Raw genomic sequence first — 41,291 nt, forward strand, 5'->3', positions numbered from 1 at the left:
ATCGACAAGGTTGTCGCTTTAAGAAAGGCCCACGCCGACGGTGCGAAGTACGCCGGGCTTGATGTCTATACCGGCGAGATCGTGGATATGCGTGAGGCCGGGGTCATCGAGCCGCAGCGCGTGAAGACTCAGGCCATCAAGAGCGCAACCGAGACGGCGATGCTCCTTATCCGTGTCGACGACATGATGATCACCCAGTCCGAAAAGAAGGGCGCAGCGGGAGCAAAGTAAGTCATCCACGCGAGGAGGTGACGAATATCTCGACTTCACCTCCTCAATCCCTTTACCTGTGGAAGGCATTGTCTGCTAGAATATCAGCGCTGTATCCGGATTAAGCCCGAAGGAGAGGAGGGCAGTCACATATGTATTGGGCAGCCCTGGTAGACCAGCACTGTACACCGTCCCGGATAAAGGTGAATCAGCAGAGCATGCCTCGATACCATTATAGCCGCAGAAGGTAAATACTATAGGCCGGTTTTGTGCCGAGGTAGTCTAGTCCGGGAAGGCGGTGGCCTCGAAAGCCACTGGTGTTCGTCACCTCGGGAGTTCAAATCTCCCCCTCGGCGTTTTGGTCCAGATATCCGAATCGAAGCCCTTGGAACTTCTGCAGGCCTTCTGGTGTAGCCCGGGTTGCAGATCGCCAGAGACCGATCTTAGCCATTGAAGCCATTTTTCAAAAAATAGTTGCCCGAAAATTCAGAACCGTTGCAGTCCCGGAATCTCCAAAAGTGATATCTATATATAGCATAGTACCAGAGGCTTACAGTGCCCGTTGCCCTGGGCTTCCACACACCAGCCTGTGGTGGTTTCCAGTGTACCCCTGCTTTGATGAACTGGATGATGCTATCGTAATCTTTAACCAGGACAACACCGTCGCACAGTTGAACCTATCGTTTCAGAACCTCTTCGGCATCAGGAGCGAAGCAGTCCGCAACATAAAGGCCGATACACTCGTTACCCGCCACCTTACGCAATTCTTCAAGGATGATGAATCCGCCCGCAGGGTGCTCGACGCTATCGAGCGCAGGGAGGAGGTGCTGTGTGAGATCATTCAGATGCGGACTGCACGCGGGGACCTGCGCTGGTTCTCCAACTCACTCCGGGTTATGACCGGCGAGCCGTATGCCGGAATGATGCTCGCCCGTTTCCGGGACATCACCCTCGAGCGCGAGGAGATGATGCGGAGCGCGGCAGGCATGCAGACTCCGGTCAGGATCGGGCCGGCTTATACCGCGATCGGGGATCTGGTGCCGTACGGCATCTGGATATGTGAGCCTGACGGGACTGCGCTCTACATCTCCCCCTCATTCCTCAACCTGGTGGGGAAGACTATCGAGGAATGCCGGCAATCCGGGTGGGTGGAGAGCATACCACTTGAGGATGCGGCAGCGGCACGCGCCGCCTGGAAGCACTGCCTGGATACCGGAACACTCTGGGACCGCGAACTCAGGATCCGAGACCCAGAGGGCGGTCTTCACACCATTCTCTCCCGCGGGGCCCCTATCCAGAACGAGAGCGGGGAGATCCTCCTCTGGGCCGGGATCAACCTCGACAACACCGCAAGAAAATACGCCGAAGACCTCTCCGCCGTCCGGGTTGCACAGCAGGCGGCGATCGCGGAACTCGGCCAGATCGCCCTTGCAGACGCAGGACCCTGCGAACTGATGAATGCCGTGGTTCGGATGGTTGCAGGGCACCTAGGGGTCGAGTACGCGAATGTGCTGCGATATCTTCCCGACGAGGAGGCGTTCGTGCTCGAGGCAACGGTAGGATTCGAGGTATGCGACGTCGGTACGAGGAGAGTTGAAGGGGGCACCTCTTCTCAGGCCGGCTACACGCTTCTCTCCCGCGAGCCGGTGATCGTTGAGGATCTCAGGACCGAGACGCGTTTTTCCGGCTCGGCGCTCCTCCAGAACGAAGGTATCAGGAGCGGAATCAGCGTTATCATCCTGGGTGACAGAGGGCCATACGGGGTGCTCGGGGCTCACACGCGGATGCAGCGGAGATTCACCCGGGATGATATCAACTTCGTCCAGGCGGCAGCAAATATTCTGGCACAGAGGCTCAAACGGAGAGCGGCCGAAGAAGCGCTCAAAATGAGTGAGCAGAAGTTCCGCATGATTGCGGAGCGTAGCTCCGATTTAATCTACACCTGCTACCATGATGGCGGGATCACGTATATGTCCCCGTCCGTAAAGCGCATTCTCGGCTACCCTCCCGAAGAGTTCATCGGCCGCAGGTGCCGTGATTATGTCAACCCCTTATCGTTGCATGCCTGGGAAGAAGGGAGGAAGAGAGTCGCCCGGGGCGAGCAGGTCGAGGGGCTCGAGGTCGAGTTCCGCCGCAAAGACGGGACAGCAGCGTTTATTGAACTGAACATCTCTCCAATCCTGGAGCAGGGGAGAGTGGTCGGCGTCCAGGCGGTGGGTAGAGATATCACCGAGCGCAGGCAGTACGAGCAACTCAGACAGCAGGCGTTCCTGCAGATCGAGCGGAACATCGAGCAGTTCGCCGTCCTCGGCATCATATTCGCCAGCCCCTCCAGGTGATTCTCGGGAGAGCTGAACTTCTGGGCGATGAGGAGGCTGCGAGAGTCATCCGTGAACAGGTCAAACGGATCAACGAGTACATCACGCAGCTGGACCGGGGATGGGTGGAGTCCCGGAAGGTCCGCAAGTTCCTCCGGCGGCACGATAAGGATTGAGACTTAATCTTTGACCAGAGCAGGGACCTGCCTCTTTTGGTATAAGAGAGGTCTGATTGGGGAAGTGGAGTATTCTGGCATACATGAGCCAGGCGACTCACGGGGACAGGGTACCGTCCCGACCACGCCCGTCTGCGCCCCACGGGAATGGGTGGCCCTACCCCGGGGAGATCCTGTATATAGATGAGACTTGCGGATGGCCGACAACTGGTTTTATGCGATAGTCACAGAAACAACTAGTACGAGTATGAGTATGCCGGGTTACACGACAGAAGACTCATCGATACGCCTCATGAGCGGTACAATCCCCGCTGGCCTGCTCGCCGCCGTGCGGGAAAAACGGCCGCTCGTCCACCACATCACAAACAGCGTCACGATCAACGACTGCGCAAACATCACGATCTGCATCGGGGCCGCTCCGGTTATGGCCGAGGCGCCTGAGGAGGTCGCCGAGATGGTTGCTGCCGCCGGAGCTCTCGTCTTAAACATCGGAACACTCTCCGCTGAGCAGGTCGAGGCCATGCTGATTGCCGGACGCCGGGCAAACGAACTCGGGATCCCGGTCGTCCTCGACCCTGTCGGTGCTGGGGCGACCCGGTTCAGGACAGAGACCGCCCGACGGCTCCTCGATGCACTCGATATCGCCGTTCTGAAAGGGAACGCCGGGGAGATCGGGGTCCTCGCCGGAGCCGGCGGGAGCGTCCGGGGAGTCGATTCCTGCGGGGTCGCGGGGGACCTCGTCGAGGCGGCAGTAGAGTGCGCCCGGACGACCGGGACCGTGGTGGCGATGACGGGAGAGATTGATGTCGTCACCGATGGCAAACGAGTCTTCCTGGTCAGAAACGGCGATCCGGCAATGGACCGGCTATCCGGAACAGGGTGCATGGCGGCATCGGTCACCGGGGCGTTCGCCGCCGTCGCCGACGACTACGCGGTCTCGTCGGCCTCGGCACTCGCGGCGCTTGGCCGTGCCGGGGAGCGGGCTGCGGCCGGGGCGCGTGGTCCTTACTCGTTCCGGACGGCGTTCTTCGACGAACTTGCCGGTCTCTCGCTCGATGATCTCTCCAGGCACGCACGGATCGAGGAGCGGTAATGGTATACGACCTCTACGTGATCACCGACGAGAAGATAGGAAACGGGCGCTCCCACACAGAACTTGCCCGACAAGCGGTCGCCGGCGGCGCGGATGTGATCCAGTTACGCGATAAAAATCTCTCCGGCCGTGACCTCCTCGACACAGCCGTTGCGATCCGCGATATCACCCAAGATACGGGAGCGCTCTTTATCGTGAACGACCGCCTGGACGTGGCTCTCGCCGCCGGCGCGGACGGGGTCCACCTCGGGGAGAGCGATCTCCCAATCAGGTATGCTCGGCGGCTTGCCCCGCCGGGATTCATCATCGGTGCCTCGGTCAGCTCCGTCGCGACAGCAGTCCGGGCATGGGAAGAGGGGGCAGACTACGTGGCGCTCAGTCCAACGTTTGCGACCGGATCGAAGGACGACGCCGGACCGGGGCACGGACTTTCGACACTTGCGGCGGTCCGGGCCGCGGTTCCCCTCCCCCTCATTGCGATCGGCGGGATCAACGCCGGAAACGTCGCCGAGGTCATCGCCGCGGGGGCGGACGGGGTTGCGGTGATATCGGCGGTCGTCGGAGAGGACGACGTCACCGCCGCCGCACGCGACCTCCGTGACCGGATCGCAACGGCGAAGGCAAGGGTGCGGTAGTCTTTCAAGAGCCTTAAAGTGCGGGCGTCCGCTGGTGGAAGGCCGCCTTCCACCGGCCCCGATCCTGGACATAGACGGACGATACGAAGAGCCTCTGCTCCCCAAAGGAGACGGTGTAGACGAGGACGGCGCTCCCCTCCCCGAGAGGCACGACTTTTGGGTCCGCGATGGCGTACTTCGGGAATTCGTTTGGGTTCTCTGCGAGGTCGCGGAGAAGCCCCTCCCGATCCAGGATGCCCCAGGGGCTGACGACAAGGGCCTCCGGGGCGAGATAATCGCGGTAAAACGCCACATCCCGGAGATCGGCAGCTTTCCAGGCTTGCTTCTCGAGATCCAGCAGAACAGGTAAGAGATCGTTCATAGAGCGTATGCTGACGTACGGGAAGATAATAACTCTTGCCCGGTCACAAACCCTCTTTGTCAGGGCGCGAGAGAATACTACCCATGACCGGTATCACATTCACCCCCATCGGCACCGTCCACTCTCCCTTCCGCGACCCCCGCGATATGCCCATCCAGAGCATCGGCGCACGGGGCGTCCGTGGGACGGTCGAACTCGACCCCGCCTACGCCCCGGGTTTAAAGGACCTTACAGGGTTTTCCCGGATCATCCTCCTCTACCACTTCCACCGCACGGAAGGCTACGCGCTCGAGGTGGTCCCGTTCCTCGACAAGGTCCCGCACGGTGTCTTTGCAACCCGGGCACCCCGCCGGCCGAACGCGATTGGGCTTTCGATCCTCAAACTCGTCGCCGTCGAGGGTCCGACGCTCACCGTCGAGGACGTGGATATCCTGGACGGCACCCCGGTCCTGGACATCAAGCCCTACGTCCCGGCGTTTGACGCCTTCCCCAATGAACGGGCCGGATGGCTGGCCAGATCCATGGAAGACGCCCGCACCGTACGCTCGGACGATCGATTCTGCTGACCGGAAGAGCCAGAGCATTTATCCGGGTTCCAGGCACAGGGGCAGACCGATGGAAATCAACGAGATCCAGGAAGAGTTTGGCTTCGCCGTCGCGGAGACGGGTCTTGCCACCCGGTTCGGGATACCTGCCGATGCCCTCATCCCGCTCCTCTTCTCTCTCCGCTACGGCGGAGACTGGAGTTACGCATCCGATACGATAAAATCGCTCTCGGCAGTGACAAAGACGACGGTCTATGACGATGCGAGCAAGACCGGCTACTCTCTCGAAGAGATCTACCTCTTCATCAATCCGGTCCTCCTGCACCGGGAGGGAACCGTCCACCGGCTCGAGAAGTGCGGCAACTCTCCTCTCCGGATGCTTGTCGCACGCCCCTACCGGGTGCGCCTCGGCTCAGACCGGGTGATAAAGATGACCGTCCACCCGACCGAGCGGACAATCCGGACCGAAGACCTTGATACCACAGAGATGGTCTTCTCGGGCTCGACCGCCTACGGGATCGACCACGAGATGGAACACCTTGCCGGACGGGAGATCCGCGGGGAGGGACTCCGGGTCTTTCGGTGGAATAGTTGAGAGCCACTCCTCGCGGCTTTGCGTTCTCAAACGCTGGAATTTTGCCGGGCCGGTCTGAAAACCAGCCCATTATGCCTTCTTAAACCGGCTCTTCTCTGCACCGCACCGGGAACACGTCCAGGTCTCGGGCAGGTCTCCAAACTCTGTGCGAGGCCCGATCCCGCGGCCCGGCTCACCGGCCCTGGGATTGTAGACGTAACCGCAGAGTCCGCACCGGTATGATTCCATCATCTCATCACCTCACCGCCCCGACCGACCGCGATCTTACCTGGGGCACGGCCACCCATATATCTCCGGAGGGATAAGTACTCCGGTCAAAAGATCCAGGGATAAAGTCCCCGTAGAAAAACCCGTCAAGGACGGGCGGCACCGTCTCCTAGACGATTCGGCGTCGGATGCAATGAAACAACAGACGAACTCGCCTCCTGGAAGAGATCACCCGTTAAAGTCAAAGAGATCTGGAGATGAACCCGAGGCCGTCGGATTCCGGCGAAGGGGATCGATACGCAAACCTGCGCAGATCGCCAAAAAAAGAAGACAGGACCTTTACAACTTCTTAAACCGGCTCTTCCCCGCACCGCACCGTGGGCATTTCCAGGTCTCGGGCAGATCTTCAAACGCCGTTCCGGCCTTGATACCGTGGTCGAAATCGCCGATTGCAGGATTGTAGATATAGCCGCACAGAGTACATTGATACGAATCCACTACTTGTTCACCTCTCTATCCCAACCAATCACGAGGATGATAGGGCACAACGAGCATTATACTCAATGCACAATAAGCGCTCCGGTCACGAGACCGGGAAATGAAGTTCTTTTCCGGTGCGGCCATCGAGGAGGAGTGAGCGTTCGGCGTGGTCCGACGCGAGCACAATTCGGTAGACCGGGTAATAGATCGTCTCGAACCCGACGATCTCCGCCGTCGGCTCGAGGCCTTTGAGGATCGTCCGGAGCGATTCTTTCGTGACGTTCGCCTCCGGGGGATCGCCCCGGAGCGGCTCCATCGGGGGCTCTGACCCGGGACGGAGAGAAGAGAGCGCGGGGACCTCATCTGCGAGCAGTGGGACATAGATCTTTGTATCGCCCACCGTTTTTACCTCCGTGATGAGTTTCATCTTCTCAAGGCTCTTTACCGCCTTCTTCACCACATCGGGCGGGAGATGGGTCTCCGCCTCGATCTCGACCAGCGTCGAGCCGCCGTTTGCTAGCCCGGTGACGATCCTCACCGCGGCCTCATCGAGCCCCAGGAGCTCCGAGAACCCCGGCCTGACCTTCAGCCCACGGTCAATCTCGACGATGCACCCAGTATGTCCATCGATGACAAACGAGGCCGTCTTTGTCGATTTTTTGATGAATCCGCCGATGTAGCGAATCTCCACCCGGTGAAGCGGCCGATAAACCCGCTCTCCGGAGACGACCCTCTCTTCCGGCTCTAAGAAGAGGAGGCGGCGCTTCCGTCGTGCCATCGCAATATCAAGCGCCTCCTCGCGAAGCAACACCGGAACCACGGCATTCCCTGAAGGAGGATGATCATCTTTGCCTGCGGCGAGCGGCTCGACCGGCCCGATACCGGGGCTCGCCCACGGTTCGAGAGGCTTTGCGGGAACGAGCCTTGGAGTCAGCCCCCGGTGCTCGCAGAGCCGCTCGCGAAAGCGCATCTTCGTCTTCTCTCGAACAAGTTTTCCCATCACGAAGAACTCCCCGGGCTCGAGATCCGCAAGTTCCCCGGCCTCTTTGCGGGATGAGAAGAAGAGCCTGACAGCGTTGAGATCGTTCTCGATCGAGAGTTTTCCAAGGATCTGGCTATTACACTGCGAGAGAACGTTCTTTGTCACAAGGGAGGGGCGCTGGGTCGCGACCAGGAGGCCAAGCCCGCGCTTGCGCCCCCGGCGGGAGATCTCCTCGATCTTCTTTAGAGACTCGCCGGACTGCGGGATGAACTTGTCCGCCTCTTCGACAATCAAGAGGTACGGCTGCCGTAACTCGCTCTCGAGGTCATAGAGAATATTGGCGAGGTGAGCAACCTTTCCTTGCATATCGGTCTCCGAGACATCGAAGATCACTGCGGTCCGTGAACAGATCGCCTCCCGCATCAGTTCGCGGAGGTTTGCCCGCTCAATATCCACATCACATCCATCTCCGGACCCGATCCAGAGGAGGGGAAACAGATCCTTGAGCGAGGAGTACTCCCCCTCCGTATCGATGAGACAGAAACCCACCCGGGCCAGCAGAAGCTGCTCACAGAGGACTGCAATCCCCCAGCTCTTCCCGGCGCCCGACTGCGCGATGATACAGGTCCTTCCGGTCACCAGCTCCTGGGCATCGATGGCGATCTCCCGGTCGCCGGCCATCCCGATTACGAGGTCCATCCGTTAAGGAGATCACAGGGTCTTTGGAGTTTTAACACTTACTCTCTTCACCGGAGAGTTTTATTTTTAAAATTGTTGAATATTCAAGGCTTTTTGTTCCTATAAAGCGAGAGAAAGACACCGATTGCCGAGAGGACCGCGAAGGCAAGGAAGATCAGCCGCACGCTCAGCAGGAATTCTGGATATATCGCAGGCGTGACGGCGGTCGCCCCCATGATGATTGCAAAGACCACGAGGACCGCCCCCATGCTCAGCATCATGCCAAGCGACCGCATCATTGCCGTCATCGCCGATGCGCACCCGTAGTCCCGCTTCGTGACGGAACCCATGATGGCGGTGGTGTTCGGGGACGAAAAAAGCCCAACCCCAACACCCATGAGGATCAGGAGGGCGAGGATCACAGCTATCGGCGTAGTCTCCCCGAGCAGGAAGAAGCCGAAGAGTGCCGCACCCGATATCCCCATCCCCACCGAGGCAACGTGTCCGGGCGATATCCGGTCGGCGAGACGGCCTGAGACCGGGGCAACGAAGGCCTGGACGATCGGCTGGACCAGGAGCATGGTGCCAGCGGTGACGGGATCGTAGCCCCGTATGTACTGGAGGTAGAGAGAGAGGAGGAACCCGACCGCGTAGGTGGCGCTGTAGTTGATCAGGGCGGCGGCGTTTGAGGCCGCAAAGATCCGGTTCTCCATGATGAGGGGGACCGGGAGGAGGGGGCAGGGCTGGCGCCGCTCTACCCGGAAGAAGGCCACTCCCAGCAGGAGGGCCGCGACAAGGAGGGCAAGGCCGGCCGGGGTGGTCACCGAGGCCAGGCCCAGGAAGAGGCAGAGGATCAGGGCCGAGGAGAGGACCAGCCCGGGGGCATCGAAGTGCTCCTGCTGCCGCTCGTTTAAGAACGCCGGGAACCTTCCAGCGTAGACGAGCGCCGGAACGGCAAGCAGCGAGGTCAGGATGAAGATGCTCCGCCAGCCGAAGAACTGGGTCAGAACGCCCCCGAGGAACGGCCCGAGCGAGAGCCCGGCGTAGACGGCGGTGACGTTGAGGCCTATGGCAGCGCCCCGCTCGCCCGGCGGGTAGAGCTGCGTGATCAGGGCCACGCTGTTTGCGTAGATCAGGGCGCCGCCGACCCCCTGCACGAAGCGGAAGACGAGGAGGAGATCGAGCGAGGGGGTGAAGATGGTGAGGAGGGAACCCGCGGTATAGATGACGGCACCAAGCAAAAAGACCGTGACCCTCCCACGGGTGTCACCGAACCGCCCTGCCGGGAGGAGGAAGATGACCGTCGCGAGGAGGTAGGCGCTGGAGATCCAGGCGAGTGTTGTGGCATCCGCAGAGAACTCGCTCCCGATGGCCGGGAGGGCAAGGTTGATTGCCGAACCCGTGAACGGGTTGAGGAACGTAACAATTGTGACCAATAATAGGATGAATCCCCGCGAATATGTCTGCCCATCGCCCTGCCGCATTCTTGTCACTCATCTCACCAGGTTCCCGATCTGCACCCGGGGCCTATGCTGCAAAAATATTTGTGTTCGCGAGAGATAAGGGCACTGCTGCGGCCCAACCATGCAGTACAATTAATGAGATTACTCTTCTAAGTCCTCCGGGAACATGCCCAATCATTCCCCTGATGACCGGCGGGATCTGCGTGACCTCTCGATCCGGCTCATCCTACTCCTTGGCATCGTAAGCCTCTGCGGGAGCCTGATCTCAAACGGCGCACGGAGTGTCACGGGGCCCTACATTCTCCTCCTTGGAGGAAGTGCGGCGGTCGTCGGGCTGGTTGCCGGGTTTGGTGAGTTCATAGGATATGCGCTCCGGTCTGCGACCGGTGCCTACGTTGACCAGAGTCGTCGTTACTGGAACGTGGCGATGGGTGGCTACGGTCTGCTCGCCGTAATCCCGCTTCTTGCGTTCGTCCATCAGTGGGAGGCTGCAGCCCTCCTCATCATCGCCGAGCGGATCGGAAAAGCCATCAGGACGCCGGCACGGGATACGATCCTCTCCCACGCGACAACGGCAATAGGGAGAGGGTGGGGATTCGGGGTTCATAAGGCGCTCGATCAGGTCGGCGCCGTCATAGGGCCCCTCGTCATGGCCGCCGCACTCGCCGCTACCGGCGGCTACGCTCCGGGTTTTCTCCTGCTCGGGATCCCGCTTGCCGGTGTTGCAGTAATACTCTTCTTCGCACGATCGTCTGTGCCGAGACCGGGACGCCTGGAGGCAGACGGGGGAACCAGAGTGACCGGAGACGATCTGCCCGGGGTCATGCCCTACGCGACGTTCATCTTCCTCGGCATGGCTGGGTTTGCCAACTTCCCGCTCATCTCCTTTCACTTAAAGGCCCAATCGGTCATCCCCGACGCCGCCATCCCCCTCTATTACGCCTCAGCGATGATGGTCTCGGTCGTTGTCGCCCTGCTCATCGGGCGGGTCTTCGATCGTCTCGGCACCCATGTCCTCCTCACCATCCCGGTCTTCAGCATTTCAACGGTCCTGCTCGCCTTCTCACCCACGCCGGGCACGGCACTCGCCGGATCACTCGTCTGGGGGGCGGGGATCGGGATCTTTGAGACGGTTCTCCGGGCATCGATCGCAGAGTCCACCGCGGCGGCCCGGAGGGGACAGGTCTACGGCGTCATGAGCGCGATTTTCGGGACCGCATGGTTCGTAGGAAGCGCCGTGATGGGCGTTCTCTATGATGTATCCCTCGAGCATATCGTCGCGTACGTCGTCATTGTCGAGATTGCAGCGCTGGTCGCCTACCTCTGGATCTACCGCTCCCGGATCGCAGTCAAGTTCCAGGAAGGGATCGGGAACCTCATCCCGTAGGTCGCCGGCGCTCCACCATCCACGCCTTCAGCGCTCCACCGACGGCACCGCCGATGGCGCCGAGGATCCCGAAGTAGAGAGCGAGAAGAAAGAGAAGAACGGTGATCCCGAGGCCGATGAGTGTGCCGATAGGACCAAGGAGCGCCGTCCCCCCCACGACGGCAATAACCGAGAAGATCGCAGCGACGATGAGCCCGTCGAGGAGCCCGCCGAGGGCCCCCCTGACCGCCCCGGGCGGGCCGAGGTAGCCGCCGATGATCCCTCCGACGATCGGGCCTGCTACCGGGAAGAAGGGGCTGATGAAGAGCATGAAGATAAACCCCACGAGCGCCGATATCCAGAAAGATCCCTGCTCAGCCAACTAGGGCCTCCCGGGTTGAGAAGAGCCGGGGAGGAGAGGCCTCCCCGGAATTTGTCCAACTACCATCTCACCGCCGGATCGCCCCGGCAATGGCCCCGCCGATCAGCGAGAGGATGCCCTGGTAGATGAACGCCATCACGACGATGACGAGCGATGTCCCGAGGCCCGCGATGAACCCGAATGCTCCCAGGAGTACGGTACCACCGATAAGGAGCAGTATCGCAATGACGATGGCACCGAGGATGCCGGCAAACAGCCCGGCCTTTGCTCCGGTTCCTATCCCGCGCCCGGCCATCCACCCGGCAACAAACCCCCCTACCAGCGGTCCAATGACCGGCAGCAGGAAGCCGAGGATGAGTCCAACGAGCCACCCGACGATGACGCCCATCCAGAAGTTATTAGCCATACTCTTCCACCTCCGCCGGAAATTTGGGGATGATGTATATAAACATTGGGGTTATGAGTCGGTTATCGATGTATCAGTGTTCCTGCACGCCCGGAGAGGGCAAGTGAAGCCTGTTCAAGCGATGCAATGATTGCACGCTCTCCGCCGGCCTCAAGGAAGTCGATGGCCGACTCGATCTTCGGCCCCATGCTCCCCGGCGGGAACTGCCCCGCCGCGAGGTGATCGCGTGCCTCGGCAACCGTCATCTCGTGGATATCCTGCTGCCCGGGCCTTCCGTAATTTACGGCGACACGCTCGACGTCGGTGAGAATCAGGAGATCTATTGCGCCAACGAGCCGTGCGAGGAGGGCTGCAGTATAATCTTTGTCCACCACCGCCTCGACGCCCCGAAGCATGCTCCCGGGCTTTGCGACCACCGGGACGCCCCCGCCGCCTGCGGCGATCACGATCACGCCGGCCAAAAAGAGCCGGAGAATCGCCTCTCCTTCCATGAGGGCGATCGGACGCGGAGAGGGGACCACACGACGGTAACCCTGCCTCGGGATCTGCACCATCCGCCAGCCCATCTCTTCCTGAAGCCGTCTAGCCTGCATAGCGGTGTAAAACGGACCGATGGGCTTTGTCGGATTCTCAAACGCCGGGTCGTCCCCGGCAACAAGGGTCTGGGTGAGCACGGTCGCGACCGGGCAGCCGATGCCGGCCGCAGTGAGGGCTTCCTGCATCGACTGCTGGAGAAGGTAGCCGATCATCCCCTGACTCTCCGCCCCGCAGACATCAAGCGGCATCGGCGGAAGAACGTCCTTCGCCATCTCGTTTTTGAGGAGGATATCTCCGACTTGAGGGCCGTTCCCGTGGGTGATGACGACGGCATACCCCTCACCCACGATCCCGGCGATCTCGTGAGAGGCGCGCCTGACGTTCGCAGCCTGCTCCTCAGCGGTTCCCGTCTCCCGGTGACGGAGAATGGCGTTCCCGCCAAGCGCAATCACCACACCTCTCTTGCCCATCCCCTTCACCCCCGCTCCAATGTACAGGTCATGCAATGGGGGCCGCCGTAGCCTCCCGTCAGGTTCACGAGGTGAAGCGGGCAGACTTCGATGCCGTGTCGGGAGAACTCCGCCTTGTGCGGGAAGAACCGTCCTTCGTTCTGTATCCGGCGGTAATCATCCTCCGCGTGGGAAAGGAGCCGCCCGTAGCGCTCCGGGTCGCGCGCGGCCTTCTCCGCCAGGTTGGAGAGCACCGTCCGCATCACCCGCTCCCCCTCCACCGCAAGGATACTCCCGTCGCGGATGCAGAGGATGTTTGCGGCGTAGGAGAGCTGCTCCAGGATCGAGAGATCGATGACCGAGAAATCCTTCGATCGGATATAATCATAGAGGTTCGTCGTCTCGCCCGAGACCTCGTAGCCAGTGCCCGTCCGGTGGTAGACCTCGACCTGCGCCCGCTGGAGGAGGACATTAGAGCCGATCACGACGCCGCTCCCTGCGACGTTGAAGTAGGTATCAAGGTGCATATCGACCATCGGATCGGGACGGTCGCTCGGGATGAGCGGGTGGCCCGGCTGATGGACGACGCCGACCTCGTCGAAGATCGGGACGAAGTCGAGGAACTGGCTTACCCCGGCACGGTTCGTCCGGTCCCCGGTGCCGAGAAGGGCGAACTCCCCCATCGGCATGAAATCGCCGCCCTCAAACGTCCCCGGTTCTTCGATCGTCCCGGCGATCGGGATGCCGAGGATCTCCCAGAGGAGCCTGGTAATATCGGGCTCTCGAGCCCGCTGCCGTTTTGCCGGTCGGGCGACGACGAGGCCGCAATCGGTCATCGCCTGCTGATCCCGCATGAAGTATAGGTTCGCGAGCGGTTCCTGCCCCGGGATCCGGACGTCCACCCCGCCGTGGGGGTGCCCCCATCCGACCTCGATGATCGGGTTCAAGAGGAGAAGTGTGAAGAAATGCAGCGAGTCCAGAGCGGCGGCGTTCTGCTCCATGCTCCGGCGGGCCTCCGAAACCTCTCTCCTCCCCCCCTTGAGAGTGACGGTCCCATATGCCCGGTCGACAAGCCGCCGGCGTACCGCAGGGTCACGGTCGGCGGCATCGAGGATCGTCTCTTTGAGGTGCAGGACGCGGACACCGAAATCCTCGCGGAGGGTCTGCACGAGGATATCATGCTCCCTACGCGCCTCATAGCGGCTGAATGCCCGCTCGTAGAGCGCTGCATACGGCTCAAGCAACCCAAAGAACATCTCGATCCCGGGACGGTGGACGGCCACCGTCCGAAGCGGCTCCCATTCCGCTCGCACACCCACTACCACCTCACTCACCACCTTCGCCGGGAAGCGACAGCGTAGTACGCAATCATCACCCCGATCGCTGTTGCAGCCGCAAGGACCCAGTTTCACTCTCCCGCCGATGATGAAGCTGATCCCGGTGAAGACTGCCAGCGCCAGCAAGCCGTAAAGGATAACTTTTGCGTATCGGTTCATCTCAGGGGACTCTCTCGCTCGCGAATGGATAAACCTGCCGCGAACAAGACCCATGAGCCGGGTTGGAGATCTGTCCGAACCAGAGAGCGGCGGCTCAAAGCAGCAACCCGCCGTACTTGCGGCCATCAGTCTGATTCCCGGGCAACTTTACCCCTGCAGCAACCCCATGCCGGCTGATTACAACCCGAGAACGTCCAGCACCCAAAGACCGAACAGGATCATCCCCACCCGCAGTTTCCCGACGAGGTTATTCCCCTCAATCGTGACGGTACCGTTCCTCATCGCAGCCCGGAAGGCATCAAACGGCTGATCTGAATGCATGACGCTCTCGACCGTCGAGGAATCGGTCGTTACCGTGGCGATGGGATTTGATCGGCTTTTTGCGTCGAACTGGACGACCTTGCGGTCATGGAAGGTGATCCCGATGACCAGCACACCGTCCGGTGAGTTGACGTGGAGGTTGACCTCTTCGTTCGCGAACGGCCCGGTCACCCATCCCGGCAGCCGGTCTGCGTAGCCGTTGTAGGTCAGGGTATACTCACGCATCGCAAAGAGGAGATTGACCTCCGCCTGGCTCAGATCGGCATTCTCGATCACAAGCCCGCCTGCCGGCACGACAGAGACCAGAACTGCGAAGAGGAGGCAAAAGACCGCCCAAAAAGACCGGATCACCACAGCCCTCCCGCCAGATCCTTACCTTCCGGCACGCCGGCTCCAGGAAGGATGCAGTTTGGAGTTCGAGGACTAGAATCGCTGGTATTGGTGAGATAGGGATAGCCGCACATGCCGTATCTGAGAGGGGATGTAGGGGTCCAGGTATTTTATGATATCCATCAGGGTCGGCCGCCGAAAAGTTACGTGGGTGGTTTTGCCGACCTGCCCCTTACCCCGGGATGCAGCGGGAGGGAGAAACCGGAGATCTGATTGATTTCCAGGCCAGGCTGCTCGCATTCCACAGGGAAAGGGAGATATGGTAGCACTCGTATTGGATGGAGAACGCAAGACAATCCCCGGTCCGGGGTGGGGCGGAACGGTGACCGATGGAAGAAGAGAATATCATCGAGGTGCGGGATCTCGAGCATGTTTTCGACGGTTTTGCGGCGGTGCGCGGCATCAGTTTCACCGTCAGGAGAGGTGAGATCTTCTCCTTCCTCGGCCCCAACGGTGCCGGAAAGAGCACCACCATCAACATCCTGACGACGCTGCTCCCTCTCCAGAAGGGGACGGTGAGGGTAGCCGGCTACGACGTCGCACGGGAGCCCTCACGGGTCAGGGAATCCATCGGCATCGTCTTCCAGGACGATGTGCTCGACCGCGATCTCACCGTCTGGGAGACAATGGAGTTCCACGGGCGGCTCTACAGCATCCCCCGTGACGAGCGGCGACGGCGGATCGACGACCTGCTCCGGGTCGTGGAACTCGGCCCAAAGCGAAACGAACAGACGAAGAACCTCTCGGGCGGTATGAAGCGCCGGCTCCAGATCGCCCGGGGGCTGATGACCCGGCCGAAGGTCCTCTTCCTCGACGAGCCGACGCTGGGGCTCGACCCGCAGACACGGATGCGGATATGGGATTACATACGGGAGGTGAACAGAGCAGGAACGACGATATTCCTGACGACGCACTACATGGAGGAGGCCGATATGCTCTCAGACCGGATCAGCATCATCGATAACGGAAAGATCATTGCTTCCGGAACCCCGGAGGAACTGAAGAACGCTCTCGGCGAGGACGTCGTCTATCTTGAGACAAGAGACAACGCAAGGGCCCGGGAGAGCCTTCGAGGGGTCAAGGAGATCCGGTCGATCAAGGAGTCGACCCGGGGGCTCTCGATCACAATCGCGGCCGACGGGAGCCACTGCCTCCCCGGGATCGTCGAGCGGGTCCGCAACGCCGGGATCGAGATATCGAGCGTGAACCTAAAGAAACCGACGATGGATGATGTCTTCGTCCATTACACCGGTAGAGAACTGCGGGACGCCGGAGCGTGAGTGCCATGGGCTGGGAGTTTCTCACCGTCTACTGGCGGGAGATGATCCGGTTCGTCCGGTTCAGGACGCAACTCTTCGCATCGCTTCTCCAGCCGGCACTCTGGATGGCGTTCTTCGGGGTCGCCATGTCGTCGAACATCAACCGATTCACCTCGGCCGTTCCGGCCCCGCCCGGAGTCTTTTCGGTCGATTACCTCACCTTCATGGCCGCCGGCGTGATCGCGATGACAACCCTCTTTACGAGCCTTTTTGGGGGTATCAGCCTCCTCTTTGATAAGAACTGGGGACTGATGCGCGAGATGCTCGCAAGCCCCATGCCCCGGACCCATATCATGATGGGGATCAGTCTCTCGGGGATGACAAAGTCGTTCATCCAGGTGACCATCATCATGATCTTCGGGCTCATCCTCGGGGTGCAGTTCTTCCCGGGATACTCACTCGACGAGATCGCCACCTCGGTCATCGGGATATACGCGTTTGTCGGCGTCTTCTCGCTCGGGTTCCTCCTCTTCTCCTCAAACATCTCAATGCGCCTTGAGACCCCCGAAGGGCTGCAGGGGATCATAACGCTTCTGACGCTACCGATATTCTTCGTCTCGAACGCCCTCTACCCGATCCAGGGATTTCCCGAGATCCTGCAGACGCTCTCGATCCTCAACCCGCTCACCCACCTGGTCCGCGGGATCCGCTACTTTGCTCTCGGGAACGACTTCTTTGCCGTCGGGGCCCACTACTCCTACACCGTAACCGATGCGCTTACATCATTCGCATACCTCGCGATCTTCGCGGCGCTGATGTACATCCTCGCCCGCCGGACGTTTCAGAAGGCGGTAGTTACATGATAGATGGGTGAGTGAGTGTAACTATGCAGAAACCCGCATGTGCAATCCTGACGATGCTGATGCTCATCGCTTCCGCCGCCCTTTCCGGGTGCACCGGGATACCGGATCTTGAGGCGACGGAGGAGTTCAACCGGACGGTCACGGTGGAGCCCGGAAGCGAGGTCGTCGTGATCAACCGCAATGGAGGCGTGACCGTGGACGTTCGGGAGGGGGAGACCGTCACCGTCAGTGCGGTCAAACGGTCCGCCTACGGCCAGACGGAGCTTGACAAAGTCCAGATTGTGGTGACAGAGGGCGATCCCCTCCGGATCGAGACGGTGCACACCGCACAAGACCCGCAGGTGAACGTGGACTGCACGATCCATCTGCCGCCGGCGACCGTCCTTCTGCGGGCCGAGAGTTCGAACGGCCCGATCGATCTTGCCGGGGCAAGGGTGAACGGAACGGAGCTTTTGACCTCAAACGGCCCCATACGGGTCGACGGCGCTCCCGGAGGCGATATTACAGCAGACTCCTCAAACGGGCCGATCGAGGTTCGGGGAGCCGATGGCTACGTCACCGCAAGGACCAGCAATGGCCATATCACGGTGGAGGAGTCCGCTGGGGTCATGGAACTCCGGACATCCAACGGCCCGATCACCGCAAGCATCCCGGCCGTCCGGGGTGATGTAAAGATAACCACCAGCAACGGCGCGATTACGCTTCGGCTCGCGGAGACCCTGGACGCCCGCCTGATTGCCACCACCTCAGGCGGCAGGATCGCGGCAAGCAACCTCCCGCTCCAGCTCGAGGAGTCGTCGGGGACCCGGATCGTGGGCACCCTCGGCGATGGGGGACCAACGATCACCGTCACCACATCGAACGGGGGCATCAACCTGGAAGGGCTCTGACCCCACAACCTTTTACCCGCCCGGGACCTATCTTCGAATACCCAATGAACCGCTCACACCTCCTCTTCTTCACCGTTGCAGGGAGGACCTGTGCACTCCCTCTCGCCGCCGTCCGGCAGGTCGTCGGCATGGCAGCGCTCTCGCCGGAGAGCAGGGATGGAGGAGACGGTACCGTGAACCTGCACGGGGAGACCATCCCGGTCTATCCAGTCCGGGATCTCCTCGGGCTCCCGGGTCGTCCGCCACTCCCGACGGACGTCCTCATCATTACTCATGCCAGGCCGGACTGCATGGCCCTCCGGGTGGATGGGGTGCAGGGAGTGCGGGAGGGGAGCCTCCCCGCCGACGACGGCACGACCTCCCACCCGGGTGTGCACCTGGCCGGTGACGGGACGATTATCATCCATGATCCCGGTGCACTCTGTGCTGCAGAAGAGCGCGAGCGGTTCTCCATACCTCCAGCCGGAGAGGAGACCGCCCCGGGGATAGAGCGCAGAGGTGCAATGGAGGATAAGGAGGACCATGCGGCCGTAACCTCGGACATCCTCACCTTCCGGCTCGCCGGCCGCGAGTACGCCATCGAGACGCGATACATCCGGGAAGTCTTCATCATCCGTGAGATCACGCCGGTGCCCGGGGTGCCCGATTTCATCGCCGGGATCTGTGCCGTAAGAGGAGAGATCATCTCCGTCGTCGACCTTGCCCGGATCCTCTCGATCCCGAAACAGGGGTTGACAGACCTCAACAGGGTCATCGTCCTCTCCGACGGGAAGATGACGTTCGGGATCCTCGCGGACTATATCACGGACATCGGCACCATCTCGAGAGACGACATTGCTCCGGCGGAGCCCGGGATGACGCCGATCGGAGAACAGTATCTCCTGGGTGTTGCAGAAGGCTCACTGATTCTCCTCGATGCGGCGGCAATCCTTGCCGATCCGAGAATGCTGGTTCACCAGACGAGGCAATAGAGTCTCATTCCAGCCATATTTTTAGAGTCAATCACCGGGAAATTTCAGTTTTATATGGAACATTATTTAACCCAGGGTGCGCACCCATCTATTTAGTTATACTGAAGGGAGGAGAGCGGGTATAAAATGTTCACATTTTTTTCGGATATGAAAGTCGGGACAAAGATCCTCGTCATCTGTCTCTTTCTGGCAATCATCCCGACGCTTATGCTTGGCGTGGTAGCGTATACCAGCTCGAGCGGTGTGATTAATGATCAGATCGAGACGCTGCTTGAGACGCAGGTGCATGATGCACGAGGATGGACCAACGACGTCTACAAACTCACACGCAATAAAGTAAACAGCGACCTCAACGTTCTCCGGGAGAACTTCTACGCCCGCGGCACCCCCGAAGTGATCAACGGAAAACTGGCACTGGTAAACGAGAACGGCGACACCTACATCATCAATGACAATTTCGAGATCGTCGATCAGGTCCAGTCCCTGGTCGGTGGAGCGGCGACGGTCTTTCAAGTATACGGCGACCATGCTGTCCGGATATCCACGAACGTCATCGGAACGGACGGTAGTCGCGCTGTCGGGACCGAGTTGACCCAGAACGTCTATGATGTGGTCGTGAAACAGGGAGAGACATATTACGGGAGCAGGGACCTCTTTGGCAAGCGCTACGTCACCGCGTACGAGCCGATAAAAGATAGCAGCGGCAAAATCGTCGGGGTCCTCTTCGTCGGGACGGAGGAAGAGGAGACGCTCGATGTCATCAAAGCGAGCCTCAAGGATACGGTCATCGGCAACAACGGCTATATGTTCGTCATCGACAGCACCGGGCAGGTTCTCGTTCACCCCTCCCTCGAAGGCGAGAACTGGTCCAGCGAAGAGTTCGTGCAGGAGATGTTCCAGAATAAGGTCGGGAACATCCGCCACGAGATCGACGGCGTCGATATGATAGACGCCTACACCTACTACGAGCCGCTCGACTGGTACATTGTCTCACGCGCCTACCTCTCCGATTTCACCGGGCCGATCGATACCATCCGAAATACGATCATCGTTGTCGTCCTCGCATCCATCGCCATCGGTGTCGCGATATCCATCCTCTTTGGCCGGTCGATCTCTGAACCTCTGCAACAGGTCGTGCTGATGCTCAAAGAGCTCCGCAACGGGCATCTCTCCGCCCGGCTCAACATCAAGCGGCAGGACGAAATCGGGGTCATGGCCGCCACGATGGATGAGTTCGCAAGCGATCTCCAGACGAACGTCGTCGGGAACTTAAAAAAGATCGCCCTCGGGGAGTATGTCCCCGAATTTCCGGTCATCGACGAGGGCGATGAGATCCGTCCTGCGCTCGCGATGATGGTCCAGGCGCTCGACCATCTCCATAAGGAGACGATCAAACTTACGGATGCCGCCCGTGCAGGAGACCTCTCGATCCGCGGTGATGAAAGAGCATTCCGCGGCGGTTACCGGAGGATTATCGCCGGGTTCAATAAGACTCTCGAATCGATAACCGAGCCCGTGAACGAGGCGATGCGGCTTGCCAGGTACTACGCTTCGGGGGACTTTACAGCCCGGTTCGACGAGAAGATCCCGGTTGCCGGCGAGTTCGTCGCCTACCGCGACGCACTCAATACCATCGGGATCGAGCTCTCCCGGCTGATGAAGTTGATCAGTGAGGAGCTCTACGAAGGAATTTCGGTCCTATCGCTTGCATCGAACGAGATCCTGGCGGTCACGAATCAACTCTCCGCGGCCAGTTCACAGACGGCGGCAACGGTGAACGAGACCTCGGATGCCGTCGAGAACGTCAGAAAGAAGACCGAACTCGTGAACCTGAAGGCAAAAATGGTCTCCGAGAAGGCAATCCGGGCGCTCGACGTCTCAAAGGACGGTCAGAAATCGGTCCGGGAGATTCTGGACGGTATGAACCGGATCCAGCAGCAGATGGATATCATCCGGGCAAACGTAATCCGGCTCTCGGAGCAGAGCCAGGCGGTCGGCGAGATCATTGCAACGGTGACCGATATCTCCGAGCAGTCCAACCTGCTCGCGGTAAACGCCTCCATCGAAGCTGCAAAGGCCGGAGAGTTCGGGAGAGGGTTTGCGGTCGTCGCAAACGAGATCCATAACCTTGCCGAGCAGTCGAAGAAAGCGACCGCGAATATTCGGGTCATCCTCACCGACATCCAGCGTGGGATCTCCTCGACCGAGGTCTCGACCGAGCAGGGGACCCGATCTGTTGCGAATGCGGTCCGGCTGACGAGCAACGCCCAGGAGGCGATCGAGGTGCTCACCCAATCGATAGCCGACTCCTCAAAGGAGGTCATCGAGATCGCGGCGTCGATCCAGACACAGGCCTCAGAAGTTGACCAGATCTCCCGGGCAATGGAGAAGATCCGCGATGCCGCACAGAAGAACCTTGAGATCACGCATAAGGCAGAAAAGACCGCAGAAGACCTGCACGAACTCGGCGCCCGCTTAAAGAGGATCACCCAGCAGTATCAGGTTTAAAGACAATCATGGCCGGATCGGAAGACACGTTTCGTGCCCGCCTCCTCGAAACATTCCGCGAGGAGGCGGACGAATATCTGGATTCGATTACCGAGGGGCTTATCGAGCTCGAGAAGACCGGACCGACGTCCGAACTGATCGAATCGGTCTACCGCAAGACTCACAGCCTCAAAGGGGCGGCGCGTGCGGTCAACCTCCGCGAGATCGAGTCCATCTGCCAGAACCTCGAGACCGTCTTCGCCCGGATGAAACGGGGCGAGTATATACCCGGGGCAGACGACTTCGACCTCTTTTTCCGGACGCTCGCGGTGGTAAAAGCGCTTCTTTTGGGAGAGAGGCCGCTGGTTCCGCCGGGCGAGATCGTCAAAGCCCTCCGTGCCCTCCCCCTCGAAAAGGAGGGGGTCGGGGGGGCAGATCCAGCCGTCCAGGAGAGTCGCGTTCCCGGCGATGAACCGATCGCGGAGGGAAAGATCAGCGGCACGGTCAGGATTGCGGCCCAGAAACTCGACCGGCTCATCGCCGGAGCCGACGACCTCCTCACGACACGGCTCTTTATTACGCAGCGGATACGGGAACTCGAGGAGATGGTGTCCCGTTTCTCTCTCTGGCAGTGGAACCACACCCAAGCGTTCAACGACCTGCACCTGATCCGCAGGAAGGTCTTCGGTGAAGAGAAAGAGGCGATTCCTCCCGATCTCATCCAGCCGCTCCAGCGCGTGGTCGAGTTCCTGGAGTACAACCGTGAGTTTGTGACCTACCTCCAGTACGATCTCGCAACGCATCTGCGTGCGATGGAGATCGATCGGTCGGCGCTTGAGGCGAGCACCACCGAGATCTCCGACCAGATCCGGGATGCCGCGCTGCTCCCGGCCTCAAACATGCTTGCACCGTTCTCTGCGTTTGTGCGGGAGTTCTCCCGGACATCGGGCAAATTGGTCGATCTTGAGATCGAAGGAGGGGAGATAGAGGTGGACCGACGCATCCTCGACGCCCTCAGAGAGCCCATCATGCATCTCGTACGAAACAGCATCGACCACGGGATCGAAGACCCAAATATCCGGGCCGCGCAGAAGAAACCGATCAAGGGCACCGTCTGGATCCGGGTCTCTCCCCGCTCCGGAAGCAGGGTCGCGATCGAGGTGGCCGACGATGGTGCCGGCATCGACAGCGCCGCGATCCGGCGCACCGCCGTCGAGAACGGGGTGATAACCGAGAGCGAGAGTGCAGCCCTCATCGACAGCGAGGCGATCTGGCTCATCTTCAGATCGGGGATGACGACGAGCCGGATCGTCACCGACCTCTCCGGGAGGGGGCTAGGGCTTGCGATCGTGGAGGACACCGTATCCCGCCTCGGGGGAGAGGTGACGGTCTCCTCGGCGGTCGGGAAGGGGACCACGATCACCCTGACCGTCCCGGTGCGGATGGCCACCCTCCGTGGGCTGCTCGTCCGGTCGGAGAAGCAGATCTACGTCCTTCCCATGCAGCAGGTAAAGCAGGTCCTCAGGGTGCGCTCAAAAGACCTGATCCCGGGCGTAGGCCATCCGAGAGTCAAGATCGGCCTAGAGACGATCGAGGTCTTCCGGCTCACCGATCTCCTGGGGATCCCCTCATCCGATCCTCCGCACGGGAAAACGCTTCAAACGCCCATCGTCGTGATCGCCTACGGAGCAGGGCAGATCGCGTGCATGGTCGACGAGGTGATCCGGGTGCAGGAGATCGTCGTCCGGCCGCTCGGGAGCCAGCTTCGCTCCGTTCGGAGGGTTGAAGGAGCCGTTATCCTCGGTGACGGAACCGTGGCGCTCGTCCTCGACCCGCTTGAACTCATCCAGGACGCGACACAGGCAGAGCGTCCGGCGAGGCGGACGGCACTCCCGGGTGAAGAGAGGCGCCGGATCCTCGTCGTGGAAGACTCGGTCACATCCCGGCTCTTGCTGCAGACGATCCTCGAAGGGGCCGGATATCACGTAGAGACCGCCACAGACGGTATCGATGCACTCGCAAAGCTTAAGCAACATGAGTATGATATGCTCGTTTCAGACGTAGATATGCCCCGGATGGACGGGGTTACGCTCACCAAGAAGATCCGTACCGGGGACCTGCACCTTGCCGACCTCCCGGTGGTGCTGATCACCTCGCTCGACTCGCCTGAAGACCGGGAGCAGGGGCGGGCGGCAGGGGCGGATGCCTACCTGGTCAAGAGCAACTTTGAGAGAGATGATTTCGTCGAGACGATTCACCGCCTGATGCATCGTCGCCGACGGTGGAGATAACGGAGAGACGAGATGCAAGAGTTACAGAAGAGAGAGCCGATGAGCATCCTGGTCGTGGAAGACAGTCGGACGCAGGCCGAGTTACTCCGACACATGCTTGAGGAGGAGGGTTATGACGTCACCCTGGCGGCGGATGGTGAGGTGGCGCTCCGGAGGATGGAGGCGGGACGGCCCGATATCGTGCTCACCGATATCCTGATGCCGGGAATGGACGGGTATGAACTCTGCCGCAGGATCAAGCAGATTTATCCGGGGATACCGGTCATCCTGGTCACCAATCTCTTTGATCCGGCCGACGTCCTGCGTGGCCTCGCCGCCGGGGCGGACAGTTTCATCGTCAAACCGGTCGAGCCCGGACTACTCCGCTCCCAGATCGAGGCCGTCATACGGGCGGCGGCGATGCCCGACCATGACGACGAGTCACCGGGGCTTAAAGTCCCCTTCGCCGGGAGCACCTACACAATCACGGCAGGGAAACTCCGGATCTTGAATACGCTTCTTTCGACCTACTCCATCGCGGTGGCGAAGAACGCCGAACTCCAGGAGGCGCAGGAGCAACTGCACTCCATAAATGAACAACTCCAGGCGACCGTGGAGGATCTCTCCCGCAGCAACGAGAGTCTTGAAGCGGAGATCCTGGAACGGAAACGCGTTGAAGCGGCGCTCGCGGACGCAAACAAGAAACTCCAGCTCATGGCAAGCATCACCCGTCACGACCTCTTAAATCAGCTTGCAGCGCTGGACGGATACCTGGATCTCGCACTCATGCTGCGCGAGCGGGATCCGGCGAATGCGTGGAAGCACATCGAGAGCGCCGGCGGGATGGTGAACCGGATCAGCAACACACTCCGGTTCACCGCCGACTACCAGAAGGTGGGTGCTGCCTCCCCCGCCTGGCAGGAGATCAGGACGCTCGTGGAACAATCCATTCAGAACACCCTACGGATCTCGGTGAATCTTATAAACAACGTTCCTCCGGACCTTGAGGTCTACGCCGATCCGCTCATCGGGCGGGTCTTCTCAAACCTGATTGAGAACTCCATCCGCCACGGAGTGAGGGTCACGACCATCACCTTCAGTCTTGAGCGGGATGGGGATGGATACATCATCCTCTACGAGGACGACGGCGTCGGGGTCGCGGCAGACGAGAAGGAGAAGATATTTTCATACGCATACGGCATGAACACCGGCCTCGGTCTCTTTTTAGCACGGGAGATCCTCGCCATCACCGGGATAACAATCCGGGAGACCGGAACCCCCGGCGTGGGAGCGCGGTTCGAACTCCTCTGCCCGGGGGAAGTGATCCGTGCAGGGTGAGTATGCGCCTGCGGGACTCACTATGAAGATCGGAAAACCCTTCGCCAGGGCCCGAAACCGGATTGCAGCCATTACCATCCTTGCAGCGCTCACCCTCGGCGGAAACCTGCTCGGCCTGCTCCTCGGCGCCCCACCGGGTCTCCTCCCCTCCCTCCCGCTCAGCATCCCGATCATCCTCGCGAGTTGCTGGTATCCCCGACGGGGAACGCTCTTTGCGCTGGGCCTTGCGGCCGTCTATGCGGTCACGGTCTTCCTCCTCTCCCCGCCCGATCCCCTGCTCCCGTTCACCATCCTCCCCCGTGCGGTCTTCCTCGTCCTGGTCGGCGGGGTGGTCGCGCTCCTCACAACCAGGCTCCGGGAGTCCGAACAGCAGATGCAGGATATCATCGAGTTTCTGCCGGATGCAACGTTCGCCATCGATCGTGAAGGAAAGGTCATCGCCTGGAACCGCGCGATCGAGGAGATGACCGGGGTAAAAAAGGAGGCCGTGCTCAACCGGGGCAACTACGAGCATGCCATACCATTCTACGGCAAACGACAGCCGCTCCTTGCGGATAAGATCCTCCAGGGCGAGGCCGGGGATCGAAAGATCCTCGTCTCAGAGACGACCATTCCCCACTTCCGGGACGGCAATGGAGCGCATATTCGTTTTACAGCGGCCCCACTCCTTGATGCAAACGGCAACGTCGCAGGAGCCATCGAGTCGATCCGGGACGTGAGCGATCAGGTCATGATGGAGACCGCGCTCAAGAACGCCAGTCATCAACTCAATACTCTTGCCGGGATCCTGCGCACCGACCTTGCAAACCGGCTTGCAGTCCTCTACGGCCACCTCTCGGTAGGTGTGATGAAGTTTGACGATCCCGCAGTCCTCTCCTTTATCGACGACCTGCACGATGCTGCAAACGGCATCCGGCGCCAGATCGAGATCTCGAGGGCATTCCGCGAGATCGGGCGACTGCCGCCGGCATGGATGCCCGTGCAGGAGACCGTCAGGAAAGCGGCCGTGGGCCTCTCGTTCGGGAGCGTCTCACTCGAAACATGGACCGAGCGGCTCGAAGTCTTCGCCGACCCGCATCTAGAGACGGTCTTTACCCACCTCCTTGAGAACGCTCTCGCACCGGGGATTGGGGCGAGTCGGATCGTCGTCACCTACCACCTGCGCCCGGACGGCTGCGCAATCGTCGTCGAAGACGACGGAACCGGCATTCCCTACCCGGAGAAGGAGAAACTCTTTGTCCAGCGGGAAGAGAGTTTCGGGCACGGGCTCTTCCTCGCCCACGAGATCCTCGCCATCACCGGGATAACAATCCGGGAGACCGGGATCCCCGGTGAGGGAGCGAAGTTCGAGATCCTCATCCCGCCTGGAGGCTACCGATTCTCCGAGACAAGCCAAACGGTGGAAGACCCGCAACCCGGATCTCACCTGGTGGTTCGGGAGCTCAGGAGTCCTGAGTTTGCGCTTGCAAACGATGTCTGGCGGGACTACCACGGCGTGACCGCAGACCCGACCCGGGACAGGATCTTTGCAACCTTTTGCGGGGAGCGGATCGTCTCTCTCGCCCGGTGCAGGAGGCATTCCGACGGCAGCATGGAGGTCGACGGCGTCTTCACGCCTGAGCCCTGCCGCGGCAGGGGGTATTCCCGCATGGCGGTGGCCGCTCTCGTCGTGGCCTGCCACAACGACGACCTCTACATGTACGCGGTCGAGAGCCTCGCCGGGTTTTATGCGGAGTTCGGGTTCGTCTCGATACCGGAACGCGACCTCCCCTCCCCCATCCGGGAGCGCTATACCTGGGCGGCGGGGAATATGGAAGGCGCAGAGATCCGGCCGATGCACCGGAGAGCCGGGTTGTAGATCTTAGGGCACAACCCTTATCCCCTGCGGCCAGAGAATACCAAAAAGAGGAGCCGATACCCTATGGCAGACGTCTATTTCGCAAACCTCAGGGCGAGAAGTCACCATGAGAGCAAAGTCGAGAAGATCCGCCGCCTCTTCGATGCAGCCGATTTCGATGCGGTGATCCGGCCCGACGATCTTACGGCCATCAAACTGCACGTCGGAGAGCGGGGGTGCGACACCTACATCCACCCGGTCTTTGCCCGGCAGGTGATTGATAAGGTGAAGGAGCGTGGGGCTCACCCGTTCATCACCGACACCGCCACCCTGTATGCGGGGAGCCGCGCAGATGCCGTCAGGCATACCGTCACCGCCATCGAGCACGGGTTTGCGTACGCAGTCGTCGGCGCCCCGGTCATCATCGCCGACGGTCTCCGGGGCCGCTACTGGCGTGAGGTCCCGATCGGCGGGAAGCATTTTGAGAGCGTCCGGATTGCGGGAAGCATCCTCGATGCCGACAGCATGCTCGTCCTCTCTCACGTCAAGGGCCACGACCTTGCCGGGTTCGGGGGGGCTATCAAGAACCTGGCGATGGGCTGCGCCCCACCGTCGGGGAAGGCGGAGCAGCATGCCGGTCGGCCGATTGTGGAGAGCGAGCGCTGCGGAGGGTGCGGGAAGTGCACCCGGGTCTGCCCGCAGGCGGCGATGACCCTCGCCGACGGGCGGGCGATCCTCAACCCGGAGCACTGTGTCGGGTGCGGCGACTGCATGCGGGCCTGTCCAACAGGCGCGATCGAGTTCGACTGGAGAACAGAGATCCGGCCGTTCCTCGAACGGCTCTGTGAGTATGCCCTCGGTGCCGTTCACGATAAACCCGGGAGGGTCGGCTACATCAACTTCCTCCTCGGCATCACTCCCGACTGCGACTGCGTCCCCTGGAGCGACGCTGTGATCGTCCCGGATATCGGGATCCTCGCCTCGACCGACCCGGTCGCGATCGACCACGCGAGCCTCGACCTCGTCAACAGCGAGCGCGGAATTCCCAAAACGGCGCTCGAGAAGAACCTCTCCCCCGGTGAGGACAAATTTAAGGGCGTCTGGGACTACACAGATAGTAACTACCAGATCGAGTACGCAGCCGCTATCGGGCTTGGAGATGCCGACTACCGGCTGATCGAGGTGTGAAATGGCGACAGGAAAAGTGATACTGCTCTGCGGGAGCCCGCGGCTAGAGGGAAACACCGCACAGGTGCTCGCCGAATGCGCAAAGGTCATCGAAGCCGAGGGGCTTGAGACTGAAACCGTACTGCTTGCAGAAAAGAAGATCCTCTCCTGCACGGCCTGCGGGCTCTGTTCCAACGGGGAGTGCGCTCTCGACGACGACTTAAACGAGATCATCGAGAAACTCCGGGGAGCGGAGGGATTCATCGTCGGAACCCCGGTCTACTTCGGGACCGCCCGGGGTGACGTTATGGCGGCGCTGCAGCGGATCGGGATGGTCTCAATGGCCTCCGACGGGTTCCTCTCCCGGATGGTGGGCGGCCCGATCGCCGTGGCGCGGCGCGGCGGACATACCGCAACGCTCCAGGAACTGCTGATGTTTTACCTGATCAACGATATGATCGTGCCGGGCTCGACCTACTGGAACATGGTCTTTGGCTGGGCCCCGGGTGAGGCCCTGACCGATGAGGAAGGGATGCGAACGGTCCGGCGGTTCGCCGAGAACGTGGCATATTTGATCAAAAAGTTGCACTGATAGGGCATCTCAAAAGAAGAACCTTTTTTAGTCTGCCCGGAAGAGGGATCACCATGGATCTTTCGTCTGAAATGATCAGCCCGGATGTCGCGAACACGGCACCACTGACCCGGCGGGAGATCGCAGAACTTCTGCCGGAGGTTCCGGACTGGAGATTTGAAGACGGTCGACTCTGCGCCCGGTTTGCCTGCAGGGAGTTTTCCGAAGCCCTGAGCTTGCTCTGCGAGATCGCCGCGTTTGCCGCGCGGGAGCGTCACCTCCCGGATATCGGGATCCGCGAGAACCGGTATGTGGATGTGGCCTGGTACACCTACGCCATCGGCGGGCTCTCCAGAAACGATTTCATCATGGCCGCACGACTCTCCAAACGGTTCCGATCCCGGGAGGGCGGGGGCCTTTAGCCGATCTCAAAAGCCCGCGCAACCTTCGATCTGATGGTCTCTTTCGGAAGCGCACCGACCACCCGGTCGACAAGCGCGCCGTTTGCGAAGAAGAGGAGCGTCGGTATTGCCGATATACCAAAGCGCATGGCCACCCGGGAGTTCTGGTCGACATTGCACTTGCAAAAAGTCACCCTGCCGGCGAAGTCACGCGCAAGTTCCTCGATAATCGGGGCCACCATCCGACAGGGGCCGCACCATTCCGCCCAGACGTCGACAACAACGAACGGATGATCCCGTATAGTCTTTTGAAACGTATCGTCCGTGATCTCGATAACACCCGCCTGTTTGCCAAGGAGGCGAGCCTCCATCTCCCGGAGGCGCTCTTCCCGGAGACGCTGCAGTTCATCGTCCGTCGGTTCTCTCTCTACCATAGACTGCAGGTATGGTAAACGGCCCTATTAAAAATTGCGCGAGAATTCCCGGAATTCGCGGGGCGAAGACGTAAGGGCGATTGCCGGGCTCTCAGATAATTATATATCACCAAACGTACAATACTACATACCTCACAAGTAAGAAGCGAGGTGGGGTAGTCAGGAAATCCCGGCGGGCTCATAACCCGTAGATCGATGGTTCAAATCCATCCCTCGCTATGTCCGGTTCTTCTCTGTTTTGCATTTTGCAGCATTTCCTCCTGCACCGTTTGTATCACTCTAATCATAACCCAAAAGTCCCAAACACCAGACTAGGGAGTATTGCGACACACAAAAAAGAGAGCCTTCGCGGGTGAAAATTTAAGAGAGGGACTTACGCCGTCCTCTCTTTCTCCATCTTGAAGGATGAGAGGTCGGCCTGGTGGGTGCCGGCCACATAGTCCACGATGCAGTGGCAACTCCGCTCCCCGGGGATATCCACAGGGTAACATCCCGTCAGGCATCCGGTGCAGAGGTTCGTCTCGCTCCACCCGATCGCCTCCACCAGATCCTCCAGCGGGATATAGGCGAGCGTCGTCGCCCCGACGCTCTCCCGGACCGCTTCAACATCCCTGCTGCTTGCGATGAGCTCCGCCCGCGTGGGCATATCCACCCCGAGATAGCAGGGCGCGATGATCGGCGGGGAACCGACCCGGAGATGGATCTCCTCTGCCCCCGCTTCCCGGATCATGTTCACGATCCGGCGGGAGGTCGTCCCCCGGACGATGCTGTCGTCGACGAGGACCACGCGTTTGTCTTTGAGGTTACCCCTGACGGTATTGAGTTTGATCCGGACCGCCCGCTCCCGCTGCTGCTGGGTCGGCATGATGAACGTCCGGCCCATGTACCGGTTCTTCATCAGTCCCTCGACGAACGGGATGCAGGACCGTTCGGCGTAACCTGCAGCATACGCGATGCCGGAGTCCGGGACGGGACAGACGGTATCCGCCTCTACTGGTTTTGCGTCATAGAGTCTCTGCCCGATCCGGCGCCGAACATCGTAGACCAGTGTCCCGTCCATGACCGAGTCCGCACGTGCGAAGTAGATATACTCAAAGATACAGTGCGCCCTCCGGTTCGCAGTCGCGATCTGGGTGGAGGAGAGTCCGTCCTCATCGATGCAGACAAGCTCGCCCGGCCGGACGTCTCGAAGAAGGGTGCCGTCCAGCGCGTCGATCGCAACGCTCTCCGAGGCGACGATGTAGCCATGGTCGATCTTCCCGATACAGAGCGGTTTGATGCCGAGCGGGTCGCGGAACGCATAGACAGTACCGTTCACCAGCGCGACGACGGAGTACGAGCCGCGCAGGCGCCGCATGCAGAGCCGGACGGCATCCTCCATGCTCTTTGAGGTCCGGAGCGCATCGGCGATGATGCTTCCGATGATCTCGGTATCGGTCGTAGTGGAGAAGATCTGGCCCCTGCGCTCATACTCGGCCCGGAGCTCAGCAGTGTTCACCAGGTTGCCGTTATGGGCAATCGATAGTTCGAGCCCCAGATACCGGAAGTTGAACGGCTGAACGTTCTCCGGGATCTTTGATCCAGTCGTTGGATAGCGGACGTGTCCTATTCCAGCATTACCCTGCAGTTTCTGCAGGATCTGACTGTTGAAGACCTCGGCAACGAGCCCCTGGGCTTTGTGCGTGTACAGGGTCGTGCCTTCAAAAGTAGAGATCCCCGCGCTCTCCTGCCCCCGATGCTGGAGAGCGTACAGGGCATAATACAGCGGAAAGGAAACACCGCTAGCATCGACGATGCCAACGATACCACACATGATACAGCTCTAGTGCGTCGGTACCTTTGCCTTCTTCTCAGTCCAGCGGTAACTGCGGATCCTCCGGCTTCTTCCAAAGCCACAAGCCGAACAGACTTTGTGCTGTGCGTGGAATGAGATCTTGCCACAACGCCTGCAGGCGATGTGGGTGCGCTTCTGCCGCTTACCCATTGATGGTGTGCCTTTTGACATGCTCTCTCACCTACTTATTCAACTGAAGGAGTGATGTAAACTACGTTGTCACCGCGGACGATCAACGTGCCAAGTTTCTGCACTGCACCGTCCACCTCTTCTTCTGCCTTATCCAGTACCAGATTCATGTGAACGTCGTATCCCTGGAGGATTCCCCGGATCTCCCTTCCACCTTTAAGGCTGATGATGACGGGCTGACGATTCAGTACCTGATCTAAAATATCCAACGGTCTTGGCGTCATGTGATTACCCTTTGCCGTCCTTTCTGGAGTAATATATTTGAGCGAGGAAGCTACTTAAATATAACCGCGTTGCGGAGCAACGGAGTATACATCCCCGAGGTCTTAAATCCATGCCGAAGATCACGATAAAGAAGCGTCACGTCATCCGAAAGTCACAGATAACCGAGCTCCTAAACCTTCTGGCGGACGAGATCGGGCAGTCGGCCGACCTCTTCCGCTCCGACCGGATCGAGCGGGTGGAGACAGATGCCCCGATAGAACTCTACCTCGTCGATAAAAAACCACTCCTGATGGCCTCCGATGCCTGGGCCTTCCCCACCCTCCGGGGGCTCGTCGAGCACCCGATCCCGGAGCGGCGGGTAGTGGTCGACTCCGGCGCGGTCAGGTTTGTGGCAAACGGCGCGGATGCCATGCGCCCCGGGATCGTCTCGATCACGCCGGACGTCCGTGCCGGGCATCCGGCGCAGGTCGTCGAGGAGCGCTACGGTAAACCGCTCGCCGTGGGTATTGCGCTCTTCGATGCCACCGATATGGAACAGCAAGAGAAGGGCAAATCGGTCAAGAGCATCCACTATGTCGGGGACGATATCTGGAATCTAGAAATATAATCGGGAAAATAAAAAGATACTATTAAATAAAATTCATTCCTCATTTTTTCTATGGTTAAAAAGCTCCTTGACAGCATCCTCGGTAAAAATCCCGTCCGAAGCGAAGAAGATTACATGGAACTCGATCTTGCTTCCTATGAGGGACCAAATGACGAAGAGCCGGCATCCATGTATATCAAGATCGCCACCATCGCCGATCTCAAGGACACCCCCCGCGTGAAAGACGAAATCTATAATGGCAACATCGTCATCGTAGATGTCGGTCGACTGAAGATGGATAAGGTAACGTTCGAGCGGGTTTTAAAGGACCTTCGTGACGTGGCAAAGGATGTGAACGGCGACATTGTCGGTCTCGGAGAACAGAAGTATGTCATCGTCACCCCGATGTCCGTCAAGGTCTCCCGCGAGAAGATCGGTGGGGGCGTGTAGTGCGGGAATCCTACCCTGGAACCTGCCCGGCATGCGGGAGCGAGATCCAGATCGTCCATCACCGCCTTGATATCCCTCACTATCCCGATCTGTTGCTGGTCTCGATCACCTGCGGCGCCTGCGGCTACCGGCATGTCGACACCATCATCCTCGGGGAGGGCGACCCGGTCCAATGGACGGTGCGCATCGAAGAGCCTGAGGACCTCTCCATCCGGGTGGTGCGGAGCACAACAGGAACGATCGAGATCCCGGAGCTCGGTCTTGCAGTCGAACCCGGCACCGCCTGCGAAGGGTTCGTCACCAACATCGAGGGGGTTCTCGATCGCTTCCAACAGGCGGTAGGAGCCGTTCTGGCAAACCCCGAGAGTGAGGAGGAGCGCAAAGCCGCACTCCAGGTGCTTGAGAAGATCGGCGCCGCCCGGGAGGTTGCCTTCCCGTTCACGGTCATCATCAAGGATCCAGCCGGAAACAGCGCGCTCATCAGTGAAAAAGCCGAAAAGATGCTCCTCGATCAGAGCGAACCTTAAGAGATCTCTTTTTTTCTCATCATCAAAGTTAACCTAAAATAGAACTTCTCCCCATATGCGGCCCCGAGGTGAAGTAAATTGGCGCGAACCATATCGGTGCTGAAGTGGGAGAGCAAAGAGGAGGTCGAGAACGCCGTCCACGAGATCAAAGCGGAGATGGACCAGAAGGGCGGACTCGAGAAAGATATGGAGCGGGAGATGCAGCACTCGCTCCGGATAGCCGATCCGGATCTTGCAAACCACTTCCTGAAACTTGTCCGGGAACAGGTTCCAGAGGCGATGCATTACTTCGAGGAATACGGCGGCGGGGCGTGATTCTGAGGAGAAAGGTCGGGGAGATCCTACCGGATCTCCACACCCGCGAGCCGCACCCCCGGCTCGCGGGTAACCTCTCCGACCACCCGGGCTTCGGGGATGATCGACTGGATCACGGCGACGCTCTCGGCCGGGGCGATGAATGCGTAGCCCATGCCCATATTGAAGGTGCGGTACATCTCCACGTCGCCGATCTCGCCGTTCTCCTGCAGCCAGGTAAAGATCTCGGGGACCGGGAGGGGATCGGTGATGGAGAACCCATACTCCGTGAGCCTCGTGAAGTTCAAGAGGCCTCCGCCGGTGATGTGGCACATTCCGTGGATCGTGCAGGCCTCCGTCACCCGAAGGACTTCGGAATAGATCCTGGTCGGGGTCAGGAGTTCTTCGCCGAGGGTCTTTCCGTTTGAAAGGCGGGTATCATACGAGGCGCAGTCCTCAACGACCTTCCGCGCAAGCGTCAAACCGTTGCTGTGAATGCCGCTCGAGGGAACCCCGATGATCCGATCGCCGGGGACAATCTCTTCTCCGGTGATGATCTTCTCCTTCTTCTGGACGCCGAGACACGTTCCGGCAAGATCGAGGCCGTTCACGAGCCCTTTCAGTGTCGCCGTCTCGCCGCCGACAATATTCATGTTCGCAAGCCTCGCCCCTTCGTTTAAGCCCTTGCCGATCTGGGCCATCTTCTCAGGCGAGAGGGCGTCGGTCGCGATGTAGTCGACGAACGCCACGGGCTCGAGGTTCATGACGTAGAGGTCGTTGACGTTCATTGCAATGCAGTCGATCCCGACGGTACTCCAGTCGCGGAGGGTATCCGCAATAAGCATCTTTGTGCCGACGCCGTCGACGGCAAGCGCGAGGGCGTATGACCCACAATCGATCAGCCCGGCAAAGTGCCCTACCTTCCCGAGCATCGAGAACGTGCCGGATCTCCGGTAGGTGAGGGTATCAATCAGTGCCCGTACTGCCCGGGCCTCAAGGTCGATATCGACCCCTGCTTCACGATACGTATGTTCAGTCATCTAAGTTCTCCGAGAGGCGGAATTCATCGTGCAGCACCTTCAGGGCACGCTTCCCATCACTCGCCTTCACGACGAATGAGACGTTCACCTCGCTTGAGCCCTGCGAGATCATCATGACGTTAATCCCGGCCCCGCCGAGCGCGGAGAAGATCCGGCCCCCGGTTCCCGGGGAGCCGGCCATTCCCGCACCCACGACGGCAAGCGCGGCGACATCCCGATCGTAGGTCGCCTCACGCACGATACCCTGCTTCACGATCGGGGTGAGCGCACAGATGGCATTCTCCAGGTGAGCTTCATCGATGATGAGCGAGATGTTTGCTTCGCTTGAGCCCTGTGAGATCATCATGACGTTCACCTCACGCTCTGCAAGCGCAGAGAAGATTGTCTTTGCGACACCGGGACGACCGATCATCTGTGCGCCGTTGACGTTGACGAGGGCCACCTTCTCGATCAGGGCGAGGGCCTTGACCACCCGCTTCTCCTGGTGCTTATCGCGGAGGATGAGGGTTCCGGGGAGATCGGGGCGGAAGGAGTTCTTGACCCGTATCGGGATATCCTTCTGCATGGCGGGCTCGATCGAACGCGGGTGGAGGACCTTCGCACCGAAGAAGGAGAGCTCCATCGCCTCCAGGTAGGAGATGTCGTCGAGGACCCGGGCATCTTTGATGATCCGGGGATCGGAGGTCATCACCCCGTCGACATCCGTCCAGATCCAGATCTCATCGGCATCGATTCCCGCGCCGACGACGGCAGCCGAGTAGTCGGAGCCGCTCCGGCCGAGGGTGGTGACGACGCCCTGTTCGGTCACCCCCATAAAGCCCATGATCACCGGGATGGTATCTGCGAGCAGCGGAGCAACCCGGCTCCGGATGCTCGTCTCACTCACCGGGAGAGCACGGGCGTCCCCGTGGTTTGCGGTCGTGATGATCCCGGCCTCGGCACCATCGAGGACGACTGAAGAGAGGCCCCGCTGCCGAAGAGCAGCACTCACGATGGGGGCGGAGAGCCGCTCCCCGAAGGAGATGATGTAGTCACGGGACCGGGGAGTCAGTTCTTTTAGGGTGTGCACCGCGGTGAGGATGTTCTGCAGCCGGGTCAGCCGGTCGTCGATGATCGCCGTCACCTCATCGGTGTAGTCCGGGGCCACCTCGCTGAGGAGACGGAGGTGCCGGGTTCGCATCGCCGAGATAAGCGTCTCGATCGGGGGCTGTTCCTTGCTCGATACGACCTCGTCGGCCGCCGCGATGATCTGGTCGGTTACCCCTGAGCATGCCGAGACTACGACTGCGACCTCGTCGCCCGCCGCATGGTGCGATTCTACAATATCTGCGACCCGTCGGATACAGTCTGCTTCTCCGACGGAGGTACCGCCGAATTTCATTAAAAGCCTCATTCTGGCTCACTAGTCCCCTGCAATTACTTTATGGTATTATACAACGCACTGACTAATAAGATGCTTGTAGACGAGATTGTGGACGCGCACGTGCTGGTTATCGGAAGCGGCGGCGCCGGGATACGGGCTGCCATCGAGGCCTCCCGATACGGCAGCGTGGTCCTGGTCTCCAAGACCATCGTCGGCAAGGGCGGGTGCACGACGATGGCGGAAGGCGGGTTCAACGCCGTGATGCGAGACGGGGATTCCATCGAGATCCATCGCGAGGACACGCTGAAGGGCGGAGCGTACCTCAACGACCCCGCGCTCGTGGACGTACTGGTCCGCGAGGCGCCGGAGCGAATGAGAGACCTCATCCTATGGGGCGCCGTCTTTGACGTCACAGAAGACCGGATGGTCGCGCAGCGGCCGTTCGGCGGGCAGCGGTTCCCCCGGACCTGCTACGCTGGAGACCGGACCGGCCATGAGATCATCATGACCCTCCTCGACCGTCTGGACGCAACGGATGCGCAGCTCTACCAGGAGGTCTCGGTCGTCGACCTCGCAAAAGACGAGAACGGTGCGGTCGCAGGCGCAATCGCTCTCGACCGGGACGGAAACCCCATGCTCTTTAGGGCCGACGCCACGGTGCTTGCGACCGGCGGCGGGACGCAGGTCTACGATATCTCCACAAACTCCGCCGCCGGGACCGGGGACGGGTTCGCGATGGGCTACCGGGCGGGCGCGGAGTTGATCGATATGGAGATGGTCCAGTTCCATCCGACGGGTGCCGTCTACCCCTACGACGCCCGCGGGCGGCTGGTGACGGAGGCCGTCCGGGGCGAGGGAGGCATTCTCTTGAACGCCCGACGGGAGCGGTTCATGGAGCGCTACGATCCCGAGCGGATGGAACTCTCGACCCGGGACGTGGTCGCCCGGGCGATCGCAACCGAGATCCTCGAGGGCCGGGGAACGAGCAGGGGCGGGGTCTACCTGGACGTGACCCACCTCCCCGCGGAGCGGATCGAGGCGCGGCTCCCGGTGATGCTCGAGCAGTTCCTCACGTTCGGGGTGGATATCCGGCGAGAGCCGATGGAGGTCGCCCCCACAGCCCACCACATCATGGGGGGGCTCCGGATCACGCCGGAGTGCCGAACGACACTCCCGGGGCTCTTTGCCTGCGGAGAAGTTGCCGGCGGAGTCCACGGTGCAAACCGCCTCGGCGGGAACGCGCTTGCCGATACGCAGGTCTTTGGAAAGCGGGCAGGTGAGTTTGCCGGCAAGTCCCCCGCCCGGAGCGGCCGGGTGGACAGCGCCGGGATCGATGAGGTGCTACGGATGCTCGATGGTTATTTCGAGGGGACCGTGAATCCCGCCGACGTCAAAAAAGACTTAAAACTCACGATGTGGAACCAGGCAGGCATATTCCGGAACGCCGCCAATCTCAAAACAGCGCTCGGTCATATCCGGCGCCTCGCGGACCAGCGGCTCTGCGCCGCCTCGACCGCAAACCTTCTAGACTGCTGCACGGTCCGGAACATGTGCACCACCGCGTCCCTGATCGTCCGCTGTGCCCTCCTCCGCCCCGAGAACCGGGGGGCCCACGTCCGCCGGGATGCCGAGGTGGCGACCGAGCCGGCGAAGTCGCCCTTCGGCCATACGTATATCTCGCTTACCCGCGAGGGGATCGAGCGGCGGGAGGTGGCGGCATGAAGTCGATCACGCTCAGAGTCTATCGCTACGACCCTTCCGTGGATGCGGAGCCGCACCTCGAGGAGTATACGGTCCGGGTGAACGAGGGCGCCCGCGTGCTCCACGCCCTCCATGCAATCCGCAACGAGCACGACCCGACGCTCGCCTACCGCTACTGCTGCGGATCCGGGCAGTGCGGGAGCTGCGCCGTCAAAGTGGATGGAACGCCAGCCCTTGCCTGCATGACGGAGGCCCGAGACGGGATGACGGTCGAGCCGCTTGACCTCCCGGTCTTAAAAGACCTGATGGTGGACATGGAGCCGGTGATCGCGAAGATCGCCCGGATCTGCCCTGCGCCGGATGCGGAGCTCCCGGAACGGGAGGTGATCGCGGCGATCAAACCGCTCCGCGACTGCATCGAGTGTCTCTGCTGCGTCTCGGCCTGCCCGGCGCTCCAGGTGACGGAGTTCGCCGGTCCGACGGTGCTCCGGCAGGAGATGCGCCTCGCCCTCGATCCCCGCGACTCGGGTGACCGGATCACCGATGCCATCGAGAAGGGGCTCTTCTACTGCACGACCTGCAAGCGCTGCACGGAGGTCTGCCCCAAGGAGATCGATATCCCGGGCAAAGCCATCGAGAAACTTCGCGAGATCGCAAACCGCCGGGGGCTCTCCCTCCCCCGCCACCAGGAGGTGGCGCGGCTGATCCAGGAGACGGGACGGAGCGTCGAGCGGACAAAGCCGACCTTCCTTGAGCAGGTGCCGGAGGTTATCGAGCCCGACGGCCCGGTCCGCGGGGAGGTGGGGTTCTTCGTCGGGTGTATGTTCAACGGCCGGGTGCCGCAGACGGCGCTCGACGCTATGGAGGTCTTAAAGCGCAACGGCATCCGGGTGATCGTTCCTCACGACCAGGTCTGCTGCGGCTCGCCTCTGATCCGGACGGGGCAGACATCGTTTGTGGAGGACTTGAAGAAGAAGAACATCGAGGCCTTCGCCCGCCGGGGGGTCAAGACCGTGATGACGATCTGCGCCGGGTGCGGGGCGACGCTGAAGAACGATTACGAGACGCCGTTCGAGGTGAAAGACGTCACGGAGGTCCTCACCGAGTACGGGATCGAGCCCCCGGCAAAGCTCGATCTCCGGGCGACCTACCACGACCCCTGCCACCTCCTCCGCGGCCAGGGGATCCGGGAGCAGCCGCGGGCACTCTTGCGAGAGGCCGTCCGGGAGTTCGTCGAGATGCCCTCGCAGTGCTGCGGGGCCGGCGGCGGCGTCCGGTCGGGGGTTCCGGAGGAGGCAAAAGCTCTCGGGGCGAAGCGCGGCGAGGCGGTGAAGGCGACCGGTGCAGACGTGGTGGTAACGGTCTGCCCGTTCTGCGAGTTCCATATCGCGGACTGCACGGACGTGCCCGTCAAGAACCTGGTGACGATCCTGCTTGAGGGGTATANNGCGGAGCGGGAAGGGGGCGCGTGAGCCCCCGGTAACTCTTCTCCCCGACCGGGGCAAGATCCTGCTGGGCGGCCGATGCGTCGCCGAACCCGGGATGCATGCAATTAATGCCGTGCCCGGTAAGACTCTACCAGAGGAAGGGATATGCAGATCGCGAATGCTCCCGACGGCACCATCCACATCGACAGAAAGGTTGTGACCGCACTTGACCGTTTTGTGGTTTCGGTGACGGGCATCGTCGAGCGGTATACCCGCTACGTGATCGTCAGCGGATACGTTGCAATCCTCTTTGGAAGGGCCAGAGGTACGGAAGATATCGATCTTCTCGTCGACTACATGAACCACGATAGGTTCCGGTCATTTTCCGAGGAACTCCTGGCAAAAGGATTCTATTTCCTGAACTCCGATGATATCGATGAGATCTACTCAATGCTCCGAGACGGGCTCGCCGTCCGGATTGCCGGGGCCGGGAGGATCATCCCGAACGTCGAGATGAAGTTCAAGAAAGACGACTTCGATCGTTATGCGATGTCCCGGGCGAAGGCGGTGTTGTTTGACGACATCCGGTTCTTCGTATCGCCCATCGAGCTGCAGATTCCCTACAAACTCTATCTCGGGAGCGACAAGGATATCGAGGATGCGGTCTATCTCTGGGTGTTGTTCCGGGAGATGCTGGATGGCGATCTCCTGCGATCGTTCATGGAGAGCCTGCAGGTCAGGGGGGAGCCATATGGAATTGAAGTTTGACCGCGAGAAAAACCGGCAGGAGCGGCTGAATTTTGTCCGGAGGCATGCTCTCTGGGTCAGGGGGGTTCCAAACGAGGTCTGGAGCCGCGAGCAGGCCGACCTGATCGACGCGTTCTTTGAGAATGCCAAAAACTTTGCTCTTTCCCGGTCTGATTATCTCCAGATGCACCAGACCCAGCGGCGCCGCCCCGAACCGGTCTACGGCGATGGGTAAGGCAGGGCAGGCGGGACCGTTTCCAGGTATTGGTTCAAAAATGTTCCATGTGGAACAGAATGTGCCCATCCAGGGCGCTCCACGGTGCTGCCACACGTAGAGGACCCCGTTCTCGGTACGGCGGCCGATACAGGGCTTGAGCGCGCTCTTCTCAACCAGGTCCACCTTTCCCCTAGGGATCTCGGAGAGGTACCGCTCGAGCCAGAAGAATCCGAAGATCCCCGGCGCCCCGGAGAACTTGACCGGGATATTCACATCGCTTCCCTCGTGCTCGACGCCTTCGCCGGCACGAGCCGAAGATGCGAGGACCCAACGTGATATAGATCTCCTCCAGGTACGCCTTCTTCCCAATGGCGATGACCCTCGCGCACACTCGCCGCCGGGCTCGCAGGCGAGAGGAGCCATTCTGATCGGATATGGGCCGTTCCCTTTTGTACAGGCTCCACGGCTATGGTCCGGAGGCGGGGGTCAACCCTGCTCTTCGCCGCGGTTCAAGAGCACCATGCTCGTGAAGACCCCGGAGAAGACGACCTGCATGCCGGCGAGGAAGAGGGCCAGCGCCCAGACGGCGTTTGCGATCTGGAAGAGCGGGCCGAACCCGGCGGCCGCCCAGTCCCGGAGGATCCCGAGCCCGACGATGCCGCCACCGGCCATCAGGAGGAACCCGGCGAGGAGCTCCCGCTCGAGATTGTGGTAACTCATGAGCCGGGAGAGGAACGGTCCCGCCTCGCCGTAGCCCTGGACGGCCGAGTAGACGGCGATGTTGACCCCCGCAAAGAGCGCCTGGAGCCCGCCGACGAAGAAGAGGGCGGCGAGAATGAAGGAGTGGATGAACGAGGTCTCGACCTCTCCCCGGACGGCGAAGATGACCATCAGGAAGAACCCGAAGACCGCGAAGATCAGTCCGGGAACGGTGATGAACGGGATCGGCCGGTAGAGGAGCATGAACCGGACGTGCCGCCAGCCGTCGGAGAAACTCTGCAGCTTCGAGGGGGCGACCCGGGCGGAGTAGGTGATCGGGACCTCGGCGATCCGGAGGTTGGCCTTCGCCGCCTCGATGATCATCTCGCTTGCAAACTCCATCCCCCCGGTCTT

Annotated in this window: 44 protein-coding genes, 2 tRNA genes and 1 pseudogene (1 of these 47 only partly in view); 30 read left to right on the forward strand and 17 right to left on the reverse strand. The window is 60.7% G+C overall.

The genetic code is table 11. The features are described 5' to 3' along the window. The 6 genes from thsA to thiE all read left to right on the forward strand — a co-directional run. Nucleotides 1-231, forward strand: the final stretch of a protein-coding gene (gene thsA, locus ACI94_RS07270) for a thermosome subunit alpha (RefSeq protein ID WP_286681268.1). Its footprint begins 1,212 nt before the window's first position; the window shows 231 of its 1,443 coding nt (coding positions 1,213-1,443); its start codon lies off the left edge, out of view; its stop codon occupies nt 229-231. A gap of 250 nt (nt 232-481) precedes the next feature. After that, nucleotides 482-566 (forward strand) — tRNA-Ser (locus ACI94_RS07275). A gap of 246 nt (nt 567-812) precedes the next feature. Further along, nucleotides 813-2,549, forward strand: a complete 1,737-nt coding sequence (locus tag ACI94_RS07280; protein WP_224732820.1) for a PAS domain S-box protein — start codon at nt 813-815, stop codon at nt 2,547-2,549. Then, nucleotides 2,546-2,704 carry a hypothetical protein gene (locus ACI94_RS07285; protein WP_236707457.1) on the forward strand — a complete coding sequence of 53 codons (159 nt, stop codon included), beginning with the start codon at nt 2,546-2,548 and terminating at the stop codon, nt 2,702-2,704. Before ACI94_RS07280 ends, ACI94_RS07285 begins: the two co-directional genes overlap by 4 nt. Before the next feature lie 292 nt (nt 2,705-2,996). Then, on the forward strand, nt 2,997-3,797 hold the full coding sequence (thiM, locus tag ACI94_RS07290; RefSeq protein ID WP_066958750.1) for a hydroxyethylthiazole kinase: 801 nt from the start codon (nt 2,997-2,999) through the stop codon (nt 3,795-3,797). Further along, a complete protein-coding gene (thiE, locus tag ACI94_RS07295) occupies nt 3,797-4,432 on the forward strand; it encodes a thiamine phosphate synthase (RefSeq protein WP_066958733.1) in 636 nt (211 codons plus the stop codon). The genes thiM and thiE overlap by 1 nt, the downstream gene beginning before the upstream one ends. A 13-nt stretch (nt 4,433-4,445) precedes the next feature. Here the strand turns inward: thiE and ACI94_RS07300 are convergent, their stop codons facing one another. Beyond that, nucleotides 4,446-4,793, reverse strand: coding sequence for a nuclear transport factor 2 family protein (locus ACI94_RS07300; protein WP_066958734.1), 348 nt, complete (start codon nt 4,791-4,793; stop codon nt 4,446-4,448). Nucleotides 4,794-4,876: 83 nt separating this feature from the next. Between ACI94_RS07300 and tsaA the strand changes: the two genes are divergently transcribed. Beyond that, nucleotides 4,877-5,359, forward strand: coding sequence for a tRNA (N6-threonylcarbamoyladenosine(37)-N6)-methyltransferase TrmO (gene tsaA / locus ACI94_RS07305; protein ID WP_066958735.1), 483 nt, complete (start codon nt 4,877-4,879; stop codon nt 5,357-5,359). Nucleotides 5,360-5,408: 49 nt separating this feature from the next. Next, nucleotides 5,409-5,933 (forward strand): RimK/LysX family protein, encoded by a 525-nt coding sequence (locus ACI94_RS07310; protein ID WP_066958736.1) that lies wholly within the window; start codon nt 5,409-5,411, stop codon nt 5,931-5,933. A 69-nt stretch (nt 5,934-6,002) separates the two neighbouring features. Here the strand turns inward: ACI94_RS07310 and ACI94_RS07315 are convergent, their stop codons facing one another. From ACI94_RS07315 to ACI94_RS07330, 4 genes are all read right to left on the reverse strand, one after another. After that, complete coding sequence (locus tag ACI94_RS07315; protein WP_353743253.1) at nt 6,003-6,164, reverse strand: rubredoxin; 162 nt, start codon at nt 6,162-6,164, stop codon at nt 6,003-6,005. Nucleotides 6,165-6,479: 315 nt separating this feature from the next. Then, a complete protein-coding gene (locus tag ACI94_RS07320; RefSeq protein WP_083524866.1) occupies nt 6,480-6,638 on the reverse strand; it encodes a rubredoxin in 159 nt (52 codons plus the stop codon). 85 nt (nt 6,639-6,723) lie between these two features. Further along, entirely contained in the window at nt 6,724-8,301 is a 1,578-nt protein-coding gene (locus tag ACI94_RS07325; protein ID WP_066958737.1) for an ATP-binding protein, read from the reverse strand. Nucleotides 8,302-8,384: 83 nt separating this feature from the next. Further along, nucleotides 8,385-9,716 carry an MFS transporter gene (locus ACI94_RS07330; protein ID WP_224732819.1) on the reverse strand — a complete coding sequence of 444 codons (1,332 nt, stop codon included), beginning with the start codon at nt 9,714-9,716 and terminating at the stop codon, nt 8,385-8,387. Between the two features lie 193 nt (nt 9,717-9,909). Between ACI94_RS07330 and ACI94_RS07335 the strand changes: the two genes are divergently transcribed. Then, entirely contained in the window at nt 9,910-11,130 is a 1,221-nt protein-coding gene (locus ACI94_RS07335; RefSeq protein ID WP_066958739.1) for an MFS transporter, read from the forward strand. Here ACI94_RS07335 and ACI94_RS07340 read toward each other — a convergent pair. The 5 genes from ACI94_RS07340 to ACI94_RS07360 form a co-directional block, all read right to left on the reverse strand. Further along, the gene (locus ACI94_RS07340) at nt 11,120-11,491 is read right to left on the reverse strand and encodes a DUF5518 domain-containing protein (protein ID WP_150468743.1); all 372 of its coding nucleotides are present in this window, start codon (nt 11,489-11,491) and stop codon (nt 11,120-11,122) included. The genes ACI94_RS07335 and ACI94_RS07340 overlap by 11 nt on opposite strands. A gap of 67 nt (nt 11,492-11,558) precedes the next feature. Then, a complete protein-coding gene (locus tag ACI94_RS07345; protein WP_066958741.1) occupies nt 11,559-11,897 on the reverse strand; it encodes a DUF5518 domain-containing protein in 339 nt (112 codons plus the stop codon). Nucleotides 11,898-11,959: 62 nt separating this feature from the next. Then, the gene (gene arcC, locus ACI94_RS07350; RefSeq protein ID WP_066958742.1) at nt 11,960-12,904 is read right to left on the reverse strand and encodes a carbamate kinase; all 945 of its coding nucleotides are present in this window, start codon (nt 12,902-12,904) and stop codon (nt 11,960-11,962) included. 5 nt (nt 12,905-12,909) lie between these two features. Beyond that, entirely contained in the window at nt 12,910-14,379 is a 1,470-nt protein-coding gene (locus ACI94_RS07355) for an arginine deiminase family protein (RefSeq protein WP_273259266.1), read from the reverse strand. 177 nt (nt 14,380-14,556) lie between these two features. Continuing rightward, nucleotides 14,557-15,051: a hypothetical protein gene (locus tag ACI94_RS07360; protein WP_066958753.1), complete on the reverse strand. Its 495-nt coding sequence runs from the start codon at nt 15,049-15,051 to the stop codon at nt 14,557-14,559. A gap of 368 nt (nt 15,052-15,419) precedes the next feature. Between ACI94_RS07360 and ACI94_RS07365 the strand changes: the two genes are divergently transcribed. The 11 genes from ACI94_RS07365 (at nt 15,420) to ACI94_RS07415 (ending at nt 29,165) form a co-directional block, all read left to right on the forward strand. Then, complete coding sequence (locus tag ACI94_RS07365) at nt 15,420-16,370, forward strand: ATP-binding cassette domain-containing protein (RefSeq protein WP_066958743.1); 951 nt, start codon at nt 15,420-15,422, stop codon at nt 16,368-16,370. 5 nt (nt 16,371-16,375) lie between these two features. Next, the gene (locus tag ACI94_RS07370) at nt 16,376-17,212 is read left to right on the forward strand and encodes an ABC transporter permease (protein ID WP_066958744.1); all 837 of its coding nucleotides are present in this window, start codon (nt 16,376-16,378) and stop codon (nt 17,210-17,212) included. Between the two features lie 23 nt (nt 17,213-17,235). Further along, nucleotides 17,236-18,102: a DUF4097 family beta strand repeat-containing protein gene (locus tag ACI94_RS07375; protein ID WP_066958745.1), complete on the forward strand. Its 867-nt coding sequence runs from the start codon at nt 17,236-17,238 to the stop codon at nt 18,100-18,102. 44 nt (nt 18,103-18,146) lie between these two features. Further along, nucleotides 18,147-19,073, forward strand: a complete 927-nt coding sequence (locus ACI94_RS07380; RefSeq protein ID WP_066958746.1) for a chemotaxis protein CheW — start codon at nt 18,147-18,149, stop codon at nt 19,071-19,073. A 126-nt stretch (nt 19,074-19,199) separates the two neighbouring features. Further along, nucleotides 19,200-21,581 carry a methyl-accepting chemotaxis protein gene (locus tag ACI94_RS07385; RefSeq protein WP_286681269.1) on the forward strand — a complete coding sequence of 794 codons (2,382 nt, stop codon included), beginning with the start codon at nt 19,200-19,202 and terminating at the stop codon, nt 21,579-21,581. Nucleotides 21,582-21,589: 8 nt separating this feature from the next. Continuing rightward, a complete protein-coding gene (locus ACI94_RS07390) occupies nt 21,590-23,851 on the forward strand; it encodes a response regulator (RefSeq protein WP_066958152.1) in 2,262 nt (753 codons plus the stop codon). 12 nt (nt 23,852-23,863) lie between these two features. Continuing rightward, nucleotides 23,864-25,168 carry a hybrid sensor histidine kinase/response regulator gene (locus tag ACI94_RS07395; protein WP_273258998.1) on the forward strand — a complete coding sequence of 435 codons (1,305 nt, stop codon included), beginning with the start codon at nt 23,864-23,866 and terminating at the stop codon, nt 25,166-25,168. A 22-nt stretch (nt 25,169-25,190) separates the two neighbouring features. Next, nucleotides 25,191-27,026, forward strand: coding sequence for a PAS domain S-box protein (locus ACI94_RS07400; RefSeq protein ID WP_286681270.1), 1,836 nt, complete (start codon nt 25,191-25,193; stop codon nt 27,024-27,026). Nucleotides 27,027-27,089: 63 nt separating this feature from the next. Beyond that, on the forward strand, nt 27,090-28,193 hold the full coding sequence (locus tag ACI94_RS07405; RefSeq protein WP_066958144.1) for a DUF362 domain-containing protein: 1,104 nt from the start codon (nt 27,090-27,092) through the stop codon (nt 28,191-28,193). Nucleotide 28,194: 1 nt separating this feature from the next. After that, a complete protein-coding gene (locus ACI94_RS07410) occupies nt 28,195-28,764 on the forward strand; it encodes a flavodoxin family protein (protein WP_066958142.1) in 570 nt (189 codons plus the stop codon). Nucleotides 28,765-28,817: 53 nt separating this feature from the next. Continuing rightward, nucleotides 28,818-29,165, forward strand: coding sequence for a 4a-hydroxytetrahydrobiopterin dehydratase (locus ACI94_RS07415; RefSeq protein ID WP_273259072.1), 348 nt, complete (start codon nt 28,818-28,820; stop codon nt 29,163-29,165). On the opposite strand, the gene trxA is transcribed toward ACI94_RS07415, so the two are convergent. Beyond that, on the reverse strand, nt 29,162-29,578 hold the full coding sequence (gene trxA / locus ACI94_RS07420; RefSeq protein ID WP_066958139.1) for a thioredoxin: 417 nt from the start codon (nt 29,576-29,578) through the stop codon (nt 29,162-29,164). The genes ACI94_RS07415 and trxA overlap by 4 nt on opposite strands. A gap of 144 nt (nt 29,579-29,722) precedes the next feature. On the opposite strand from trxA, the gene ACI94_RS07425 reads away from it, so the two are divergent. Further along, a tRNA-Met gene (locus ACI94_RS07425) sits at nt 29,723-29,797 on the forward strand. Nucleotides 29,798-29,951: 154 nt separating this feature from the next. On the opposite strand, the gene purF is transcribed toward ACI94_RS07425, so the two are convergent. From purF to ACI94_RS07440, 3 genes are read right to left on the reverse strand one after another with little or no spacing between them, the layout of a single operon-like run. Continuing rightward, nucleotides 29,952-31,391: an amidophosphoribosyltransferase gene (gene purF / locus ACI94_RS07430; RefSeq protein ID WP_066958137.1), complete on the reverse strand. Its 1,440-nt coding sequence runs from the start codon at nt 31,389-31,391 to the stop codon at nt 29,952-29,954. Nucleotides 31,392-31,400: 9 nt separating this feature from the next. Next, nucleotides 31,401-31,583, reverse strand: a complete 183-nt coding sequence (locus ACI94_RS07435) for a 50S ribosomal protein L37e (protein WP_083524834.1) — start codon at nt 31,581-31,583, stop codon at nt 31,401-31,403. A gap of 14 nt (nt 31,584-31,597) precedes the next feature. Continuing rightward, nucleotides 31,598-31,825 carry an LSM domain-containing protein gene (locus ACI94_RS07440; protein WP_273259073.1) on the reverse strand — a complete coding sequence of 76 codons (228 nt, stop codon included), beginning with the start codon at nt 31,823-31,825 and terminating at the stop codon, nt 31,598-31,600. A gap of 110 nt (nt 31,826-31,935) precedes the next feature. Here ACI94_RS07440 and ACI94_RS07445 point away from each other — a divergent pair, with 110 nt between their 5' ends. The 4 genes from ACI94_RS07445 (at nt 31,936) to ACI94_RS07460 (ending at nt 33,704) form a co-directional block, all read left to right on the forward strand. Beyond that, nucleotides 31,936-32,433, forward strand: a complete 498-nt coding sequence (locus tag ACI94_RS07445; RefSeq protein WP_286681271.1) for an RNA-binding protein — start codon at nt 31,936-31,938, stop codon at nt 32,431-32,433. A 51-nt stretch (nt 32,434-32,484) separates the two neighbouring features. Continuing rightward, on the forward strand, nt 32,485-32,862 hold the full coding sequence (sepF, locus tag ACI94_RS07450; RefSeq protein ID WP_066958132.1) for a cell division protein SepF: 378 nt from the start codon (nt 32,485-32,487) through the stop codon (nt 32,860-32,862). Then, nucleotides 32,862-33,389 carry a ZPR1 zinc finger domain-containing protein gene (locus tag ACI94_RS07455; protein ID WP_066958130.1) on the forward strand — a complete coding sequence of 176 codons (528 nt, stop codon included), beginning with the start codon at nt 32,862-32,864 and terminating at the stop codon, nt 33,387-33,389. Before sepF ends, ACI94_RS07455 begins: the two co-directional genes overlap by 1 nt. 78 nt (nt 33,390-33,467) lie before the next feature. Then, the gene (locus tag ACI94_RS07460) at nt 33,468-33,704 is read left to right on the forward strand and encodes a hypothetical protein (protein ID WP_066958128.1); all 237 of its coding nucleotides are present in this window, start codon (nt 33,468-33,470) and stop codon (nt 33,702-33,704) included. Between the two features lie 26 nt (nt 33,705-33,730). On the opposite strand, the gene purM is transcribed toward ACI94_RS07460, so the two are convergent. Next, nucleotides 33,731-34,723: a phosphoribosylformylglycinamidine cyclo-ligase gene (purM, locus tag ACI94_RS07465; RefSeq protein ID WP_066958127.1), complete on the reverse strand. Its 993-nt coding sequence runs from the start codon at nt 34,721-34,723 to the stop codon at nt 33,731-33,733. Then, entirely contained in the window at nt 34,716-36,104 is a 1,389-nt protein-coding gene (locus ACI94_RS07470) for an aspartate kinase (RefSeq protein ID WP_066958125.1), read from the reverse strand. The genes purM and ACI94_RS07470 overlap by 8 nt, the downstream gene beginning before the upstream one ends. A 72-nt stretch (nt 36,105-36,176) precedes the next feature. Here ACI94_RS07470 and tfrA point away from each other — a divergent pair, with 72 nt between their 5' ends. The 5 genes from tfrA (at nt 36,177) to ACI94_RS07495 (ending at nt 40,514) form a co-directional block, all read left to right on the forward strand. Then, nucleotides 36,177-37,808 (forward strand): fumarate reductase (CoM/CoB) subunit TfrA, encoded by a 1,632-nt coding sequence (tfrA, locus tag ACI94_RS07475; RefSeq protein WP_066958123.1) that lies wholly within the window; start codon nt 36,177-36,179, stop codon nt 37,806-37,808. Then, nucleotides 37,805-39,259, forward strand: a complete 1,455-nt coding sequence (gene tfrB / locus ACI94_RS07480; RefSeq protein ID WP_286681272.1) for a fumarate reductase (CoM/CoB) subunit TfrB — start codon at nt 37,805-37,807, stop codon at nt 39,257-39,259. Before tfrA ends, tfrB begins: the two co-directional genes overlap by 4 nt. Nucleotides 39,260-39,379: 120 nt before the next feature. Beyond that, entirely contained in the window at nt 39,380-39,982 is a 603-nt protein-coding gene (locus ACI94_RS07485; RefSeq protein ID WP_286681273.1) for a hypothetical protein, read from the forward strand. After that, entirely contained in the window at nt 39,966-40,196 is a 231-nt protein-coding gene (locus ACI94_RS07490) for a hypothetical protein (RefSeq protein ID WP_209727742.1), read from the forward strand. Before ACI94_RS07485 ends, ACI94_RS07490 begins: the two co-directional genes overlap by 17 nt. 84 nt (nt 40,197-40,280) lie before the next feature. Further along, the gene (locus ACI94_RS07495) at nt 40,281-40,514 is read left to right on the forward strand and encodes a hypothetical protein (RefSeq protein ID WP_286681274.1); all 234 of its coding nucleotides are present in this window, start codon (nt 40,281-40,283) and stop codon (nt 40,512-40,514) included. Between the two features lie 150 nt (nt 40,515-40,664). Here ACI94_RS07495 and ACI94_RS07500 read toward each other — a convergent pair. Next, nucleotides 40,665-41,291, reverse strand: a pseudogene (locus ACI94_RS07500) (glycosyltransferase family 2 protein); the annotation flags it as partial.

The organism is Methanoculleus sp. DTU007, assembly GCF_001512385.1.
Classification (GTDB): domain Archaea; phylum Halobacteriota; class Methanomicrobia; order Methanomicrobiales; family Methanoculleaceae; genus Methanoculleus; species Methanoculleus thermophilus.

Bases quoted from the DNA above. Each gene is read 5' to 3' on its own strand.
- ACI94_RS07335 (WP_066958739.1), top strand. From the start codon at position 9,910: ATGCCCAATCATTCCCCTGATGACCGGCGGGATCTGCGTGACCTCTCG.
- ACI94_RS07485 (WP_286681273.1), top strand. From the start codon at position 39,380: ATGCAGATCGCGAATGCTCCCGACGGCACCATCCACATCGACAGAAAG.
- purF (WP_066958137.1), bottom strand. From the start codon at position 31,391: ATGTGTGGTATCGTTGGCATCGTCGATGCTAGCGGTGTTTCCTTTCCG.
- ACI94_RS07385 (WP_286681269.1), top strand. From the start codon at position 19,200: ATGTTCACATTTTTTTCGGATATGAAAGTCGGGACAAAGATCCTCGTC.
- ACI94_RS07470 (WP_066958125.1), bottom strand. From the start codon at position 36,104: ATGAAATTCGGCGGTACCTCCGTCGGAGAAGCAGACTGTATCCGACGG.
- ACI94_RS07355 (WP_273259266.1), bottom strand. From the start codon at position 14,379: ATGAACCGATACGCAAAAGTTATCCTTTACGGCTTGCTGGCGCTGGCA.
- tsaA (WP_066958735.1), top strand. From the start codon at position 4,877: ATGACCGGTATCACATTCACCCCCATCGGCACCGTCCACTCTCCCTTC.
- ACI94_RS07435 (WP_083524834.1), bottom strand. From the start codon at position 31,583: ATGTCAAAAGGCACACCATCAATGGGTAAGCGGCAGAAGCGCACCCAC.
- ACI94_RS07390 (WP_066958152.1), top strand. From the start codon at position 21,590: ATGGCCGGATCGGAAGACACGTTTCGTGCCCGCCTCCTCGAAACATTC.
- ACI94_RS07345 (WP_066958741.1), bottom strand. From the start codon at position 11,897: ATGGCTAATAACTTCTGGATGGGCGTCATCGTCGGGTGGCTCGTTGGA.
- trxA (WP_066958139.1), bottom strand. From the start codon at position 29,578: ATGGTAGAGAGAGAACCGACGGACGATGAACTGCAGCGTCTCCGGGAA.
- ACI94_RS07400 (WP_286681270.1), top strand. From the start codon at position 25,191: ATGAAGATCGGAAAACCCTTCGCCAGGGCCCGAAACCGGATTGCAGCC.
- ACI94_RS07325 (WP_066958737.1), bottom strand. From the start codon at position 8,301: ATGGACCTCGTAATCGGGATGGCCGGCGACCGGGAGATCGCCATCGAT.
- thiE (WP_066958733.1), top strand. From the start codon at position 3,797: ATGGTATACGACCTCTACGTGATCACCGACGAGAAGATAGGAAACGGG.
- ACI94_RS07375 (WP_066958745.1), top strand. From the start codon at position 17,236: ATGCAGAAACCCGCATGTGCAATCCTGACGATGCTGATGCTCATCGCT.
- ACI94_RS07370 (WP_066958744.1), top strand. From the start codon at position 16,376: ATGGGCTGGGAGTTTCTCACCGTCTACTGGCGGGAGATGATCCGGTTC.
- sepF (WP_066958132.1), top strand. From the start codon at position 32,485: ATGGTTAAAAAGCTCCTTGACAGCATCCTCGGTAAAAATCCCGTCCGA.
- purM (WP_066958127.1), bottom strand. From the start codon at position 34,723: ATGACTGAACATACGTATCGTGAAGCAGGGGTCGATATCGACCTTGAG.
- ACI94_RS07395 (WP_273258998.1), top strand. From the start codon at position 23,864: ATGCAAGAGTTACAGAAGAGAGAGCCGATGAGCATCCTGGTCGTGGAA.
- thiM (WP_066958750.1), top strand. From the start codon at position 2,997: ATGAGCGGTACAATCCCCGCTGGCCTGCTCGCCGCCGTGCGGGAAAAA.
- ACI94_RS07315 (WP_353743253.1), bottom strand. From the start codon at position 6,164: ATGATGGAATCATACCGGTGCGGACTCTGCGGTTACGTCTACAATCCC.
- ACI94_RS07445 (WP_286681271.1), top strand. From the start codon at position 31,936: ATGCCGAAGATCACGATAAAGAAGCGTCACGTCATCCGAAAGTCACAG.
- ACI94_RS07300 (WP_066958734.1), bottom strand. From the start codon at position 4,793: ATGAACGATCTCTTACCTGTTCTGCTGGATCTCGAGAAGCAAGCCTGG.
- ACI94_RS07405 (WP_066958144.1), top strand. From the start codon at position 27,090: ATGGCAGACGTCTATTTCGCAAACCTCAGGGCGAGAAGTCACCATGAG.
- ACI94_RS07440 (WP_273259073.1), bottom strand. From the start codon at position 31,825: ATGACGCCAAGACCGTTGGATATTTTAGATCAGGTACTGAATCGTCAG.
- ACI94_RS07415 (WP_273259072.1), top strand. From the start codon at position 28,818: ATGGATCTTTCGTCTGAAATGATCAGCCCGGATGTCGCGAACACGGCA.
- tfrA (WP_066958123.1), top strand. From the start codon at position 36,177: ATGCTTGTAGACGAGATTGTGGACGCGCACGTGCTGGTTATCGGAAGC.
- ACI94_RS07310 (WP_066958736.1), top strand. From the start codon at position 5,409: ATGGAAATCAACGAGATCCAGGAAGAGTTTGGCTTCGCCGTCGCGGAG.
- arcC (WP_066958742.1), bottom strand. From the start codon at position 12,904: ATGGGCAAGAGAGGTGTGGTGATTGCGCTTGGCGGGAACGCCATTCTC.
- ACI94_RS07490 (WP_209727742.1), top strand. From the start codon at position 39,966: ATGGAATTGAAGTTTGACCGCGAGAAAAACCGGCAGGAGCGGCTGAAT.
- ACI94_RS07365 (WP_066958743.1), top strand. From the start codon at position 15,420: ATGGAAGAAGAGAATATCATCGAGGTGCGGGATCTCGAGCATGTTTTC.
- ACI94_RS07410 (WP_066958142.1), top strand. From the start codon at position 28,195: ATGGCGACAGGAAAAGTGATACTGCTCTGCGGGAGCCCGCGGCTAGAG.
- ACI94_RS07380 (WP_066958746.1), top strand. From the start codon at position 18,147: ATGAACCGCTCACACCTCCTCTTCTTCACCGTTGCAGGGAGGACCTGT.